The sequence below is a fragment of the Methylobacterium sp. J-090 genome (assembly GCF_022829345.1).
GTDB lineage: Bacteria > Pseudomonadota > Alphaproteobacteria > Rhizobiales > Beijerinckiaceae > Methylobacterium.
In genome coordinates, this window is the sequence record NZ_JAKSXV010000028.1 from 1 (window position 1) to 54,402 (window position 54,402).

General features: G+C 69.8%; 57 protein-coding genes (1 of these 57 only partly in view). 31 read left to right on the forward strand and 26 right to left on the reverse strand.

The features are described 5' to 3' along the window. The 3 genes from MKK49_RS03550 to MKK49_RS03560 form a co-directional block, all read right to left on the reverse strand. Positions 1 to 487 (reverse strand): EamA family transporter (locus MKK49_RS03550; protein WP_409565012.1); only part of this gene is annotated, 487 nt, incomplete at its 3' end. Positions 488 to 587: 100 nt separating this feature from the next. Further along, the gene (locus MKK49_RS03555) at positions 588 to 1,388 is read right to left on the reverse strand and encodes a DeoR/GlpR family DNA-binding transcription regulator (RefSeq protein ID WP_244026686.1); all 801 of its coding nucleotides are present in this window, start codon (positions 1,386 to 1,388) and stop codon (positions 588 to 590) included. Continuing rightward, the gene (locus tag MKK49_RS03560; RefSeq protein ID WP_244026687.1) at positions 1,385 to 2,248 is read right to left on the reverse strand and encodes a LysR substrate-binding domain-containing protein; all 864 of its coding nucleotides are present in this window, start codon (positions 2,246 to 2,248) and stop codon (positions 1,385 to 1,387) included. The genes MKK49_RS03555 and MKK49_RS03560 overlap by 4 nt, the downstream gene beginning before the upstream one ends. Before the next feature lie 130 nt (positions 2,249 to 2,378). On the opposite strand from MKK49_RS03560, the gene MKK49_RS03565 reads away from it, so the two are divergent. From MKK49_RS03565 to MKK49_RS03585, 5 genes are all read left to right on the forward strand, one after another. After that, the gene (locus MKK49_RS03565) at positions 2,379 to 3,488 is read left to right on the forward strand and encodes a 2-aminoethylphosphonate--pyruvate transaminase (protein ID WP_244026688.1); all 1,110 of its coding nucleotides are present in this window, start codon (positions 2,379 to 2,381) and stop codon (positions 3,486 to 3,488) included. Positions 3,489 to 3,508: 20 nt separating this feature from the next. Further along, positions 3,509 to 4,336, forward strand: a complete 828-nt coding sequence (phnX, locus tag MKK49_RS03570) for a phosphonoacetaldehyde hydrolase (RefSeq protein WP_244026689.1) — start codon at positions 3,509 to 3,511, stop codon at positions 4,334 to 4,336. A gap of 262 nt (positions 4,337 to 4,598) precedes the next feature. Beyond that, entirely contained in the window at positions 4,599 to 5,618 is a 1,020-nt protein-coding gene (locus tag MKK49_RS03575; RefSeq protein ID WP_244026690.1) for a putative 2-aminoethylphosphonate ABC transporter substrate-binding protein, read from the forward strand. A 44-nt stretch (positions 5,619 to 5,662) separates the two neighbouring features. After that, on the forward strand, positions 5,663 to 6,760 hold the full coding sequence (locus tag MKK49_RS03580; protein WP_244026691.1) for a putative 2-aminoethylphosphonate ABC transporter ATP-binding protein: 1,098 nt from the start codon (positions 5,663 to 5,665) through the stop codon (positions 6,758 to 6,760). A gap of 8 nt (positions 6,761 to 6,768) precedes the next feature. Continuing rightward, a complete protein-coding gene (locus MKK49_RS03585; protein ID WP_244026692.1) occupies positions 6,769 to 8,490 on the forward strand; it encodes a putative 2-aminoethylphosphonate ABC transporter permease subunit in 1,722 nt (573 codons plus the stop codon). A gap of 21 nt (positions 8,491 to 8,511) precedes the next feature. On the opposite strand, the gene MKK49_RS03590 is transcribed toward MKK49_RS03585, so the two are convergent. The 5 genes from MKK49_RS03590 to MKK49_RS03610 all read right to left on the reverse strand — a co-directional run bounded on the left by MKK49_RS03590 (position 8,512) and on the right by MKK49_RS03610 (position 12,102). Then, a complete protein-coding gene (locus MKK49_RS03590; protein ID WP_244026693.1) occupies positions 8,512 to 9,174 on the reverse strand; it encodes a Crp/Fnr family transcriptional regulator in 663 nt (220 codons plus the stop codon). Between the two features lie 467 nt (positions 9,175 to 9,641). After that, entirely contained in the window at positions 9,642 to 9,905 is a 264-nt protein-coding gene (locus MKK49_RS03595; protein ID WP_244026694.1) for a hypothetical protein, read from the reverse strand. 101 nt (positions 9,906 to 10,006) lie between these two features. Then, positions 10,007 to 10,795, reverse strand: coding sequence for a glutathione S-transferase family protein (locus MKK49_RS03600; RefSeq protein WP_244026695.1), 789 nt, complete (start codon positions 10,793 to 10,795; stop codon positions 10,007 to 10,009). Positions 10,796 to 10,813: 18 nt separating this feature from the next. Further along, on the reverse strand, positions 10,814 to 11,305 hold the full coding sequence (locus MKK49_RS03605; RefSeq protein ID WP_244026696.1) for an ureidoglycolate lyase: 492 nt from the start codon (positions 11,303 to 11,305) through the stop codon (positions 10,814 to 10,816). Positions 11,306 to 11,331: 26 nt separating this feature from the next. Continuing rightward, entirely contained in the window at positions 11,332 to 12,102 is a 771-nt protein-coding gene (locus MKK49_RS03610) for an SDR family NAD(P)-dependent oxidoreductase (protein WP_244026697.1), read from the reverse strand. A gap of 246 nt (positions 12,103 to 12,348) precedes the next feature. Here MKK49_RS03610 and modA point away from each other — a divergent pair, with 246 nt between their 5' ends. Further along, positions 12,349 to 13,131: a molybdate ABC transporter substrate-binding protein gene (modA, locus tag MKK49_RS03615; RefSeq protein ID WP_244026698.1), complete on the forward strand. Its 783-nt coding sequence runs from the start codon at positions 12,349 to 12,351 to the stop codon at positions 13,129 to 13,131. Positions 13,132 to 13,144: 13 nt separating this feature from the next. Then, positions 13,145 to 13,354 carry a molybdopterin-binding protein gene (locus MKK49_RS03620; protein ID WP_147708399.1) on the forward strand — a complete coding sequence of 70 codons (210 nt, stop codon included), beginning with the start codon at positions 13,145 to 13,147 and terminating at the stop codon, positions 13,352 to 13,354. 129 nt (positions 13,355 to 13,483) lie between these two features. Here MKK49_RS03620 and MKK49_RS03625 read toward each other — a convergent pair whose 3' ends face one another. Genes MKK49_RS03625 through MKK49_RS03640 form a run of 4 tightly spaced genes read right to left on the reverse strand, consistent with a single transcriptional unit; the run spans position 13,484 to position 16,809 of the window. After that, on the reverse strand, positions 13,484 to 13,969 hold the full coding sequence (locus MKK49_RS03625; protein ID WP_244026699.1) for an SAM-dependent methyltransferase: 486 nt from the start codon (positions 13,967 to 13,969) through the stop codon (positions 13,484 to 13,486). A gap of 19 nt (positions 13,970 to 13,988) precedes the next feature. Beyond that, positions 13,989 to 14,762, reverse strand: coding sequence for an ABC transporter ATP-binding protein (locus tag MKK49_RS03630; protein WP_244026700.1), 774 nt, complete (start codon positions 14,760 to 14,762; stop codon positions 13,989 to 13,991). After that, entirely contained in the window at positions 14,762 to 15,796 is a 1,035-nt protein-coding gene (locus tag MKK49_RS03635) for a FecCD family ABC transporter permease (RefSeq protein WP_409565017.1), read from the reverse strand. Before MKK49_RS03635 ends, MKK49_RS03630 begins: the two co-directional genes overlap by 1 nt. A gap of 11 nt (positions 15,797 to 15,807) precedes the next feature. After that, a complete protein-coding gene (locus tag MKK49_RS03640) occupies positions 15,808 to 16,809 on the reverse strand; it encodes an iron ABC transporter substrate-binding protein (RefSeq protein WP_244026702.1) in 1,002 nt (333 codons plus the stop codon). A 678-nt stretch (positions 16,810 to 17,487) separates the two neighbouring features. Here MKK49_RS03640 and MKK49_RS03645 point away from each other — a divergent pair. From MKK49_RS03645 to MKK49_RS03690, 10 genes are all read left to right on the forward strand, one after another. Beyond that, positions 17,488 to 17,784, forward strand: coding sequence for a hypothetical protein (locus tag MKK49_RS03645; protein WP_244026703.1), 297 nt, complete (start codon positions 17,488 to 17,490; stop codon positions 17,782 to 17,784). After that, positions 17,781 to 18,419: a TetR/AcrR family transcriptional regulator gene (locus MKK49_RS03650; protein ID WP_244026704.1), complete on the forward strand. Its 639-nt coding sequence runs from the start codon at positions 17,781 to 17,783 to the stop codon at positions 18,417 to 18,419. The genes MKK49_RS03645 and MKK49_RS03650 overlap by 4 nt, the downstream gene beginning before the upstream one ends. Before the next feature lie 71 nt (positions 18,420 to 18,490). Further along, a complete protein-coding gene (locus MKK49_RS03655; protein WP_244026811.1) occupies positions 18,491 to 19,660 on the forward strand; it encodes an efflux RND transporter periplasmic adaptor subunit in 1,170 nt (389 codons plus the stop codon). A gap of 42 nt (positions 19,661 to 19,702) precedes the next feature. Next, on the forward strand, positions 19,703 to 22,792 hold the full coding sequence (locus MKK49_RS03660; RefSeq protein WP_244026705.1) for an efflux RND transporter permease subunit: 3,090 nt from the start codon (positions 19,703 to 19,705) through the stop codon (positions 22,790 to 22,792). A 345-nt stretch (positions 22,793 to 23,137) separates the two neighbouring features. Then, positions 23,138 to 24,688 (forward strand): ABC transporter substrate-binding protein, encoded by a 1,551-nt coding sequence (locus tag MKK49_RS03665; RefSeq protein WP_244026812.1) that lies wholly within the window; start codon positions 23,138 to 23,140, stop codon positions 24,686 to 24,688. A 176-nt stretch (positions 24,689 to 24,864) separates the two neighbouring features. Next, positions 24,865 to 25,818: an ABC transporter permease gene (locus tag MKK49_RS03670; RefSeq protein ID WP_244026706.1), complete on the forward strand. Its 954-nt coding sequence runs from the start codon at positions 24,865 to 24,867 to the stop codon at positions 25,816 to 25,818. Next, positions 25,818 to 26,738: an ABC transporter permease gene (locus MKK49_RS03675; protein ID WP_244026707.1), complete on the forward strand. Its 921-nt coding sequence runs from the start codon at positions 25,818 to 25,820 to the stop codon at positions 26,736 to 26,738. The genes MKK49_RS03670 and MKK49_RS03675 overlap by 1 nt, the downstream gene beginning before the upstream one ends. Then, entirely contained in the window at positions 26,735 to 27,790 is a 1,056-nt protein-coding gene (locus tag MKK49_RS03680) for an ABC transporter ATP-binding protein (RefSeq protein WP_244026708.1), read from the forward strand. Before MKK49_RS03675 ends, MKK49_RS03680 begins: the two co-directional genes overlap by 4 nt. Next, positions 27,787 to 28,812 carry an ABC transporter ATP-binding protein gene (locus MKK49_RS03685; RefSeq protein WP_244026709.1) on the forward strand — a complete coding sequence of 342 codons (1,026 nt, stop codon included), beginning with the start codon at positions 27,787 to 27,789 and terminating at the stop codon, positions 28,810 to 28,812. The genes MKK49_RS03680 and MKK49_RS03685 overlap by 4 nt, the downstream gene beginning before the upstream one ends. A 221-nt stretch (positions 28,813 to 29,033) precedes the next feature. Continuing rightward, a complete protein-coding gene (locus MKK49_RS03690; RefSeq protein WP_244026710.1) occupies positions 29,034 to 30,299 on the forward strand; it encodes a Zn-dependent hydrolase in 1,266 nt (421 codons plus the stop codon). Between the two features lie 4 nt (positions 30,300 to 30,303). On the opposite strand, the gene MKK49_RS03695 is transcribed toward MKK49_RS03690, so the two are convergent. Continuing rightward, a complete protein-coding gene (locus tag MKK49_RS03695) occupies positions 30,304 to 31,158 on the reverse strand; it encodes a 3'(2'),5'-bisphosphate nucleotidase CysQ (protein ID WP_244026711.1) in 855 nt (284 codons plus the stop codon). Positions 31,159 to 31,488: 330 nt separating this feature from the next. On the opposite strand from MKK49_RS03695, the gene MKK49_RS03700 reads away from it, so the two are divergent. After that, entirely contained in the window at positions 31,489 to 31,998 is a 510-nt protein-coding gene (locus tag MKK49_RS03700) for a DUF6101 family protein (RefSeq protein ID WP_409565013.1), read from the forward strand. 6 nt (positions 31,999 to 32,004) lie between these two features. Here the strand turns inward: MKK49_RS03700 and ubiA are convergent, their stop codons facing one another. Together ubiA and MKK49_RS03710 are read right to left on the reverse strand one after the other, a co-directional pair. Beyond that, the gene (ubiA, locus tag MKK49_RS03705; protein ID WP_409565014.1) at positions 32,005 to 32,961 is read right to left on the reverse strand and encodes a 4-hydroxybenzoate octaprenyltransferase; all 957 of its coding nucleotides are present in this window, start codon (positions 32,959 to 32,961) and stop codon (positions 32,005 to 32,007) included. A gap of 81 nt (positions 32,962 to 33,042) precedes the next feature. Then, the gene (locus MKK49_RS03710; RefSeq protein ID WP_244026713.1) at positions 33,043 to 33,510 is read right to left on the reverse strand and encodes a hypothetical protein; all 468 of its coding nucleotides are present in this window, start codon (positions 33,508 to 33,510) and stop codon (positions 33,043 to 33,045) included. 266 nt (positions 33,511 to 33,776) lie between these two features. Between MKK49_RS03710 and MKK49_RS03715 the strand changes: the two genes are divergently transcribed. The 5 genes from MKK49_RS03715 to MKK49_RS03735 all read left to right on the forward strand — a co-directional run bounded on the left by MKK49_RS03715 (position 33,777) and on the right by MKK49_RS03735 (position 37,652). Beyond that, positions 33,777 to 34,529: a 16S rRNA (uracil(1498)-N(3))-methyltransferase gene (locus MKK49_RS03715; protein ID WP_244026814.1), complete on the forward strand. Its 753-nt coding sequence runs from the start codon at positions 33,777 to 33,779 to the stop codon at positions 34,527 to 34,529. Positions 34,530 to 34,657: 128 nt separating this feature from the next. Then, positions 34,658 to 36,025 (forward strand): glutamate--cysteine ligase, encoded by a 1,368-nt coding sequence (locus tag MKK49_RS03720; protein WP_244026714.1) that lies wholly within the window; start codon positions 34,658 to 34,660, stop codon positions 36,023 to 36,025. A 110-nt stretch (positions 36,026 to 36,135) separates the two neighbouring features. Further along, positions 36,136 to 36,594 carry a hypothetical protein gene (locus tag MKK49_RS03725; RefSeq protein WP_244026715.1) on the forward strand — a complete coding sequence of 153 codons (459 nt, stop codon included), beginning with the start codon at positions 36,136 to 36,138 and terminating at the stop codon, positions 36,592 to 36,594. Positions 36,595 to 36,731: 137 nt separating this feature from the next. Next, a complete protein-coding gene (locus MKK49_RS03730) occupies positions 36,732 to 36,977 on the forward strand; it encodes a sulfurtransferase TusA family protein (RefSeq protein WP_244026716.1) in 246 nt (81 codons plus the stop codon). A gap of 102 nt (positions 36,978 to 37,079) precedes the next feature. Beyond that, positions 37,080 to 37,652 carry an NUDIX domain-containing protein gene (locus MKK49_RS03735; protein ID WP_244026717.1) on the forward strand — a complete coding sequence of 191 codons (573 nt, stop codon included), beginning with the start codon at positions 37,080 to 37,082 and terminating at the stop codon, positions 37,650 to 37,652. 257 nt (positions 37,653 to 37,909) lie between these two features. Here MKK49_RS03735 and MKK49_RS03740 read toward each other — a convergent pair whose 3' ends face one another. Together MKK49_RS03740 and MKK49_RS03745 are read right to left on the reverse strand one after the other, a co-directional pair. Next, complete coding sequence (locus tag MKK49_RS03740; RefSeq protein ID WP_244026718.1) at positions 37,910 to 38,140, reverse strand: AsnC family transcriptional regulator; 231 nt, start codon at positions 38,138 to 38,140, stop codon at positions 37,910 to 37,912. A 189-nt stretch (positions 38,141 to 38,329) separates the two neighbouring features. Next, positions 38,330 to 38,539 carry a cold-shock protein gene (locus MKK49_RS03745; protein ID WP_055956856.1) on the reverse strand — a complete coding sequence of 70 codons (210 nt, stop codon included), beginning with the start codon at positions 38,537 to 38,539 and terminating at the stop codon, positions 38,330 to 38,332. Between the two features lie 389 nt (positions 38,540 to 38,928). Here MKK49_RS03745 and MKK49_RS03750 point away from each other — a divergent pair, with 389 nt between their 5' ends. Then, on the forward strand, positions 38,929 to 39,315 hold the full coding sequence (locus tag MKK49_RS03750) for a hypothetical protein (RefSeq protein ID WP_244026719.1): 387 nt from the start codon (positions 38,929 to 38,931) through the stop codon (positions 39,313 to 39,315). On the opposite strand, the gene MKK49_RS03755 is transcribed toward MKK49_RS03750, so the two are convergent. The 7 genes from MKK49_RS03755 to MKK49_RS03785 all read right to left on the reverse strand — a co-directional run bounded on the left by MKK49_RS03755 (position 39,316) and on the right by MKK49_RS03785 (position 45,544). Further along, a complete protein-coding gene (locus MKK49_RS03755) occupies positions 39,316 to 39,534 on the reverse strand; it encodes a hypothetical protein (protein ID WP_056166762.1) in 219 nt (72 codons plus the stop codon). A gap of 85 nt (positions 39,535 to 39,619) precedes the next feature. Further along, a complete protein-coding gene (locus MKK49_RS03760; RefSeq protein WP_244026720.1) occupies positions 39,620 to 39,904 on the reverse strand; it encodes a hypothetical protein in 285 nt (94 codons plus the stop codon). A 406-nt stretch (positions 39,905 to 40,310) separates the two neighbouring features. Continuing rightward, on the reverse strand, positions 40,311 to 41,513 hold the full coding sequence (locus tag MKK49_RS03765) for a pyridoxal phosphate-dependent aminotransferase (protein ID WP_244026721.1): 1,203 nt from the start codon (positions 41,511 to 41,513) through the stop codon (positions 40,311 to 40,313). A gap of 79 nt (positions 41,514 to 41,592) precedes the next feature. Then, positions 41,593 to 42,282 (reverse strand): class I SAM-dependent methyltransferase, encoded by a 690-nt coding sequence (locus tag MKK49_RS03770; RefSeq protein ID WP_244026722.1) that lies wholly within the window; start codon positions 42,280 to 42,282, stop codon positions 41,593 to 41,595. Between the two features lie 139 nt (positions 42,283 to 42,421). Then, positions 42,422 to 43,819, reverse strand: coding sequence for a sulfate adenylyltransferase subunit CysN (cysN, locus tag MKK49_RS03775; protein ID WP_244026723.1), 1,398 nt, complete (start codon positions 43,817 to 43,819; stop codon positions 42,422 to 42,424). A gap of 1 nt (position 43,820) precedes the next feature. Beyond that, a complete protein-coding gene (gene cysD, locus MKK49_RS03780; protein ID WP_244026724.1) occupies positions 43,821 to 44,750 on the reverse strand; it encodes a sulfate adenylyltransferase subunit CysD in 930 nt (309 codons plus the stop codon). Continuing rightward, positions 44,747 to 45,544, reverse strand: coding sequence for a phosphoadenylyl-sulfate reductase (locus tag MKK49_RS03785; RefSeq protein ID WP_244026725.1), 798 nt, complete (start codon positions 45,542 to 45,544; stop codon positions 44,747 to 44,749). Before MKK49_RS03785 ends, cysD begins: the two co-directional genes overlap by 4 nt. A gap of 229 nt (positions 45,545 to 45,773) precedes the next feature. Here MKK49_RS03785 and MKK49_RS03790 point away from each other — a divergent pair, with 229 nt between their 5' ends. From MKK49_RS03790 to MKK49_RS03810, 5 genes are all read left to right on the forward strand, one after another. Beyond that, positions 45,774 to 46,280: an Lrp/AsnC family transcriptional regulator gene (locus tag MKK49_RS03790; protein WP_244026726.1), complete on the forward strand. Its 507-nt coding sequence runs from the start codon at positions 45,774 to 45,776 to the stop codon at positions 46,278 to 46,280. A 123-nt stretch (positions 46,281 to 46,403) separates the two neighbouring features. Then, positions 46,404 to 48,173, forward strand: a complete 1,770-nt coding sequence (locus MKK49_RS03795; RefSeq protein ID WP_244026727.1) for a sulfite reductase flavoprotein subunit alpha — start codon at positions 46,404 to 46,406, stop codon at positions 48,171 to 48,173. Positions 48,174 to 48,377: 204 nt separating this feature from the next. Continuing rightward, positions 48,378 to 50,174, forward strand: a complete 1,797-nt coding sequence (locus tag MKK49_RS03800) for an NADPH-dependent assimilatory sulfite reductase hemoprotein subunit (RefSeq protein ID WP_244026728.1) — start codon at positions 48,378 to 48,380, stop codon at positions 50,172 to 50,174. Between the two features lie 137 nt (positions 50,175 to 50,311). Continuing rightward, positions 50,312 to 50,509 carry a hypothetical protein gene (locus MKK49_RS03805; protein ID WP_056477244.1) on the forward strand — a complete coding sequence of 66 codons (198 nt, stop codon included), beginning with the start codon at positions 50,312 to 50,314 and terminating at the stop codon, positions 50,507 to 50,509. A 79-nt stretch (positions 50,510 to 50,588) separates the two neighbouring features. Beyond that, positions 50,589 to 51,212 (forward strand): TetR/AcrR family transcriptional regulator, encoded by a 624-nt coding sequence (locus MKK49_RS03810; protein WP_244026729.1) that lies wholly within the window; start codon positions 50,589 to 50,591, stop codon positions 51,210 to 51,212. Between the two features lie 6 nt (positions 51,213 to 51,218). Here MKK49_RS03810 and pyrF read toward each other — a convergent pair whose 3' ends face one another. Both pyrF and MKK49_RS03820 read right to left on the reverse strand, forming a co-directional pair. Continuing rightward, complete coding sequence (gene pyrF / locus MKK49_RS03815; protein ID WP_244026730.1) at positions 51,219 to 51,914, reverse strand: orotidine-5'-phosphate decarboxylase; 696 nt, start codon at positions 51,912 to 51,914, stop codon at positions 51,219 to 51,221. Between the two features lie 56 nt (positions 51,915 to 51,970). Beyond that, complete coding sequence (locus tag MKK49_RS03820) at positions 51,971 to 52,600, reverse strand: uracil-DNA glycosylase family protein (protein WP_244026731.1); 630 nt, start codon at positions 52,598 to 52,600, stop codon at positions 51,971 to 51,973. Between the two features lie 130 nt (positions 52,601 to 52,730). On the opposite strand from MKK49_RS03820, the gene MKK49_RS03825 reads away from it, so the two are divergent. Both MKK49_RS03825 and MKK49_RS03830 read left to right on the forward strand, forming a co-directional pair. Then, on the forward strand, positions 52,731 to 53,552 hold the full coding sequence (locus tag MKK49_RS03825) for an alpha/beta fold hydrolase (RefSeq protein ID WP_244026732.1): 822 nt from the start codon (positions 52,731 to 52,733) through the stop codon (positions 53,550 to 53,552). A gap of 148 nt (positions 53,553 to 53,700) precedes the next feature. Then, positions 53,701 to 54,402: the 5' portion of a zinc-dependent alcohol dehydrogenase gene (locus MKK49_RS03830; RefSeq protein WP_244026733.1), read on the forward strand. Its footprint extends 471 nt past the window's final position; the window shows 702 of its 1,173 coding nt (coding positions 1-702); it begins with the start codon at positions 53,701 to 53,703; its stop codon lies beyond the right edge, outside the window.

Below are 54,402 nucleotides of genomic sequence, written 5' to 3' on the forward strand. Positions count from 1 at the left end.
TCAGAACGCCGGTGAGCAGGGCGAGGCCGAGGCCCGTCCGGCTCAGGGGCTTGGTACCGCCTTTGGCCAAAGCCATCAGGACGACGCCGGCGCACAGGACGACGATGCCGGCGGCGGCGAGCGGCGCCACCGCCTCGCGCAGCACCATCAGGGAGGCGAGCGCCGTGAGCAGGGGCGCACTGCCCCGGGCGATGGGGTAGACCTGTCCCATATCGGCGTGGCGGTAGGCCTCGGCGAGGGCGACGTAGTAGCCGAGATGCAGGACGATGGAGCCGGCGAGCCAGGGCCACGCGGCCGGCGCCGGCAATCCGAACCAGACCAGCGCCGGCAGGGCGAACAGGCCGGCCGAGGCCGAGATCAGCGCCATGGTGAGGATCGGCTCGAGGTTGAGCTTGGCCGCCGCGTTCCAGCCCGCATGCATGCAGGCGGCGGCGAGCACGGCCGCGAAGACCGGAAGGCTCATGCCCGTACTGGTCAGGGTCTCCACGCGTCCGCGCCTCCGCTCCGGCCGCTGCACGCCGCGCGGCAGGACACGGGCCTAGGCCGCATTCCTCCCAAAAGGAAGCGCAAAACCACAAAAAACCACATCACGACGCGACGACGATGTCGAGACCGCGGGCGGTAAGGGCGGCCGCCATACCGGGCGGGGGCGCGGCATCGACGATGAGGCCACTGCCGGCCGGGATCGGCGCGAGGCGGATAGGGGTGAGGCGGCCGAACTTGGTGCGGTCGGCCACGACGTAGCCGCGCGCCGCCGAGGCCAGCATGGCGATCCGCAGCTCCGTGGGGAGCGGCGCGAAGTCCGTGATCTCGCCGTCTGGGGCGATGCCGCCCGCACCGACGAAGGCGAGGTCGACGCGAAAGCGCGCCAGGCCCGCCACGGCCTCGGAGCCGAAGGCGGCCTCGTCCGAGGGCTCGACGGCGCCGCCGAGGACATGGACGCGGAGACCGGGCACCCGGCACAGGACGAGGCCGACGGGCAGGCTGTTGGTGCAGACCGTCACGCCCGCGCGCGGCGCGGCGCCGAGCAAGGGGTCGAGGCCCGCGAGGGCGTGGGCCACCGCCAGGGTGGTCGCCCCGGAATCGAGCACCACCACCATCCCGTCCTCCACCAGGCGGGCCGCCGCCCGGCCGATGGCGGCTTTGCCCTCGGGGTTGTCGCGCGCCCGCACGGCGAGGGCCGGCTCGTCGGCCCGGCGGGTGGCGCCGCCATGGACGATGGCGAGGCGTCCGCGCTCGGCGAGATGCTTGAGGTCGCGCCGGATAGTCTCGCGCGAGACCGCGAAGCGCGCCGCCATGGCCTCGACGCTGACGCTGCCCTCGGTGCCGAGGCGCGCCAGGATCTCGTCCTGGCGCCGGGCCGCGAGGGTGCGGGGAGCGTCCCTCATCGGTCGGCCCTGGCGAGGTCGAACACCGTCCGGATCAGGCGCAGGGTGCGGCGCCGCGCGAGGCAGGCGATGGCGTGGCGGTTGGTGAGGTCCGGCCCGGTGAGGGGAATCGCCGCGACGCGGCCGTCATGCCCGCATTCGAGGGAGGAGACGATGCCGACGCCGATCCCCGCAGCGGCGGCCTCGATCACCGCCTCGCGGCTGTCGAGCTCCATCAGCACGTCGGGCCTGACGCCGCGCGCGGCGCAGGCGCGGTCGAAGGTTCGGCGGGTGACGGAATCGGGCTCGCGCAGGACCATGGCGACGCCGTCGAGGTCCTTGGGATCGAGTTCGCCCCGCCCCGCCCAGGGATGGGTGCGGGCGAGCACGGCGCAGATGCGCGAGACGGCGATGTCTTCGAGGTGAAGGTCGGGATGGGCCTGCGCCTCCGTCAGCACGGCGACGCTCGCGCGCTCGGCGAGCAGGGCCTCCCGGGTCTCGGCGGCGTTGCCGAGGAGGAGGCCGACGACGATGCCGGGATGGCGCGCGCGCAGGCGCGCCAGCAGGGGCATGACGATGTGGGGCGAATCGACGGCGATCTCGATGCGCCCCGAGACCAGATTGCGGTTGGCCTCCAGCAGGTCCTCCGCCCGCTCGACGAGGCCGAACAGGGGCCCGGTGAGTTCGGCCAGCGCCTGCCCCTGCGGGGTCAGCTCGGCGCTGCGGGCCGTGCGCCGGAACAGCACGAGGTCGTAGCGCTCCTCCAGGGCCTTGATATGCCCGGTCACCGCCGGCTGGCTGATGCAGAGCCGCCGCGCCGCGCGGGTGAAGCTGCCCTCGCGCGAGACGGCGTCGAAAGCGCGAAGCTGGAACAGGTTCATGGAAGCCCATCAGCCGGACTGATGCCGTGCATCACGACAAACGATTTGATGTGATGGATGCCCCGAAGGCAAGGTCCGGTCACGCCGACTCGCTTCGGTCGTGTCCTTCAGGGGACCGGACAGGACGATCATGACCGCCACCGCGCCCATCCTGCTGACGCCCGGCCCGCTCACCACCTCGGCGCGCACCCGCGCCGCGATGATGACCGACTGGGGCTCGTGGGATTCCAGCTTCAACCGGCTGACGGCCGCCGTGTGCGAGCGGCTCGTCGCCATCGCCAACGGCACCGGCAGCCATGTCTGCGTGCCGCTCCAGGGCAGCGGCACCTTCGCGGTGGAAGCGGCCATCGGCACCTTCGTGCCCCGCGCCGGCAAGGTGCTGGTCCTTGTCAACGGCGCCTACGGCAAGCGCCTGGCGAAGATCTGCGAGGCGCTCGGCCGCGATCACAGCGTCTACGAGACCGCCGACGACGTGCCGACGACGCCGGACGCCGTCGAGGGGCTGCTCCGCGCCGATCCCGCCATCACCCATGTCGGCCTGATCCATTGCGAGACCAGCACCGGCATCCTCAATCCCCTGCCCGAGATCGCCGCCGTGGTCGCGCGGCACGGGCGTAGTCTGATCATCGATGCCATGAGTTCGTTCGGAGCGCTGCCCATCGACGCCGGGGCGGTGCCGTTCGCGGCGCTGATCGCAGCCTCGGGCAAGTGCCTCGAGGGGGTCCCCGGCATGGGCTTCGTCATCGCCCGCGCCGATGCCCTGGCGCGGACCGAGGGCAACGCGTCGTCCCTCGCGCTCGACCTCCACGACCAGCACGGCTATCTGGAGCGCACGGGGCAATGGCGCTTCACCCCGCCGACCCACGTGGTCGCGGCCCTGCACGAGGCCCTGCTGCAATACGACGAGGAGGGCGGCCTGCCCGCCCGCCACGCCCGGTACGCCCGCAATTGCGACGTGCTGATCCGTGGGCTGGAGCGCCTCGGCCTGACAAGCTTCCTGGCACCCGCGATCCAGGCGCCGATCATCGTCACAGTCCATGCCCCGCGCGACCCGAACTATCGCTTCGCCGACTTCTACGCGGCGGTACGGGAGCGCGGCTTCATCCTCTACCCCGGCAAGCTCACGCAGGTGGAAACCTTTCGCGTGGGCTGCATCGGCCACGTGGATTCGACCGACATGGAACGGGCGGTGGAGGCGATCGCCGACGCCCTGCGCGCCCTCGCCATCACCACGCCCTGAGCGCCCGAGGAAGAGCCGCCATGTCGTACACACCTCCCAAAAGACTCCAGGCGGCGATCCTCGACTGGGCCGGCACCGTCGTCGATTTCGGTTCGTTCGCGCCGACTCAGATCTTCGTCGAGGCGTTCGCCGAGTTCGGCGTCGCCGTGAGCCTGGCCGAGGCGCGCGGGCCCATGGGCATGGGCAAGTGGGACCACATCCGCACGCTCCTAGACGATCCCGCCATCGCCGCGCGCTACGCGGCCGCTCACGGGCGGGCGGCGAGCGATGCCGACGTCACCGCCCTCTACGAGCGCTTCATGCCGCTCCAGATCGAGAAGATCGCCGAGCATTCGGCGGTGATCCCCGGGGCCCTCGCGGCCATCGCGGCCCTGCGCGCCCGGGGCCTGAAGATCGGCTCGTGCTCGGGGTATCCGGCCCGCGTGATGGAGCGGGTCGTGGCGCTCGCCGCCACCAACGGCTACGTCGCCGACCACGTGGTCGCGACCGACGAAGTCCCGAACGGGCGGCCGTGGCCGGCCCAGGCGCTGGCCAACGTCATCGCGCTCGGCATCGACGACGTCGCCGCCTGCGTGAAGGTCGACGACACGGTGCCGGGCATCCTGGAAGGCCGCAAGGCCGGGATGTGGACCGTGGCGCTCACCTGCTCGGGCAACGCGCTCGGCCTCACCCACGAACAGTTCTCAGGCCTGCCGGCCGAGCGCCTCGCCGCCGAGCGCGCGCGGATCGCGGCTCTGTTCGCCGCGTCTAAGCCGCACTTCCTCATCGACACCATCGCGGACCTGCCGGACGTCGTCGCGGACATCGACGGCCTGCTGGCCGCCGGGCGCATGCCGCAGGCCTGCTGATCGGCGCCGCGCCGGGCGCTTCGGGCGCTCGGACATGAAGCATTCGCGGACCGTCCACGGCATCTCGCCGTGGACGGCTTCGTCGTATCCGCAATCGATCGAAGTCATCGATAATTCTGAGCACGAAACAGGCAAGAGATGCTGAAACCCTGATCTTGATGAGATGAGATTTCGTCTTTCTACTGTCATGGAGCGCGCCTTAAAGCGGTTGCGACGAAAGCCCCTGAAAAGCCCCCGGAGACGCGTCCATGAAGGTCCTCGCATGAAAGCCCTCGGCCTCCTCGCCCTGACCCTCGCGCTCACTGGTCCCATGGCGGCCCAGGCCGCCGAGCGCACCAGGCTCACGATCTACACCGCGCTGGAGAACGACCAGCTCGGTCCGTTCAAGGCCGGCATCGAGCGGGCGGTGCCCGAGGTCGAGGTGGTGTGGGTGCGCGATTCGACCGGCATCATCACCGCCCGATTCTTGGCCGAGAAGGACAACCCGCGGGCCGACATGGTGATGGGGCTCGCCGCCTCCAGCCTCCTGATGTTCGAGAAGCAGGGCCTGCTCGCCACCTACGAGCCCAAGGGCGTCGAGGCCCTCAAACCCGCCTTCCGGGATGCGAAGGCCCCCTACACCTGGACCGGAACGGACGCCTCCATCGGCGTGATCTGCTTCAACACGGCGGAAGCCGAGAAGGACAAGGCCAGGACGCCGGCGCGCTGGGCCGACCTGCTGGCGCCCGAGCTCAAGGGCAAGGTGGTGATGCCGCATCCGGCCTCGTCCGGCACCGGCTACCTGCTGGTGGCGGGCTGGCTCCAGGGCATGGGCGAGGAATCCGGCTGGGCCTACATGGACCGGCTCCACGACAACATCGCCGCCTACCTGCATTCGGGCTCGGCCCCGTGCGTGCAGGCGGCGCGGGGCGAGCGCACCGCCGGCCTTTCCCTCGACATGCGGGGGGCCGCCGAGAAGACCAAGGGCGCGCCGCTCGCCGTCATCGCGCCCGCCGACGGCACCGGCTGGGACGAGGAGGCCTACGCCATCGTGGCCACCACGAAGCACATGGACGCGGCCCGCAAGGTCGCCGACTGGGGCGCCACCAAGGCCGCCAACGAACTCTACGCCAAGAGCTACGCCGTGGTCGCCTACCCGGGCGTCGCCACCGTGCCGGCGAACTATCCCGCGGGCGCGGAGGCCGCGATGATCAAGAACGATCTCGGCTGGATGGCGGACAACCGCGAGCGGGTTCTGGCCGAATGGTCGCGCCGCTACGAGGCCAAAGCCGCCAAGAAGTAAGGCAGTCGAGAAGTAAGTCCTCCAGCTAGGCCGAGGGCCCCGCCATGACGCAGCGCGATGCGACCCCGTTCCTGACCGTCTCGGGCCTGTCGAAGCGCTACGGCGCGTTCACGGCCCTCGACCGGATCGACCTCGCCATCGGGCGCGGCGAGTTCGTGTGCTTCCTCGGCCCCTCGGGCTGCGGCAAGACCACCCTGCTGCGCCTCATCGCCGGCCTCGACCGGCAGGACGAAGGCCGGATCGGGATCGCCGGCCGAGACGTCTCGCATGCGCCACCGGCCGCGCGCGACTTCGGCATCGTGTTCCAGTCCTACGCCCTGTTCCCGAACCTGACGGTGGCCGCCAACGTTGCCTACGGCCTCGTCAACCGCCGCCTCGACCGGGCCCGCATCGCCGCCCGCGTGGCCGAGCTCCTCGCCCTCGTCGGCCTGCCCGAGCAGGGCGACAAGCATCCGGTCCAGCTCTCGGGCGGGCAGCAGCAGCGGGTGGCGCTGGCCCGGGCGCTCGCCACCTCGCCGTCCCTGCTGCTGCTCGACGAACCCCTCTCGGCCCTCGACGCGAAGGTGCGGACCCGGCTGCGCGAGGAGATCCGGCACCTGCAGAAGCGGCTCGGCATCACCACCATCATGGTCACCCACGACCAGGAGGAGGCCCTCGCCATGGCCGACCGGGTCGTGGTGATGAACCGCGGCGCCATCGAGCAGATCGGCACGCCCGGTGACATCTACCGGAACCCGGCCACCGCCTTCGTGGCCGACTTCATCGGCGCCATGACCTTCCTCGACGCCACCGTCGGGGCGGCCCGGCAGCTCCGGGTCGGCGCCGTCGATCTCGTCTGCGAGGACGGGCGCGGCTTCGTCCCCGGCAGCCCCGTGCGCCTGGGCTTCCGGCCGGAGGAGATCCGGGTTGGCAACGTCCGGCCCACCGACGTGAACGCGTTTCAGGTCCGCGTCCGCAGCCTCGAATTCCTCGGCGCCTTCACCCGCGCCCGCCTGGAGCCCAGCCTCGACCTCGGCGGCTCCCTCGTGGCCGACGTCTCGGCCAATCTCCACGGCGACCTCGCCTTGACGGAAGGCCAGTACCTCTACGTCTCCTTGCCGCCGGCGGCCCTCAGGGCCTTCCCGGTGGCGGCGCGCGCGTGAGTCCCGCGATGACGGAGGCCCTCGCCCTCGCCCTGCCGGAGGCCGCCCCGGCGCGGCGCGCCCGCGTGCCGGAGCGCCTCGTCGCCACCGTGCTCGTCGCCGGCCTGTGCCTGATACTCGTCCTCATCCTCGCCCTGCCGCTCGGCACCCTGCTCATCAAGAGCCTGGAGGCCCCGGGCGGCGGCTTCGCGGGGCTGTCCAACTTCCGCACCTACTTTGCCACGCCGACCCTGGTCGAGGCCCTGGTCAACAGCCTCGCGGTGGCCGGCATCACGGTGGCGGTCGTGGTGCCCCTCGCCTTCGCGTACGCCTACGCGCTGACCCGCACGGCGATGCGGTTCCGGGGCGTGCTGCTGGCCCTGGCCCTGCTGCCGCTGTTCGCGCCCTCTCTGCTGTCGGGCATCGCCCTCACCTACATCCTCGGCAACCAGGGATTCCTGCGCGGGCTGCTCCTCGGTCACAGCGTCTACGGCCCCATCGGCATCGTCATCGCCGAATGCCTCTATGCCTTCCCGCACGCCCTCATCATCCTGATGACGGCCCTGGCGCTGTCCGACGCGCGGCTCTACGAGGCCGCCGCCGCCATGGGCACGGGGCGCCTGCGCACCTTCGCCACCGTGACCCTGCCGGGCGCCCGCTACGGCCTCGTCAGCGCGGCCTTCGTGGTCTTCACCCTGGTGGTGACGGATTTCGGCATCCCGAAGGTCATCGGCGGTCAGTATCCGGTACTCGCCACCGACGCCTACCGCCAGGTGGTGGGCCAGCAGATCTTCCCCATGGGCGCCGTGGTCGGGCTGCTGATGCTGGCGCCTGCGGTGCTGGCCTTCTGCGTGGACCGGTTGATCCGGCGCCGGCAATCGGCCCTGCTCTCGGCCCGCTCCGTTCCCTACGAGGCCAAGCCCCACCCCGTCCGCGACGGCCTGTCGCTCGCCTATGCCGGGCTCGTCGCCGGTCTCATCGTCGCCACCTACGGGGTCGCCGTCTGGGCCTCGTTCATCCGCTACTGGCCGTACAACCTCGGCCTCACCCTCGACCATTACGACTTCGCGGCGGCCGATTCGGACGGCTGGACGCCCTATGGCAACTCGCTCGTCATGGCCGGCGCGGTGGCCGTCCTCGGCACCGGGCTGGTGTTCTGCGGCGCCTACCTCATCGAGAAGCTCAAGGTGTTCTCCGCCGGCCGCGCCGTGGCGCAACTGCTGGCGATGCTGCCCCTCGCCGTGCCCGGACTCGTGCTCGGCCTCGGCTACGTGTTCTTCTTCAACGCGCCCTGGAACCCCCTGAACGTCCTCTACGGGACCCTGGCGCTCCTCGTGATCAACACGGTGGCGCATTACTACACCGTGGCGCACGTGACCGCGACGACGGCCCTGAAGCAGATCGACCCCGAGTTCGAGGCGGTCTCGGCCTCCCTCAAGGTGCCGTTCTGGCAGACCTTCCGCCGGGTCAGCCTGCCGATCTGCCTGCCGACCGTGCTGGAACTCGCCGTCTACCTCTTCGTCAACGCCATGACGACGGTCTCGGCGGTGATCTTCCTCTACGGATCGGGCACCAAGCTCGCGGCCATCGCCATCGTCCACATGGACGAGGCCGGCACCACGGCCTCCGCCGCCGCCATGGCGAGCGTGATCATGGCGACCGCGCTCGGCGCCCGCCTCGTGCTGGCCCTGGTCAACCGCTTCGTCCTCGCCCGCGCCCAGGTCTGGCGGCGCCGCGAGGGGACGGCGTGACGTGCCGGCCCGCGCCGACGGTCAGGCGGCGAGCCCGGGGGGCGTAGTCCCCATGACGGCGGCGTAACTCGCTTCCGGCGCGCCGTAGGTCTCGCCCGCCGAGACCAGGAGCAGGGCGCGGTCCCGGATGACGATGGTGCCGCGATGGATGCCGATGGACCCGAGGGTGACGAGGTTGCGCAGGGCCGTCGTCACGCCGGCGCGGCGCACGCCGAGCATGAGAGACAGGAACTCGTGGGTGAGCATGATGTCCTCGCGGTCGACGCGATCGTGGCTCATGAGGAGCCAGCGGGCGAGGCGCTGCTCGATGGTGAAGCGGCCGTTGCAGAGCGCCGTCTGCGCCACCTGAATCGAGAAGGCGTAGGCGTAGCGCAGGAGGTGGCGATGCAGGGGCTGGCTCTCGATCAAGGCTTGCCGCAGGTCGGAGGCCGGCAGCCACAGGACCCGACAGGGAATCTGCACGAAGGTCTCGTGCGGCGTGCGATCGACGCCGTAGAGCAGCGCCACCCCCGTCATGCCCTCCGGGCCGATCAGCCCGGTTTCCAGACGCGTGCCGCTCGGCGTGCGGGCGACGACGGAGATGACGCCCGGTCCCGGAAAGCAGACCCGGGAAATGGGCTCATCATGACTTTCGACGACGTGGTGGCGATCCAGCGAAGCGGGCACGAGGTGCGGTTCGAGCATGGCGAACAGGTCGGGCCGAAGACCGGCAAGCAACTTGTTCGATAATTTAAACTGATCAATGGACGGTTTCATACCAACGCCTGCTTTAAAAAAAATCAGGCGCTTTTGTATCGAGCGAATGATCCGAGCCGATCCACGGATGAGAGATAGGCACTTTTTATCTGGATACCAGAGCAATATTATTATTTGCGATCGATGAACGTCGGTAAATATTCGATCCGCGCGGGCGCCTGGCCTCAAACAGGTTAAATCCAAATTCGCACATCAAAAAAACGGCGCCTTGGCGAAGGGCGAGCCCTTCGCCGTCGCGACCCTGCCGCATGGGGCAGCCGAGGCGCGACGGGGCTTTGCGTGAAACGTCATCCGACCGTAGGAGCCGCGCGCCGGGGCGGCTTTCGCGAAACACCCGTCATGCCGTCCGGCTCGGAGGGAGAATCCACCTTGAGCGGGCGTTTCATGAAGCCCCGTCAATTGCAGCCGGTGCAGATGCCCTTGGTGATCTCCCTGTCCTTCTTCTGCTGCTTCGTGCGCTGATCGAGGTTCTGATCGACCTCGCCGCCGGCAGCGGCGCCGGGCGGCTTGGTCTGGCCCACGGAGGTGGTGTTGGGTGCCCGCGTCGTGGTGGTGACGTTCCCGCCGGTCCCGGTCTCGGCGGGGGATTGGGCCAGAACTGGGTGTGCCGACCCGACCGCGAGCACGAGGGCGGCGATCAGGGGAATTCTGGAGGTCATAGCGCGCTTCCTTCGCTTACGGACATTCGTAGTCCAACGGGTGCGGGGAAGGTCGGTTCAGGCGGTGTCGCGGTTTACCGTGCGACACCGCACGACCCCGTCTACGGCGCGTCGGGCCAGGAGAAGCGGATGTTGCCGTCGCGCAGGCCCGCCTCCACCACGGACAGGCCACCCGACTTGACCATCCATTCGAGGCGGTGGTCGCGATATTCGCGTCGCCGCGTTCCCGTGGTGTAGAGGTCCGCGGCCTGCGCCATTCGGGCGGCGGCGGCCTCGAACTCGGCGAAGGTCCGGGCCACGGCGGGGCGTTGGCCCACCCGCGCATGCCAGCGCCGGAGCGGGCTGCCGGGCTCGGGCCCGAGGCCGTAATGCACCGAGCGGTTGACCAGGGGCGCCGCCGCCGCGTCGGCCCAGCCGAAGCGCTCTCCGCCGAACCAATCGGCATCGCCGAGGCGTCCCGCGAGCCAGTCCTGCAGCACCCGCGTCTGTGCCGCCGCCTGGGCGCGCAGGCGGTCGGCGAGCGCTCCGGTGGCGCGGCGGAACCACAGGACCTCGCCGAAGCCCCAGTTCATGGCCTCGTACTGGGTGTCGCAGACCTCTTCGGTGATCCGCGCGAAGGCACGGGCCGCCGGCCCCCGAGGCAGGAGCGGCGGATCGGGCCAGCGTTCCTCGATGTATTCGAGGATGATGGTGGAATCGAAGATCGACACGGTCTCGTCGCGGAGCACCGGCACTTCCGTGCGCGGATTGGCCTGCGCGAACGGGCCGTCGGAACGCCCGGTGCCGAAGCTCTCGGGCAGCTCGGCCGTGAACGCCACGCCCTTCTCGCGAAGCGCGATCTTGACCTTCTGGGCGTAGGACGAGAGCGGATGCTCGTAGAGCAGCACCATGGGGGTTCCGGGGCGGGATCAGGGTGCGAGGGTCAGGGCAATGGGCGTGATCGCGACCACGTGGCAATCGTCCGCGCCCCCATCCTCGTGGTCGAGCATGGCGAAGGTGCCGGGGGCATCGAGGGTCATCATGTGGGCGTGCCAGGCCCCGGCCCGGTAGTTCAGGCCGATATGGCCGGGCACGCGGAACGCCCGCAGCTCGGCCTCGTCGGGGCGACCGTCCCGGTCGGGCGCCACCACCACCACGTAGGCGCGCACGGCGAGCGGCAGGAAGGCCTGACTCGAATGGGGGTGCCGCTCCAGGCGCGTCACGGGCACCCGGTCGGACCAGGGTTCGCTCCGGATCAGGGCGAGGTTGGCGCGCACCCCCGGGCGCCCGTTCTCGATGACGGTGGCGTGGTCCTGGCGCGGGGCGACGTCCGGCGCCTCCAGCAGCGTCCCGAACGGCGCGAACGCCGCCGCGTCGATGGGACGGATCGGGAGGGTCCGCGCGGCATCGGTCCGCGGCACGGGTCGCACCCCGGGCGTCTCGGCGCTCAGGCGCCGCCCCATTGCATGGTCAGGCCGCCATCGACCACGAGGGTGTGGCCGGTCACGTAGTCGGAATCGTCGCTGGCGAGATAGAGAATCGCCTTGGCGATCTCGTCGGGCTGGCCGGCGCGGTGCCACGGGATCCGTTCCAGGGAGGCTTCGAGCTTCTCGGGGTTCTCGAACCGGTCGCTCGTCATCGGCGTCTCGATGAGGCCCGGCGCGACGTTGTTGACGTTGATCTTGTCCTCGGCGAGCTCGCGCGACAGGCTCCGGCACAGGGAGCCGACGCCGGCCTTCGACATGCCGTAGGGGGCGCTCTCCGGCGTCGGCAGGTGCTGGGCCACGGAGGAGACGATCACGATCTTGCCGCGTCCGCCGTTGGCGCGGCGCACCGCGATGAAGGCCTTGGCGCAGAAGACCGGGCCCATCAGGTTGACGCGCAGGATCTGCTCGAGCTTCGCTTCCTCCATCTCGGCCACGGGCATGCCGCTCATGGCCTGTCCGGCGTTGTTGACGAGGATGTCGAGGATTCCGAGTTCGCTCGCCACACGGTCGAAGGTCGCCGCGACGGAGGCCGGATCGCCGACATCGTTCTGGATGACGAGGCAGCGCCGGCCCAGCGCCTCCACGCGCCGTGCCGTCTCCCGGGCGCCCTCGGCGTCGGTGTTGTAGGTGATGGCGACGTCCGCGCCCTCGCGGGCGAACAACTCCGCCGTCGCCTGCCCGATGCCGGAATCGGCTCCGGTGACGAGGGCGCGCTTGCCGTGCAGCTTCATGATGATCCCATACCCCGCATGATCCCATGTCCTGCGCCGCTGCGCGGTGCCGATTTCCGATGAGGCGTCAATCGGCGAGGGACCGCGCGGTTCCGCGGATCGTGTCCCGTCCGGAGTCGAAGGACGGCATGCCGCGAATCGCTCGCCCCCGGGCGGACCCTGGCCCTCGCTATGCTTGAAGGTATATACCCGATCCCGGCGCCCCACGGGCCCGCCCCGCCGTCCCGTCCCGAGGATCGATCCCGCATGCTCACCTCCCTGCGCGCCCTCCTGCTCGTCGGCCTCGTGGCCCTGTCGCCCGCCGCCCAGGCCGCCGAGACCGCGACGGTCTTCGCGGCAGCCAGCCTGAAGAACGCCCTCGACAATGCCGGCAAGGCGTTCACCGCTCAGAGCGGCGTCGAGCTGAAGGCGAGCTACGCCGCCTCCTCGGCCCTGGCGCGGCAGATCGAATCCGGCGCGCCGGCGGATCTCTTCGCCTCGGCCGACCTCGAATGGATGGACTATCTTTCGAAGAAGAACCTCGTGCGCCCCGAGACCCGGGTGAACCTCCTCGGCAACCGCATCGTGGTCATCGCGCCGAAGGACGCCAAGACGACGGACGTGCCGTTCACCCAAGAGGGCTTCGCCGCCGCCCTCGGCCCCGACGGCCGGCTCGCCACGGGCGAGGTAACCTCCGTGCCCATCGGCAAGTACGCCAAGACGGCCTTCGAGAAACTCGGCCTCTGGACCGGTCTGCAGCCGCGCCTCGCCCAGGCCGACAACGTCCGCGCCGCCCTCCTCCTCGTCTCGCGCGGCGAAGCCCCCCTGGGTGTCGTCTACGAGAGCGATGCGAAATCTGATCCCGGCGTGAAGGTGGTGGGCGTGTTTCCGGCGGACTCGCACCCGCCCGTGGTGTATCCGTTCGCCGTCACCGCCGAGGCCAGGGGCGAGGGCGCGGCCCGCTTCCTCGCCTTCCTTAAGAGCGCGGCGGCCCGGCCCTACTTCGAGGCGCAGGGCTTCCAACTCCTCGGCGCCGGTCCCTCACAGTAATGAAAGAACACCGATGAAGATCAGCGCGCGCAACACCCTCAAGGGCAAGGTCGTCTCCGTCGAGAAGGGCGCCACCACCGCCCACGTGAAGATCGAGGTCGCCGACGGCACGGTCATCACGTCCTCGATCACCAACGAGGCGGTGGACGCCCTCGGCCTCACGGTCGGCGGCCAGGCCTACGCCGTGGTCAAGGCGTCCGACGTGATGATCGCCGTCGACTGAACGGATTCCGGGTCGCGGCCCTCATGACCAGATCCGAATGATCCCTTCGGGATGGCGGATGTGGGCGTCGCTCAGGCGCCGCGCGGGCTTGCCTGAGACGGCCTCCACTTCGATCAAGCGGAGGCCGTCTCATTCGAAGTCGCCGGGCTGCGGCGGGGCGACGGGCGTGAACAGTCTGCGATCCGGCTTGAGGTCGAGGAGCGGGGTTCCGTCGAGACAGTCGAGGCCGCGCACGGTGACGACCGGCCCCTCGATGGAGACGAGATGCGCGATGGACGTCCCGATGGGATTCGGGCGCACGGGCGAGCGCAGGGAGAAGGTGCCGCGCGCGACGCCGTCGCTCGCCGGGCATTGGTGGACGAGATCGCGCCGCGAGGCGTCAAGCCAGTACAGCACCTCGATCCGCGCATAGGCGGCGAGCCCGTCGAGGGCCGCCACCCAGGGCTCGAACACCGTGATCCGGCACAGGGGCCCGTCGGCCCGGCCCTGGCGCGGGCAGGCGAGGCGATCGGTCCAGGGCGTCGCGATGCGCCCGACATAGACGAGTCCCGCATCGGTGGCGGCGGGCGTCGCCACGGCGATCTCGTTCAGGCGGATCTCGTTCAGGCGCACCATGGGCAAGGCCTCTTGCGAATCAGGACAGAATCGGCGCGCAGACGGAGCGGCCGTATCCGGGCAGGGGCACCACCGCGACGGCGACGCCGTAGAGGCGCTCCAGGCTCGTCGGCGTGATCGTCTCGGCCGGGGTGCCGAGGGCCGCGAGGCAGCCCTCGTGCAGCAGGGCGACGCGGTCGGCACAGAGGAAGGCGTGGTCGGGGTCGTGGGTCGAGAGGATTACGGCGATCCCGCCGCGCGCCAGCCGCCGCACCTGATCGAGAACCCGGGTCTGGTTGCCGAAATCGAGGCTGGCGGTGGGTTCGTCCATGACGAGGAGGCGCGGCTCCCCGGCGAGCGCCCGGGCGATGAGCACCATCTGGCGCTCGCCGCCGCTGATCTCGGTGTAGATGCGGTCGGCCAGATGCGTGATGCCCAGGGTCGCCAGCGCCCGTTCGGCGTGGGCGCGGTCGGCCCGGCCGGGGCTGGCGAAGGCGCCGAGGCGGCTGGCGCGCCCCATGAGGACGACGTCGCGGACCGAGAACGGAAACAGCGCGGCCTGCGCCTGCGGCACGTAGCCGAGGCTGCGGGCGAGGCGTGCGCGCGACCAGCCGGCGACGTCGGCGCCGTCGAGGAGAATCCGCCCCGATTGCTTGGGCAGGAGTCCCAGCAGGGTCTTGAACAGGGTGGTCTTGCCGCCGCCATTGGGGCCGAGAAGGCACAGGACCTCGCCGGCCGCGAGGCCGAAGCTGACGTCCGACCCGATCCTTCGGGTTCCGTATCCGAACGCGAGGGTCTCGACGTCGAGCAGCATCAGGCCCAGCCGCGCCGGCCGCTCGCGAGCAGCCACAGGAAGAACGGCGCGCCGATGAGGGCCGTGAGGATGCCGAGCGGCACCTCCACGGGCGCCAGCGTGCGGGCGACGATGTCGACGGCGAGCAGGTAGCCGGCGCCGAGCATCAGGGAGGCCGGCAGCAGGCGCCGGAAATCCGGGCCGACGAGGAGCCGGGCGACGTGGGGCACGAGGAGACCGATCCAGCCGATGACGCCCGTCACCGAGACGGCCGCCGCCGTGACCAGGGTCGCGGCCATGATGAGGAGCGGACGCAGGGCCCGGGTCTCGACGCCGAGCGCCCGGGCCTCTTCCTCGCCGAGACTCATGAGGTTCATGCGCCAACGCAGGAGCACGAGGGGTACGAGGCCCAGAACGATGGCCGGCAGGATGGCGCCGACATCCGTGAGCGTCACCGAGGCGAGGCTGCCGAGCAACCAGTAGGTGATGGCCGGCAGCTGGTTGTAGGGGTCGGCCAGGACCTTGATGAGGGAGATCGCCGCCCCCAGCACCGCCCCGATGGCGACGCCGGCGAGCACCAGGGTCAGCACCGGATCGTGCCGGCGCACCGTGGCGCCCACGGCGTAGACGGCCGCCACGGCGGCGAGGCCGCCCGCGAAGGCGAGCCCCTGGATCGCCGCCACGGGCAGGGACAGGAAGATGCCGAGCACCGCCCCGAGGCTGGCACCGGCCGAGACCCCGAGGATGTCGGGCGAGACTAGGGGATTGCGAAACAGCCCCTGATAGGTCGCCCCGGCCGCCGCGAGGGCCGATCCGACCACGAGGGCGGCGGCGACGCGGGGCAGGCGCACCCGCAACACCACCGTCTGGACCGTGGCGTCGGCGCCCGACGGCCATCCGAACAGCGCGGCGGCGAGCACGTCGAAGACATCGCCCATCGGCACCGCGTACCGGCCGGTGGCGAGCGCCACGACCGCGAGGGCGCAGAGCGCGAGGACGGGCAAGCCCCATCCGGCGACCGCGCGGACTCGCCGCCGCCCCGCCGGGAGGGTCAGGACCTCCGCCGTCACGGCGTCCGTACCCGTGGCGTCACGGCCCCGTCGAGGAGGGCGGCGGCCTGCGCGGGATCGAGCTCGACATGGTAGAACCGCCGGTAGAAATCGCGGGTGACCTCGGCCAGCGGCTGCGGGAACAGGTCGGGGTAGAGGGTGGCGGCGAGCCAGCGCACGCCGATGAGGCGGTTGGCGCCGGGCGGCGCATCGAACCAGCCGAACGGCAGCGTCGGCGCCTGGACCACGCGGCCGTCGCGCACGGCCTTCAGCCCGGCCCAGAGCGGGTCGGTGGCGACGGCTTTGCGGAAGGCCGGGTCCTGGGTCACGATCACGTCGGGGTTCCAGGCGAGCACCTGCTCCGGCGAGACGGTGGCGAGGCCGCCCTGCCCCGCCGCCACGGCGACGTTGCGGGCGCCGACGACAGCGAGCAGCTCGGCGTTGAGGGAGCCGGCCGGCGCCGTCTCGAGGCCCCGGGGACCGCGCGCGTAGTAGACCCGGGGGCGCCGCCCTTCGGGCACCGCCGCGAGTTTCCCCGTCACGTCCTCCAGGGTCGCCTCCGCATAGGCGGCCAGCGCTCCGGCCGCGGACGGTTCACCGATGAGGTCGCCGAGTTGCCGGTAGGTCTCGGCGGTCCTCGCGAAAGCGCCGTCGAGGATAACGTACGGAATGCCGGTCTGCGCCTGGACCCGGTCGGCCAGCGAGGCGTAGGTCGGTCCGGTGCTGCCGACATCGACGATGAGATCGGGTTTCAGGGCGAGCACGGCCTCGACATTGGCAGTGCCGCCGCGCCCGGTGAGGCGACCGGTGGCTGGCAGATCCCGCGTCTCGGGCGCGAGGTACGGGCGCTCCTCCGGGGACGGCGCGCGGACCCAGCCGACCATCCGGCCGGGCGCGAGGCTGTAGAGCAGCACCGAGGCCGGCGGCCCGGCGGCGAGGACGCGCGCCACCCGGTCGGGGATCTCCACCGTCCGTCCGGCCGCATCGGTGAAGGGCCGGGCCAAGGCCACGACGGGCATAAGGCATCCGAGCAAGAGGCATCCGAGGAGGACGGCGATGCCCGCCAGCGGACTTCGACACCCACGCCGGGGGGCGACCACAAGTTCGGATGTCGTCCGCGGGGCGCCGGTCGCCGAGGGTCGTGTCGGCACGCGCGGCGACACCGCCGCCCGCCCCGCCGATGGCCGGACCGTCATGGCCGACCCGGCGCGGGTAAGGGCCTCGATGAAGCGTCGCGGCATGACCCGGATCGTTCCGCCGAGACCCGAATCGCGGGAAAAGGCCTGCTCGTCGAAGGCGTGCGTCATTCGGGACTGCGTCATCCGAGAGTGCGGCTGGGCGAGGCCGTCGCGAGGCCGGTGGACGGCCCCTGCCGCCCGGGACCGTGGCTCGCGCTCACGGACGGATACCACACTCGGGCGTACCGCACCGCATGGGACGGACGCACACCACCCGCCCCTCGCGACCGGCCGACGACGGGCCGCGTTCCGGCCTCCGGGCATGACCAACAGGGGAAAGACCGGCCCCCATGAAGCGCGGGCGCCGATCGGCTCCGACTGCCCGTCAAGACGGCAGCTCTTCACATCGGACGGCGCTTGGATCCGAACCGTACGCCGCCCGAGCCCTGAATGAGAATGAATGTTCATTGACGTGAGAATGAATGTTCATTACACAGACCGCACGATCAGGAGTGCGTGATGGCCCTTCCCCACCGAGGCCGCTGGCCGGAATTCGACGTCCTGGGCACCAGCCCTTCGCGATCCGACTTCGCGCATCCCCAGTTCGCGCGGCGCGTCCTGGCGACCGCGCGCGCGGTCTGCACGCCGGGAAACCTCGTCCTGGCCGGAACGCTGGCCTTCGGCTGGCTCGCCCTCATCGGCTGGACCGGCGCCGGTCCCGAGAGCTGGCAGGCCCGGGTCTGCGCCGACCTCGATCGGCAGCCACGCGCCTGCGCGGTCGTCCAAGGGGCCGGCGCCCCGGATTCCGCCTCGTGAGCGCGGCCGCCGGCGCCGTCATCGACGCCCGGGGCAGTCAGGCCGCCCGGCGCGAGCACATTCTCGATGCGGCGGAAGCCTGCTTCGTACGCAATGGCTTTCATCGCACCACCATGCAGGACCTCGCCCGCGAAGCGGCCATGAGCCCGGGCAACTTCTACCGCTACTTCGAATCGAAGGAGGCCCTCGTCCTCGGCTGGGCCGAGCGCGAGCGCGGACGCGGGGCCCTCCTCGTCGCCGACATCGAGCGCCACGGCGACCGGCACGCGGCGCTGCTCGGCATCATCACCCGCTACTTCGCGTCGATCACCCGCGAGTCCGCGGTGCTGCGGATCGACATCTGGTCGGAGGCGACGCGCAATCCGGCTATTGCCAGCATGACGGAGCGGTCCGAGGCCGAGGCCAGGGCCTGGTTCATCGACACGTTCACGGCGCTCGCCAGCGCGCCCACCTGCGATCCGTCAGCCCTCTACGCCGTCGTCGAGCCCGTGATGAAAGGCATCATCGTCAACCGGGCCCTGCTTCCCGACTACGATCCGGTCACGGCGGCGGCGCACCTCTACGCGCTCCTCGAAGCGGGCCTGGCGGGCCGCCTGCCGCCCGCGTCCAAACTGGTTCTGGAGTTGCATCGATGAGCCCGGTCTCCAAGCGCGCCGTCCGGATCGGCACCCTGGTTCTCCTCAACGCGGTCGCCGGGGGCCTCGGCATGCCGGCCTGGGCCGAGACGACGCCCGCCAAGGCACCGCTCCCGCCCGCCGTCAGCGTGGTCGAGGCGCAGCGCCGCGAGATCGTCGAGACGGTGACCGTCACCGGCACCCTGGTGCCCCGCGACGAGATCCTGGTGACGCCCGAGATCGACGGCACCCGCATCACCGAGGTGCTGGTCGAGGAAGGGATGCGGGTCGAGCGCGGCCAGGTCCTGGCGCGCCTGTCGCGCGACCTCGTCGATCGCCAGCTCGCCCAGCAGAAGGCCCTCATCGACAAGGCGGCGGCCGTCGTGCCGCAGGCGCAGAGCAGCATCGAGCAGGCCGAGGCCGCCGAGACGGAGGCGCGCCTCGCCCACGACCGCGCCCGCCAGTTGCTCCAGACGGGCAACGCCACGGCGGTGATCCTCGAGAACCGCACCTCCGTCCTGCGGCAGGCGGAAGGCAAGCTGGCCTTCGCCCGCAACGGCCTGATCATCGCCAAGGCCGAACTCGCCCAGGCCCGGGCCGTGCGCGACGAACTCGAACTGCGGCTTGCCCGCACGGAGATCCGCGCCCCGGAGGCCGGCATCGTCAGCCGGCGCACCGCCCGCGTCGGCATGGCGGCATCCGCCGCGTCCGAGCCCCTGTTCCGCCTCATCGCGCGGGGGGAAATCGAGCTCGAGGGCGAGGTCATCGAGACGAAGCTGCCGCAGCTGCGCGAGGGCAAGCCCGCCTGGATCGTGCTGGGCGAGGGCGAACGGGTCCAGGGCAGCGTGCGCGCCATCTACCCGGAGGTCGACAAGGCCAGCCGGCTCGGCAAGGTCCGGGTGCGCCTCGATGCGGACCCGCGCCTGCGCATCGGCACCTTTGCCCGCGGCGGCGTCGAGCTCGCCCGCACCCGCGACGTCACCGTGCCCCAGGCCTCCGTTCTCTACGGCGCCGACCGGCGCAGCACCGTCCTGGTGGTCACGGGCGATCGGGTCGAGGCCCGCGAGGTCCGCACCGGTCTGTCCGACGACGAGGATATCGAGATCCGCAAGGGGCTCGACGCGGGCGAGCGGGTGGTGGCCCGGGCCGGCTCGTTCCTGCGCGACGGCGACCGGGTGCGGCCCGTCATGGTCGCGACACCGGCTCCCGCCGTCGCGGCGACGCCGTCGTCCCTGGCGACCGCCGAAGCGGGCGTTCCGTAGCCGCGCCGGCCCCCGCCGCTTCGCACCGGAGAGACTCGTCCCATGCGCCTGAACGTTTCGGCTTACGCGATCCGCAAGCCCATCGGGCCCCTGGTCCTGTTCCTGGTGCTGATCGTCCTCGGGCTCGTCAGCTTCCGGGGGCTCGCCGTCACGCGCATGCCCAACGTCGACGTGCCCATCGTCTCCGTGGCGATCACGCAGGCGGGTGCGGCGCCGTCGGAACTCCAGACTCAGGTGACGAAGTGGGTGGAGGATTCCATCGCCGGCGTGCGCGGGGTCAAGCACATCACCTCGGCCATCACCGAGGGCTCCTCCGTCACCACCGTCGAGTTCCGCCTTGAGGTGAACACCGACCGGGCCGTCAACGACGTCAAGGACGCGGTCTCGAAGATCCGCATCAACCTGCCGCGCACCATCGACGAGCCGGTGATCAGCCGCGTCGAGATCGCCGGCCTGCCGATTCTCGTCTACGGCGTCACCGCCCCGGCGATGACGCCCGCCGACCTGTCCTGGCTCGTGGAGGACAAGATCGCCCGCACCCTCCAGGGGGTGAAGGGGGTGGGCGGCGTCGAGCGCGTCGGCGGCGTCGCCCGTGAGCTGCGCGTGGTGCTCCAGCCCGACCGCCTCCTGGCGCTCGGCATCACGGCGGCGGACGTGAACCGTCAGCTGCGTCTCACCTCGGCCGACATGGCCGGCGGGCGCGGCGAGGTCGGCGGACGCGAGCAGTCGATCCGCACCTTGGCCGCCTCGCGCACCCTGCGCGACCTCAAGGCGACCTCCATCGTGCTGCCGGCGGGCCGCAAGGTCCGCCTCGACGACCTCGCCGCGGTGGAGGATTCCATCGAGGAGCCGCGCACCTTCGCGCGCTTCAACGGCAATCCCGTGGTCGCCTTCACGGTCTCGCGCGGCGCCGGCGCCAGCGACGCGGAGGTCGCGGCGGGCGTCGAGAAGAAGATCGCCGAATTCCAGGAAACCTATCCCGATCTCGTCTTCGAGAAGATCGACTCCTCGGTCTCGGCCACCATCGGGTCCTACGATTCGGCCATGCACACCCTCATCGAGGGCGCCGTGCTCGCCGTGATCGTGGTGTTCCTGTTCCTGCGCGAGTGGCGTGCGACCCTCATCGCCGCGGTGGCCCTGCCGCTGTCGGTGTTCCCGACCTTCTGGGCCATGGACGCCATGGGGTTCACCCTCAACGGCATCTCCCTGCTGGCCATCACCCTGGTGACGGGCATCCTCGTGGATGACGCCATCGTCGAGATCGAGAACATCGTCCGGCACATGCGGCTCGGCAAATCGCCCTACCGCGCCGCCATCGACGGCGCCGACGAGATCGGGCTCGCCGTCATCGCCATCACGGCGACCCTGATCGCTGTGTTCGCGCCGGTGTCGTTCATGGGCGGCATCGCCGGGCGCTACTTCATGCAGTTCGGTCTCACCATCGCGGTGTCTGTTTTCATGTCACTTCTGGTGGCACGCCTGATCACGCCGATGTTGGCTGCCTATTTTTTGCGCGATCTGGGTCACGCCGAAACGCGTGAGGGCCCGGTGATGCGCGCCTACGGACGCCTCGTCGGCTGGTCCGTGCGCCACCGCTTCATCACGCTGATCGTCGGGCTGGCGCTGTTCGCGGGGTCGCTGGCCTCCACGGGGCTGCTGCCGTCGGGCTTCGTGCCCAAACAGGACAACGCCCGCACCCTGTTCATGGTCGAGCTGGCGCCCGGCGCGCGGCTCGCCGACACCATCGCGGCCTCCGACCGGGTGGCGGCGCGCATCCGCGCCCTGCCCGAGGTGGTGTCGGTCTTCGTCGACGGCGGACGCCAGATGGGCGGCAAGAAGGAGACGCGGCTCGCCACCCTCATCGTCAACCTGACGCCGAAGAACCGGCGCGCGAAGAAGCAGGGCGCCCTGGAGACCGAGATCGCGGCCCTCCTCGCCGAGGAGCCGGACATCCGCTCGTGGACCCTGCGCGATTCCGGCCAGCGCGACCTCGCCCTCGTGGTCGGCGGTCCCGACCCGGAGGTGGTGACGGAGGTCGCCGCCCGGCTCCAGCGCGACATGGCGGCGATCCCGCACCTCGTCTCGGTAATGTCGACGGCGCCCCTCAACCGCACGGAGGTGCGCATCCGCCCGAAGGAAGGCTCGGCCGCCGATCTCGGCGTCTCCACCGACGCCATCGCCGAGACCGTGCGGGTCGGCACCATCGGGGACATCGGCCTCAACCTCGCGAAGTTCAACGCCGCCGACCGTCAGGTCCCGATCCGGGTGCAGCTGCCCGAGAGCGCCCGCGGCACCGTCGCGCGGCTGGAAAACCTCAAGGTGCCGGCCAAGAACAACTCTGCCGTGCCCCTCGCCACCGTGGCCGACATCGAGCTCGGCCAGGGGCCGGGCGCCATCGACCGCTACGACCGCGTCGTGCGCGTCGCCGTCGAGGCCAACATGGAGGGCTCGGACGCGCTCGGCTCCCTGATCCAGCAGGCCCTGGAGACGCCCACAGCGAAAAACCTGCCGCCGGGGGTGACGATCCGGCAGACAGGTGATGCCGAGATCATGGGCGAGGTGTTTTCGGGGTTTCTCATGGCCATGGGTGCCGGGATCATGATGGTCTACGCCGTGCTCGTGCTGCTGTTCGGCTCGTTCCTGCAGCCGCTCACCATCCTGTTCTCGCTGCCCCTCTCCATCGGCGGGGCGATCCTCGGCCTGCTGATCCTCAACATGCCGATCTCCATGCCCGTGGTCATCGGCATCCTGATGCTCATGGGGCTGGTGACGAAGAACGCCATCATGCTCGTGGACTTCGCCGTCGAGGAAATGGCGCGGGGCGTCGACCGGGTCACCGCCATCGTCGAAGCCGGGCGCAAACGCGCGCGGCCCATCGTGATGACGACGCTCGCCATGGCCGCCGGCATGGTGCCCTCCGCCCTGGCGCTCGGGGTCGGCGGCGAGTTCCGCGCCCCCATGGCGGTGGCGGTGATCTCGGGTCTCATCGTCTCGACCCTGCTGTCCCTGGTGTTCGTGCCGGCGGTGTTCCTGCTCATGGACAGCCTGGGGTGCGTCCTCGGCCGCCTGCTCGGGCGGCTGGTCGGGGCACGGGACGAGGCCCCGGAGGGCGTGGTGTCCCACGGGGCGTGAAGGGCGGACGCCGACCCTCCGTCGGACCGAGTAGCCCCCTTCCCGAGGTGACGCAGCGTCTTCGCGGGTCCCCTCTCCCCGCAAGCGGGGAGAGGGCATTCGCACGCCCGGCAGCGCACCCAACAGGATCGCTCCACAATTCGGAGAACGGCGCGGCCGGAGACGATTCCGGTCCACCGGCCGGGCTGGCCGGCGGATTGCATACAGGATTCCGTCCGGGCTCGGCCCGCCGAAGGAACCTGTGTGCGAATGATCGATTCAGCGACGTGTCTGACGGGTAAGTCCGGGACCAAGCGTTCCCGCGCCAAGGGCCGCCTTCTCGCGACAATCCTGCTGTCGGGCCTGATGATGCAGGCGGCCGTGGCGCAGGGAATCCTCAAGATCGGGATGACCGCCTCCGATATCCCGCTCACCACGGGCCAGGCCGACAATGGCGGCGAGGGCATGCGGTTCACGGGCTTCACGGTCTATGACGGCCTCATCAACTGGGACCTGTCCTCGGCGACGAAGCCGTCCGTGCTGGCGCCGGGGCTCGCCACGAGCTGGACGGTGGACCCGGCCGACAACACCAAGTGGACGTTCAAGCTGCGCGACGGCGTGATGTTTCACGATGGCTCGACCTTCACGGCCGAGTCGGTGGTGTGGAACCTCGACAAGCTCCTGAAGACCGACGCGCCGCAATTCGACCCGCGCCAGTCGGCGCAGGGACGCTCGCGGATTCCGGCGGTGGCGAGCTACCGGGCGGTCGATCCCCTGACCGTCGAGATCACCACGAAGAACCCCGACGCGACGCTGCCCTACCAGATCGCCTGGATCATGATCTCGTCCCCCGCCCAGTGGGAGAAGCTCGGCAAGAGCTGGGACGCCTTCGCCAAGACCCCGTCCGGCACGGGCCCGTGGAAGATGACCCTGTTCGCCCCGCGCGAGCGGGCCGAGATGGTCCCGTTCAAGGAGTATTGGGACAAGGCCCGGGTGCCGAAGCTCGACAAGCTCGTGCTGGTGCCCCTGCCGGAAGCCAACGCCCGCGTCGCGGCCCTGCGCTCCGGTCAGGTCGACTGGATCGAGGCCCCCCCGCCCGACGCCGTCGCGTCCCTCAAGGCCGCCGGCTTCGGCATTGTCACCAACGCCTATCCGCACAACTGGACCTGGCACCTCTCGCGCGCCGAGGGCTCGCCCTGGAACGACATCCGCGTGCGCAAGGCCGCCAACCTCGCCGTCGACCGCGAGGGCATGAAGGAGATGCTCAACGGGCTGATGATCCCGGCGCAGGGTTTCATGCCGCCGGGCTCGGCCTGGTTCGGCCACCCGACCTTCAAGCCGGGCTACGACCCGGAGGCGGCCAAGAAGCTCCTGGCCGAGGCCGGCTACGGCCCGAAGAAGCCCATCGTCACGAAGATCCTCATCGCGCCGTCCGGCTCGGGCCAGATGCAGCCCCTGCCGATGAACGAGCTCATCCAGCAGAATCTCGCCGACATCGGCATCAAGGTCGAGTTCGAGGTGGTGGAGTGGAACACCCTCATCAACCTGTGGCGCGGCGGCGCCAAGTCCGACATGTCCCGCAACGCCACGGGTATGAATTTTTCGTACTTCATCCAGGACCCGTTCACGGGGTTCATCCGGCATCTGCAGTGCAATCTGGCCGCTCCCAACGGCACCAACTGGGGTCATTACTGCGACCCTGAAATGGACAAGCTGTTCGACGAGGTCCGCACCACCTTCGATCCGGTCGCGCAGACCAAGGTGTTGGAGAAGGTCCACGAGAAGTACGTGAACGACGCCCTGTTCCTCATGGTGGCCCACGACACCAATCCCCGGGCCATGAGCTCGAAGGTGAAGGGCTTCATTCAAGCGCAGAACTGGTTCCAGGATTTTTCGCCGATCTCCATGGGCAAGTGATGATGCGCGACTGAGCGGGCGAACGCCCCTCTCTCCCCCCCTGTGGGGAGGGACCGAGGGTGGGGGTGGTTGGGTGACCCTCGACTGAGGCGGGTCACCCAACCACCCCCACCTCCAACTCCTCCCCGCAAGGGGGAGGAGGATCTCTCACATCGAGGGAAACCTTGGATGCCAAGATGCTGAGCTTCATCCTCCAGCGCCTCCTCACCGTCACGCCCGTGGCGCTCGGCGTCAGCGTGGTGTGCTTTCTCCTCGTCCACCTCGCCCCCGGCGACCCCTTGAGCGCCGTGCTCCCCGTGGATGCGACGCAGGAAACCATCGACGCCATGCGCACGGCCTACGGCTACGACAAGCCGCTGCCGGTGCAGTACGTGATCTGGCTCTGGCACGTGCTCCAGGGCGATCTCGGCATCTCCATCGCCACCGGGCGCCCCGTGGCACAGGAGGTCGGCCGCGCCGTGGTCAACAGCCTGATCCTCGCCTCCGTGGCGACGCTCATCGGCTTCACCTTCGGCATGATCTTCGGCTTCGTCGCCGGCTATTTCCGCAATTCCGTCCTCGACCGGCTCGCCTCGGCCGTGTCGGTGTTCGGGGTCAGCGTGCCGCATTACTGGCTCGGCATGGTGCTGGTGATCGTGTTCTCGGCCCAGCTCGGCTGGCTGCCGCCCACGGGCGCCGGGCCCGACGGCTCGGGCAACTGGCGGCCCGATCTCGAGCACCTGCGCTACATCATCCTGCCGGCAATCACGATGTCGGTGATCCCCATGGGCGTCATCGCCCGCACCGTCAGGGCGCTGGTCGGCGACATCCTTTCCCAGGACTTCGTCGGGGCGCTGCGCGCCAAGGGCATGAGCGAATTCGGCGTGTTCAAGCACGTCGTCAAGAACGCGGCCCCGACGGCGCTGGCCATCATGGGCCTGCAGCTCGGCTACCTGCTCGGTGGCTCGATCCTCATCGAGACGGTGTTCGCCTGGCCCGGCACGGGCTTCCTCCTCAACGCCGCGATCTTCCAGCGCGACCTGCCGCTCCTGCAGGGCTCGATCCTTGTCCTGGCGATGTTCTTCGTCGCCCTCAACCTCATCGTCGACGTCGTGCAGACGGCGCTCGACCCGCGCATCGAGAGGGGCTGATGGCACACACCGCGACACCGGCCATCGACATCGCCGGCGGGGCACCCCCGGCCCCGGCCGCCCCCGACGCCTTCGTGCCCTCGCGCGGGTTCTGGGGTCAGGTCGGCCACAAGCTCGTGCGCGATCCCGTGGCGATGACGGCGGCCCTGGTCATCCTGGCCATCGTGGCGATCGCGCTCCTGTCGCCGTGGATCACTCCCATGGACCCCTATCGCGGGTCGATGGTGCGCCGCCTCAAGTCCATCGGGGATTCCACCTACATCCTCGGCTCGGACGAACTCGGCCGCGACATGCTGAGCCGCCTGATGATGGGCGGGCGCCTGTCGCTGTTCATCGGCGTCACCCCCGTCATCCTCGCCTTCGTCATCGGCTCTGGGATCGGGATCCTCGCCGGCTACGTCGGCGGCTGGGTCAACACGGTGCTCATGCGGACCGTGGACGTGTTCTTCGCGTTCCCCTCCGTGCTGCTCGCCATCGCCCTGTCGGGGGCGCTCGGGGCCGGCATCTTCAACTCCATCGTCTCGCTCACCTGCGTGTTCGTGCCCCAGATCGCCCGCGTCGCCGAGAGCGTCACCACCCAGATCCGCTCGCGCGACTACGTCGATGCCGCCCGGCTCTCGGGCGCCTCGACCTTGACGATCCTCCGGGTGCAGGTGCTCGGCAACGTGCTGGGGCCGATCTTCGTCTACGCCACCAGCCTCATCAGCGTGTCGATGATCCTGGCCTCGGGCCTGTCCTTCCTCGGCCTCGGGGTGAAGCCGCCCGAGCCCGAATGGGGCCTGATGCTCAACACCCTGCGCACGGCGATCTACGTGAATCCCATGGTCGCGGCGCTGCCCGGCCTCGCCATCTTCATCGTCTCGATCTCGTTCAACCTGTTCTCGGACGGGCTGCGCTCCGCCATGGAGGTGAAGGCATGAGCACCCTGACAGGCGCCGTTCCCCAGGACCGCGACCGGGGCGGCCCGGCCCAGCCGCTCCTCTCCATCGACGGCCTCGTGAAGCACTTCCCCGTCAAGAAGGGACTCGGCGGCAAGAAGGCGGTGGTGCGCGCCGTGGACGGCGTCGACTTCAACATCCTCAAGGGCGAGACCCTCGGGATCGTCGGCGAATCCGGCTGCGGCAAGTCCACCACCGCGCGCCTCATCATGGGGCTGATGCCGCACGATCACGGCGAGCTGCTGTTCGACGGCGAGCGCATCGGCGGGCGCGCCCTGCCCTGGCGCGAGTTCCGGGCCCAGACCCAGATGGTGTTCCAGGACAGCTACTCGTCCCTCAACCCGCGCATGACCATCGAGGGCTCCATCGCCTTCGGGCCGCAAGTGCACGGCGTCCCCAAGCGTCAGGCCATCGAGCGGGCGCGCTCGCTGCTGGCCCGTGTCGGCCTGGAGCCAGCGCGGTTCGCCGCGCGCTATCCCCACGAACTCTCCGGCGGCCAGCGCCAGCGCGTGAACATCGCCCGCGCCCTCGCCCTCGAGCCCCGCCTCGTCGTCCTCGACGAGGCGGTCTCGGCGCTGGACAAGTCGGTGGAGGCGCAGGTGCTGAACCTGCTCATGGACCTGAAGCAGGAATTCGCCCTCACCTACCTGTTCATCTCCCACGACCTCAACGTGGTGCGCTTCATCTGCGACCGGGTCGCGGTGATGTACTTGGGCCAAGTGGTCGAGATCGGCCCCGCCGACACGGTGCTGGCCAACCCCGCCCATCCGTACACGGCCGCGCTCCTGTCCTCGATGCCGTCCATGGACCCGGACGCGCGCACGCAAGTGGCGCCGCTCGCGGGCGATCCGCCCAACCCCATCGACCCGCCTCCGGGCTGCCGCTTCCACCCGCGCTGCACCCTGGTGGAGGACGTGTGCAAGGCGACCGCCCCGCCGCTCGCCCCCGTCGATCCCGTGCACCGCGTCGCCTGCCTCGCCCGCCAGCCGGGCTCCGGCCACTCCGCCGCCCCCACCCTGTCGGTGGCCGCATGAGCACCGCCAGCACGCAACCAGCCGTCGCCATCCGGGGCCTGAAGGTCGTGTTCGGCGGTGTGGTCGAGGCCGTGGACGGGGTCGACCTCACCCTGGAGCGCGGCCAGGCCGTGGCCCTCATCGGCGAGTCGGGCTCGGGGAAAAGCGTGACGCTCCGCGCCATCATGCGCCTCAACCCCGAGCGCAGGACCCGGATCGAGGGCGAGATCCGGGTCTCGGGCCAGGACGTGATGACGCTCTCGTCGCGGGCCCTGCGCGCCCTGCGCGGACGCGAAGTGGCGATGATCTTCCAGGAGCCGCTCCTGGCCCTGGACCCGGTCTACACCGTGGGCAAGCAGATCACCGAGGCGATCCGGCAGCACGAAAAGATCGGGGCCGAGGCCGCGCGCCAGCGCGCGCTCCAGCTGTTCGAGCGCGTGCGCATCCCGAGTCCCGAGCGGCGCCTCGACGCCTATCCGCACGAGATGTCGGGCGGCATGCGCCAGCGCGCCATGATCGCGCTCGCGCTCGCCTGCCGGCCGCAGGTGCTGCTGGCCGACGAGCCGACCACGGCGCTGGACGCCACGGTGCAGATCCAGATCCTGCTGCTCCTGCGCGAGCTGCAGGCGGAGCTCGGCCTCTCGACGCTCTTCGTCACCCACGACCTCGGCGCGGCGGTGGAGGTCGCCGACCGGATCGCCGTGATGTATGCCGGCCGCATCGTCGAGGAAGGCTCGGCCCGGGACGTGGTGCTCAATCCGCACCACCCCTACACCATCGGCCTCATGCGCAGCCGCGCCGACGGGGCGCTCGCCAAGGGCTCGCGCCTCAAGACGATTCCGGGCTCGCCCCCCGATCTCGCCAACCGCCCGCCAGGCTGCCCGTTCGCCCCGCGCTGCTTCCTCGCCGAGGACCGCTGCAGCGTCGATGCCCCGCCGGACGTCGCCGTCGACCCCGGCCACCGAGCGGCGTGCTGGCGCACGGAGGCGGCGCACGCGGCGTTCCAGGGCGACCGGGCGCGGGTGCTGGAAGCGGCGGTTTGATTGCACCTATGAAAAGTCCGATGCCACCACGATAAATCGAGCGGTCGCGACGGAACTCCCTCTCCTGGAAGGAGAGGGTTGGGGTGAAGTGTGCGAACTCTCCGGAAAACTCTCACACCTCACCCTGTCCCTCTCCTTCCTGGAGAGGGGACCCGCGCCCCTCACTCTCAGGGCCGAACCGGTCTTCAGCAAAGTTCATCCCTCAAGGATAAGGAGCCTCCATGGGCACGGCACGGCACAACCTGCGGGTCGATGGAGCGCGCCTGTGGTCCACCCTCATGGAGACGGCGGCGTTCGGGGCGACGCCGGCGGGCGGCATCAACCGGCTGACCCTGTCACCGGCGGACGGGCAGGTCCGCAACTGGTTCCGTGACGCCTGCGAAGCGGCGGGCCTCACCGTCGGCACGGACGAGCTCGGCACCCAATTCGCCCTGCGGCCCGGCCGGGACAGCACACGGCCGCCCGTCGCCACGGGCTCGCACCTCGACACCCAGCCCACCGGCGGGCGCTTCGACGGGATTCTCGGCACCCTCGCGGGGCTGGAGGTGGTGCGCACCCTCAACGACGCCGGCCTCGAGACGGAGGCACCGATCCTCATCGTCAACTGGACCAACGAGGAGGGCTCGCGCTACGCCCCCGCCACCATGGCGTCGGCCGCCCATGTCGGCACCTTCACCACGGCCGACATCCTCGCCCGCACGGATGCCGAGGGGGTGAGCGTGGCGGACGCGCTGCGGACGCTCGACATCGTCGCCACCGAGCCGACGGGGTCCCGCGCCATCGGCGCCTTCGTCGAACTCCACATCGAGCAGGGGCCGATCCTCGAGGCCGAGGACAAGACCATCGGCGTCGTCGAGGGCGGCCAGGGCATCCTGTGGTTCGACGGCACGATCACCGGGTTCGAGAGCCATGCGGGCACCACGCCGATGCCGCGCCGGCGCGACGCGCTCCTCGGCCTCGCCGAGATCGCGCTCGCCGTCGAGCGAATCGCCCACGCCCATGGCCCGAGCGCGGTCGGCACCCTCGGCGAGGCGGTGATCGGGGCGCCGTCGCGCAACGTGATCCCGGGCCGGGTCCGCTTCACCCTGGACATCCGCGACCCGCGCGCCGCCACCCTCGACGCCATCGACGCTGAGCTGCGCACCGCCCTCGCGGAGATCGCCGGACGGCGGAATCTCGGCTTCACCCTCGACCTGGTGTGGCGCCAGGAGCCGGTGCCGTTCGACCCCGGAATCGTCGCGCTGATCGAACGGGGCGCGGAAAGCCTCGGGCTGCCCCATCGCCGCATGGTCTCGGGCGCCTCGCACGACGCCTGCAACCTCGCCCTCAAGGTGCCGACCGCGATGATCTTCGTGCCGTGCAAGGACGGGATCAGCCACAACGAGGCGGAATCGGCGACGCAATCCGACTGCACCGCCGGCGCCGACCTCCTGCTCCAGACCCTGGTGACCCTAGCCAACGCACCCGTGGCGGCGGCGCGCGGCTGATCCCTCAGCCGCGTTCCAGGGCGTCCACCGTCATAGCCCGCAAGCCATCCGGCAGGGCGATGAGCGAGCCGTGGACGGGGTCCGTGCGGTTGTAGGTGGTGGGGCGGCCCGAGAGGTCGCTCACTGAGCCGCCGGCCTCGCGCAGGAGGAGATCCGCGCCGGCCAGGTCCCAGTCGCGGGCATCCGACGAGACGAGTCCGACATCGATGGACCCGTCGGCCACGCGGGCGACGCGCAGGGCCAGGGACGGCACGCGCTCGACCACGACGAAGTCCGGCTTGACCCCATCTCGGGTGGCGCCGCGCGCGAGCCGGTCCATCATGGGCTTGGGCCCCGTCACCCGCGCGCCGGCGAGGGTCGCCTGCGACGAGGCCCGGATGGGTTCGCCGTTCCGGGTCGCCCCGAAGCCCGCCACCGCCTCGTAGAAATGTCCGCTCACCGGCGCGTGGACGAAGCCGAGCACCGGCTGGCCGGCGGACAGCAGCGCCACGGAGATCGACCAGTCGGGATGACCGCTGAGGAAGGCGCGCGTCCCGTCGATGGGATCGACGATCCAGACGAGGTCGGCCCCGAGGCGCAGGGCATCGTCCGCCGTTTCCTCGGAGAGCCACGCCGCCGCCGGCAGCAGGGCGCTCAGGCGGATCTTCAGGAAGGTGTCGACGGCGACATCCGCCTCCGTCACCGGCGAGCCGCCGGCCTTCGACCAGATCCGCGCGCCCGTCTGCTCGCCCGCCCGGTAGAACGGCAGGGCGAGGCCGGCGGCCTCGCGGATCGCCTCACGCAGGGCGGGCACGAGGGCGTGGGCTCGGGCGTGAGCGTCTTGGGCCTGAGCCGCATCCGGTGTCATCGTGGCGGGCATGCGGCTCCAGTCGGATCGGGTTCGGGCGGGGGACGAGGCTGGGGACGGAGCACGGAAGATGCCAAGCGCCGTGCCGATGCGCCGTGCATCCGTCGTCGAAGTCACTCTAAGGTGCTCGTCAGGCCGCCACAAGGATTGCCGCGCAGAGGTCGATACGCTGGGATCTCGAACATCGCCGCAAGGAACCGTTGAGCATTCTTGGCATGAGGGCCGCGTCCATATTCGCTTAACGCTCACTCTTAAGGTGGCTGGAGGAGGTTAGACGCAATTCTGCTTGTCATAGACGGACGGTCCGACAGAGGCCGTTGCCACCGACAGGGTGCCAGGGTGATGAACACTTTCGCGAACATGAACCACGCCGCAGCCGATGCCGCGATGCAGGACGACGCGCTCCCGACGATGCCCGCCTTCGTCGCAGCCCGCCTGCCGCTCATCGGCCGCACCGGCGCGCTGCGGCCCACGGGCGTCGCCCTCGCGTTCTCGGACGACGCCTCCGACGCGTGCGGCGAGGACCGGTTCGACCTGCTCCTCGTCGACGCCGAGGGAGCGGTGATCAGCCGCCTCGGCCCGTTCTGCGAGGACGAGGTCGTGGCCCTGTGGCGCGACGTGGCGGACAAGTCCGGCCTCCCACGGATGATCGTGAAGGAGGATGGCGGGCTCGCGGCCGTCTCGCGTCAGCTCGGTCCCGTGGCGCTGGGTCTCACCCGCACCCGCCGCCGCCACGGCCTGCTCTCCGGCCGCCGTCCGCGCTTCCTCGTCCGCCGCAAGACCGGCTCCCTGCCGGTGCGCCCGCTCATCCATCGCGGCGAGAGCGAGATCGCCTGCGGCGGCGTCTGCTGACGTTTCCTACTTCATCCAAGCCCGCAGGACGGCGTCGAGGGCGAGGCCTGCGAACAGGATCAGACCCGCGTCGCGGTTCGATCGAAACAGCCTGAGGGCCCCGCGCCCGTCCCCCGCCTCGAGGCGGATTGTCTGCCATCCGAGATGCGCGGCGAATCCGGCGACGCCGAGCAGGCCCACCACGCCCGCGCCCGCGCTCCAGGCGGCGAGCCCGGCGAGCCCGGCGGCGGCGGCGTAGCAGGCGCCGATGGCGGACTTCAGGCGCGGTCCGAAGGTGCGCGCCGAGGAGCGGATGCCCGCGATGGCGTCATCCTCGATGTCCTGCACGGCGTAGATCGTGTCGTAGCCCACCACCCACGCGATGGTGCCGGCGTAGAGCAGCCAGGCCGGGGCATCGAGGCGGCCGAACACGGCCACCCACCCCATCAGGGCGCCCCAGGCGAAGGCGAGGCCGAGCACGAGCTGCGGCATCGGCATCACGCGCTTCATGAACGGGTAGATCGCCACGGGGGCGAGCGACGCGATGCCGACCAGGATGGCGTCGGCGTTGAACTGCAGCAGCACCGCAAGACCGACGAGGGTCTGCGCGACCAGGAACACCGCCGCGTGGCGGGCGCGCACCTGCCCCGAGGGCAGCGGGCGCGAGCGGGTGCGCTCGACCTGCGCGTCGAGGTCGCGGTCGGCGATGTCGTTGTAGGTCGAGCCCGCCCCGCGCATGGCCACGGCACCGACGAGGAACAGGGCGAGGTGGACCGGATTCGGGAACGCCGCACCCGACGCGACGGCGGCCAGAGCCGCCGACCACCAGCACGGCAGCAGCAGCAGCCACCAGCCGATGGGACGGTCGATGCGGGCGAGGCGCAGGTACGGGCGCGTGCGCCGCGGCGCGCGGCGATCGACCCAGTGGCCAGCCACGGCATCGGCGACGGGGCGCTCGGGCGGAAGAGGGGCCGTCACGCGCATAGGGGACCGAAGTGACGACGGGGACCGCTCATCCCATGGCGTATGGCCGGGTTTTCCTCCGCGGCACAAGCCGAGGCAGGATCAGAGCGCGCCCTGCGGCATCTTCATCGCGCCGGTGAGGCCGGGGCCGCCGAGGAGGCCGCCGCCACCGCCGCCGTTCTGGGCCTGGGCCCGGCCCTGGGCTTCCATCTTGGCGGCCTGGGCAGCGATGCCGCAGATCTTGGTGCGGATACCGCCGACCTTGAGGTGATCGGCCTTGAAGCCCTCGGCGAAGGAATCCGGGATCGAGCACCACTCCTTGTTGGCGGTGATCCACTTCATGCCCTCGGTGCCGTTGCTCTGGAGCTTGCCGAACAGGGCGCAGGCTTCCTGCGGGGTCATCTTCTTCTTCGAGTTCGAGGCGGAGTTCGCCTTGGCCACAAGGTCCTTGCGCGCCTGGAGGGTCTTCTGGATCTCGCCGCACTCGGCCGCCTGGGCGAAGGCGGAACCCGTGACGAGCAGGGAGCCGGCGAGGGCGACGGCGACCGTCGCGATGTTCTTGAACGACATGCTCTGACTTCCCTTGAGTCTCCCCGACGCCCCGGCGGGAGCTCTGCCCCTGACCGCCGACGCGATGGCCGATCCGCTGCGGGACGTGGCGCGATCCGCGCGTTTCGACCCCGATTCGTGTTTCGCCATAGGAATGTGGCGCTATTCGAGTCGCAAACCGACGGGCGCGATCGGGCGTGGGCAAAGTTCGTTAAGATCGTGCCTGTGCTTATTCCGCAACAAACGGCGCGTTGACAGCGGTTGAGCGCCACGCGACCACCGCCGCCATGGCCGCCTACGATTTCACCGCCCCCCGTCTCCACGTCGAGGCCGACCTCGCGCCGGACGTGGTCCTGCCCCTCGATCGGGCGCAGGCGAACTATCTCCTCAACGTCCTGCGCCGGGGGCCGGACGACCCGGTGCTCCTGTTCAACGGCCGCGACGGCGAGTGGCGCGCCACCCTGGCGCAGAGCGGCCGCAAGAGCGCCGACCTCGTGGTCCGTGAGCGGACCCGACCCCAGACGCCGCGGGCCGACCTGCATTACCTGTTCGCCCCCCTCAAGAGCGCGCGCCTCGACTACCTCGCCCAGAAGGCCGTGGAGATGGGGGCCGGCACCATCCGGCCGGTCTTCACCCAGCGCACGCAGGGCGAGAAGCTCAACGCCGAGCGCCTGCGCGCCAACGCCATCGAGGCGGCCGAGCAGTGCGGCATTCTCACCCTGCCGGAGTTTCCGCCGGCCGTGCGGCTGCCTGCCGCGCTCGCCGACCTCGTCCCAGAGCGGCTGCTGGTGTTCTGCGACGAGGATGCTCCCCTGTCGGATCCCATCGCCGCCCTGCGGGGGGGGGCCGACCCGGCCTCCCCCCCGCCCCTGGCCGTGCTGGTGGGCCCCGAGGGCGGTTTCGCCCCCGAGGAGCGCGCCCTGATCGCGGCCCGGCCCAACACCGTCGCCCTGTCGCTCGGACCCCGCATCCTGCGGGCCGACACGGCGGCCGTCGTGGTCCTCGCCCTGGTGCAGTCTGTGCTCGGGGACACACGCTGAAGCGGCGCGCTGTCGCGTCCGTTGTTCGCGCTGCGGGCGTGGACTAAGGAGGCGACATCCCGATGGGGCTCAACCGACCCCGGTCGAACCGGCCTCTCACCCGAACGATTTCACGACGAGGCCAGCGCATGGCGCGCGATACGTCCGACACGACGCCGCTGACGACGCGGGACGAACTGATCGCCTGGTTCGCCGAGGGTGAGAAACCGCGCGCGCGCTTCTCCATCGGCACCGAGCACGAGAAGGTCCCGTTCTACCGCGACGGCAACCGGCCGGTGCCGTATGCCGGGGAGGCCGGCATCCAGGCGCTCCTCGAAGGTCTCGCGCGCGAGACGGGCTGGGAGGCCATCGAGGATGCCGGCCACCTCATCGGCCTCGCCGGCCAGGAAGGCGGTGCCATCTCGTTGGAGCCGGGCGGGCAGTTCGAGCTCTCCGGCGCGCCGCTCGCCGACGTCCACGCTACGGAATCCGAGCTGCGCACGCATCTCGAGGCCGCCAAGCGCGTGGCCGAGCCCCTCGGCATCGGCTTCCTCGACCTCGGCATGAGCCCGAAATGGACACGGGAAGAGACGCCCGTGATGCCGAAGAGCCGCTACAAAATCATGGCCGGGTATATGCCGAAGGTCGGGACGCTGGGCCTCGACATGATGCTGCGCACGGCCACCGTGCAGGTGAACCTCGACTTCGCGTCGGAGGCCGACATGGTCGCCAAGATGCGCGTCGCCCTGGCGCTCCAGCCCGTGGCCACGGCGCTCTTCGCCAACTCGCCCTTCACCGACGGGCGCCCCAACGGCTTCCTCTCGCGCCGCTCCGAGATCTGGCGCGACACCGACCCCGACCGCACCGGCATGCTGCCCCGCGCCTTCGCGCCGGGCTTCGGCTACGAGGCCTATGTCGATTGGCTCCTCGACATGCCGATGTACTTCGTCAAGCGCGGCGAGACCTATCACGACGTCTCCGGCGCCTCTTTTCGCGATCTGATGGCCGGAACGCTTTCCGCCCTGCCGGGCGAGCGCGCCACGGTATCGGACTGGGCCAACCACGCCTCCACGGCGTTTCCCGAAGTGCGGCTGAAGCGCTTCCTCGAGATGCGCGGCGCCGATGTCGGCGGCCCCGAGATGATCGCCGCCCAGGCCGCGTTCTGGGTCGGGCTGCTCTACGACGATGCGGCGCTCGCCGCCGCCTGGGACATCGCCAAGGGCTGGACCGACGCCGACCGCGAGTGCCTGCGCGCCACGGTGCCGCGCCTCGGCCTCGCCGCCCGCATCGGCGGCCGGCCCCTCGGGGCGGTGGCCGCCGAGGCCCTCGCCGTGGCGCGCTCCGGCCTCGCGGCCCGGGGCCGCCGCGACGCGCAGGGGCAGGACGAGACCCGCCACCTCCAGCCGCTCGAAGCCATCGTGGCGGCCGGACGCTCGCAGGCGGAGGTGCATCTCGCGGCCTACGAGGGCCGCTGGCAGCGCTCCATCGAGCCCGCCTTCACGGAGTGCGTGTTCTGAACCGGCCATCGCCTCCCGGCGGCGTGGAGGCTTGACTGTGGTCGTTCGGGAACGGTTCAGGCGCGGTGCCGTTCATAGGCATACCTGATCGCAAGACGGAGAAGTCTCGCATGTCGCGCATCCTGTCCCTCGCCCTCGCCGGCACCACCGCCATCGGCCTGTCCGCCGGCTCCTTCACCGCCGCCCAGGCGGCCCCGTTCCCGGCCCTCAACGCCGGCCAGATCGCCGGTGAGCGGGCGGGCGTCGAGAACGTCCGCTGGCGCGGCGGATACGGCGGCGGCTATTACGGCGCCGGCTACGGCCGTGGGTATGGCCGTGGTTACTACGGTGGCTACCGCCGCGGTCCCGGCATCGGCGGCGCCCTCGCGGCCGGTGCGGCGCTCGGTATCATCGGCGGCGCGATCGCGGCGAGCCAAGCGCCCCGCTACGGCTACTACGACCGTGGGTACGTCGGTGCCGGTTACGGCGCACCCGCCTACGGTTACGGCTACGATGCCCCCGCCTACGATTATGGCTACGCCGCACCGGCCTACGGCTATGGCTACCCGGCTTACGGCTACGGCTACTGACGCCTCCGCGGCCCGGTGCTCCCACCGGGCCCCGGTCCGGCCTGAACCCGTCGATGGCCCCGCGGCCTCGACGGGTTTTTCGTGTGAGGTCCGTCGCGAGACCCCAGGGCCGCGAAATCGCGTGACCGCGAGATCCCATGACCGACGAATCGCCAGAGCCCGTCGAACTCGACCTCTCGGGCCTCAAATGTCCCCTGCCGGTGCTGCGCACGCGCAAGGCGCTCCACGGCCTACCCGCCGGCGCGACCCTCGCAGTCCTGAGTACGGACCCCCTCGCAGCCATCGACATTCCGCACCTCGTGCGCGGCGAGGGCGATGCGCTGCTCGGCCAGGAACGCCGGGGCGGCGCGATCCGCTTCGTCATCCGGCGCGCGCCGCGCTGAAGCGAGATTCGCGTCACGACCCTTGCCTCAATCGTGCGACAACGCACTGGTAAGGCCCCCCGCGTCAGCCGTTCCGATTCGAACGGCGAGTGGGGAAAAAGCATGGCGCCAGTCATCCGTGGCACGCGGATCCTGCATGACGGTTGGAGCCGGTTTCTCGTCGCCGAGGTGACGATGCCGGACGGGACGCGTCTCGCCCGCGAGATCGAGGATCACGGCCGGGCCGTGGCGGTCCTGCCCTACGATCCGGCCCGCGGCGTCGCCCTCCTGGTGGAGCAGTTCCGGCCCGCCGCCCTCTACGCCGCCGGCACCGAATCCGTCCTGGAAGTTCCGGCCGGTCTCCTCGACGAGGCCGATCCCGAGGAGGGCGCGCGCCGAGAAGCCTACGAGGAGGTGGGCGTGCGCCTCGGCGCCCTGGAGCGAATCTCCTGCGGATGGAGCATGCCGGGCATCTCCACGGAGCAGATGGACCTTTTCCTGGCCCCCTACGGCACCGACGACCGCTCCGGCCCCGGCGGCGGCCTTGACGCCGAGCACGAGAACATCACCGTGCACGAGATGTCGCTCTCGACCCTGGCGGCCATGAGCGACACCGGCGCGATCACCGACATCAAGACGCTGCTCCTGATCTACGCCCTGCGCCTGCGCCACCCGGAACTGTTCGCGGGCCCCTGACGCGGGCGCCGGCTCCGTGCCTTGCCAGCCGGTCGAGGGGATTTCCCGCTCATCTGAAAAGGAGAGACGGACGGAATCGGAGCCGATCGCACGCTGAAAGCCGCACGGTCTCCAGGGGAAACCGGCGGCGATGCAGGGAAGGCCATCAGGGACGGGAGGAAGGGCGCTTCGGTGGGGTCGACGAACCGGAGCGCAGAGCGCGTCGGGGCGTGGCTCTCGTGAGAGGAGTGCCGCGCTTCGAACGACGCGTCAGCCGATCACGCGTGCTCGCGCAGAGCCACGGCCTCGGGGGCCATCCCGAAGCGCTCGGCGAGGTGCCAGCGCAGTTCGCGGGGCGAATGATAATTGTAGGAGGTGTCGATGAGATGGCTCAGGTCGGTCGTCTTGGCGCCGCGCGTCGCGGTCTGCTTGAGACGATCCACCCGGAAGGTCGCCGCGTCGGTGACGGGCGAACGGACGCTTCTGCGTCGGGTGTATTCGAACAACATGTTTTTGCTTGTGTACTTTCAGGTGTCGTGATGTGCGGGACCCCTTACGGGTCCGGTAGCGTCGCTTGATGGGGCGGGATGCCGGATCGATGCCGCGTTCCTCCCCGGAACGGTCATCGATGGACGGCGGCGGATGGCTCTCATGAGAACCGTTGGTGACGCCAGCCCTGAGGGCTGGCGCCGAGGGCGTCAGGCCGCCTGGAGGTTGCCAGCCGAGTCCTTGCCGCTGCGCTTGTCCGTCTGGATCTCGTAGGAGATCTTCTGGCCCTCGATGAGGTTGCGCATGCCTGCACGCTCGACGGCGGAGATGTGGACGAAGACGTCCTTGCCGCCATCGTCAGGCTGAATGAAGCCGTAGCCCTTGGTCTCGTTGAACCACTTAACAGTGCCGGTATTCACGTATAGATCCTCGTATCGTTCGTCGATCGACGGGCCATGTCCGGGGACACGGCACCGTAGATCCTCTCCTAAAACGTCCTGACGGGGATCAGCAGGACGTGAAACGCTTGGTCTTACAAGCGCCCGGCTCACCGATACCCGCTGGGATGATATGTAGGCGGTTCCTGCGGCGGCAACAAGGCATGCCGGCTCACGGAGGCCTGCGGACGGCCTGCGGCAATGGCGCCGACCGCTGGGATTCCGGTGCGTCCCGGTGCATATAAGGGTTCGGGTCCAGGCAGTTAGAACCGCCCACGAACACCCCCGTCGCGTCCCGCCTCGCCCGCGGGAGATCTCTCGCGGACCGGGGTTTGCGTGGGCCGTTCGGTGGCGATGCGGTTAGGCGGTTCATGGCGGGCATTTCGGTTTCCCTCGAAGGCGCGAACATTCAGCTCTCCTTCCAGAAGGACGATCAGGCGACGGCGGTGGTAATGGATGCGCGGGCCGCCCGTGCCCTGGTGCGGGCCGTCGGCCACCTCCTCATGGCCATCGACGAACCGGACGACACCGATGGCCCGGAGGAGATGGACGAGGACATGGCGATGCTCGACGTGACCTCGTCGGCCATCGAGGTGGGAACGGACGAGCAGGGTCAGGCCGTGGTCGCCCTCCAGGCCGGGGCCCTGCCGCCGTTCCAGCTGCGCCTAACGGACGAAGAGGCCCGCCACGTGGTGACGAGCCTCTCGGAAATCCTGAGTTCCCCGCGCGACGTGCGAACCTCGCACGGGGATCACTGACTACATGCGCACGCCGGGATCGGTGGGACCCCCGGGGAGGTAGTCCGGCTCGGAGCCGGGACCGGTGGGCTCGTCGATGCCCGGATCATTGACCGGATAGGGCGTGCGTGGACCGGTGGGGCCGATATCCGGCTGCTCGTCGGGCGGCGGCGGGGCCGGCAGGTCGCCGGGAATGCCGCCGGGCAAGGGTTCGGGAATCGGTAGGCCGGGATTGGCCATGCGGAACCTCCTGGGATGGGGGATGTGCTGACCAACACATGCCCCTGCGGAGGGTTCCGAGAGTCCGGGACGTCCCGGATGCGCCTCAGCGCTTCACGGCGGCCTTCTGGACCTTGGCCTTCTCGGGCGCCGTGCCGGCGAACAGTTCGGACAGGCGGCGCTGGTCGAGGCCGCGCGTCACGTCCGCGGACGGCGCGACGACGGGCTTTCGGGCGTCGATGGACCCGGTCGTCACCGGATCGGGCAATGCCGCCACGGGCCGGGGCGCGGCCGCGGGCTCGCGTTGCAGGCGCATGGTCCAGTGCGCGGCGGTGGAGAGGGCGGCGATGGCGAGGATCGCCTTGATGCCACCGGTGAGGAGGCGTCTCATTGAGGTCAGGCCCGAAGCTACGCGGTGGCACGCGACCGGTTCCCCGGCCTTGCCACACTCTCGCCCAGGATCGTTAAGGGAACGCACCCGCGCCGGTTGACGTCCCGTCCCGGATCGGACCATCGCCCGCCTCCGATCCATCACGAAGGGTGGGCCTTGCGCCACGGCGACGGTTCCTGTTCCCCGCGCCCGTGACACGCCTGTCGCGACCCGGCCCACTAGGCCTCACAGGAACGGCGCAGAGAACTGGTCCGCACCACCCCGTCACGACAGGCCCCGTCACCATGCGAAGTCCGAGCGGGTTCGCGAGACCATCGAACACATCGGCGGCAGGGACCGCCGATGTAGGCGCCGAACCGGAAACCGGCAATCCGCCCCCGCGCCGCAGGGGTGCCGCACGGCGAGGCTACCGCAGGGAGCCGCAGAAGCGCTGGATGCGGGTGCAGGCCTCCTCCAGCGCCGCGTTGGACGTGGCGTAGGAGATGCGGAGATTCGGGCCGAGGCCGAAAGCCGAGCCGTGGACGGCGGCCACGCCCTCGGCCTGGAGCAGCTCGACCACGAAATCCTCGTCGGTCTCGATGACCTTGCCGGACGGCGCCCGGCGCCCGATGGTCTCGGCGCAGGACGGGTAGACGTAGAACGCACCCTCCGGCGTCGGGCACTTGAGCCCTTGGGTCTGATTCAGCATCGAGACCACAAGGTCGCGCCGGGCGTGGAACGCCTTGCGGAATTCGGCCAGGTGCGCCTGCGTCCCGTCGAGGGCCGCCACGGCCGCCCATTGCGAGATCGAGCAGGCGCCCGAGGTCTGCTGACCCTGGACGAAGTCCATGGCCTTGATGAGCTTCTCCGGGCCGGCGGCGTAGCCGATGCGCCAACCGGTCATGGCGTAGGCCTTCGAGACGCCGTTCATGGTGAGCGTGCGCTCGTAGAGGTTCGGCTCGACCTGGGCCGGGGTCACGAACTCGAAATCGCCGTAGCAGAGGTGCTCGTACATGTCGTCGGTGAGCACCCACACCTGCGGATGGCGCAGGAGCACATCGGTGATCCGCTTCATCTCGTCCCGCGCGTAGGCCGCGCCCGAGGGGTTCGAGGGCGAGTTGAGGATGATCCACTTCGTCTTCGGGGTGATCACCCGCTCCAGCTCCTCCGGCTGAAGCTTGAAGTCGTGCGCCATGGTGGTCTCGGCGAAGACCGGCGTGCCGCCGCACAGGACCACCATCTCCGGATACGAAACCCAGTAGGGGCGCGGGATCACCACCTCGTCGCCGGGGTTCAGGGTGGCGAGCAGCGCGTTGTAGATCACGTGCTTGCCGCCGGTGCCGACGATGGTCTGCGACGCCTTGTAGTCGAGGCCGTTCTCGCGCTTGAACTTGGCGGCGATGGCCTCGCGCAGGGGCACGATGCCGGAGACGGGGGTGTACTTGGTCTCGCCGCGCGCGATGGCGGCGACGGCCGCATCCTTGATGTGCTGGGGCGTGTCGAAATCCGGCTCACCCACGGACAGGCTGATGACATCCATCCCGCCGGCTTTGAGCTCGCGCGCCTTCTGCGTCATCGCGATGGTCGCGGACGGTTTCACACGCGACAGGGCGTCGGCGAGAAAGCCCATGGGAAAACTCCGGAATCTGTCTGCGGTTTTCGGACGGGCCGGACCCTAGTCGTGGGGGATTCTCCCGGCAAGGGAGCGCTCACCCCTTGGTCAGGATCGCGATGGACTGGCCCAGGGGTTCGCCCGAGGGCCAGGGCGCGGTGTTGCCGTCGATGAAGCTCACCCCGGCATAACCGAGGCGCTCAGCCCAGACCGTGATCTGGTTGCGCTCGATGAACTGGTTGAGGTGGGGCACCGTGCTGGCGCGCTGAGCCTGGACCGTCTTGTCGAACACCGCCCAGTGATCGGGGATGGCGAATTCGAGGAACGACAGCACCACACGGCCGCCGGGGCGCAGGGCGCGGTGGGCGTCTTCCAGATAGAGGTAGGTCTCGGCGTGGAGAAGATGGGTGAACACGCTGAAGGCGCACAGCACATCGACCGACGCCGCCTCGACGGGCAGGGACAGGGCGCGGTTGAGGACGAACTTGTAAGCTTTCGGCGTTCTGGTCCGGGCGTAGTCGAGGAGCGCGGGCACCACGTCGAGGCCGAGATAGGAGACTTCGATTTCCCGGGAGAGCGCCACGGCGAGGCGCCCGCTGCCGCAGCCGAGATCGACCACCGCCATGCCGGGCGCGAGGCCCGCGTGGCGCAGGATCGCGTATTCGATGGCACCCACGGCCTCGTACGAACCACCCACCGCCAGACTCATGGCCGTGTCGAGGGGATGCTGCCGGATCAGATCGGCGACGTAGCGCTCGTAATCCTCGACGAAGTGGAATTTCGCCATTGTTCGTACGGACCGATCCTTTGATGGGCGACGGGGTCAGCCGTGTCGCACATCGCTGCCGCGCCCGTCACTCTCGGACACGACAACGCCGCCCCCCCGAAGAGGGAGCGGCGGCGCGATGGCGGGTTGGGCCGAAGGATCAGCCGCCGAACAGGCGCTTGATGCCGGAAAGCAGGCCGCCGGACTTGGCGGGTTCGGCCTCCGCGACGGTCGCCTTTGCCGGTTTCGGGGTGGAGGACGCCGCCTGCACCAGCCCCAACGCCGCCGTATCCGTGGTCTCGCGATCGATGAGGATGAAGCCGCCGGTGTCGCGGTTGTCCGTATAGGCATCCACCGGCACGGCGCGGTCGAGGGTCAGGACCACGTCGCCGATGTCGTTGGCCACCAGCCGGGTCACGGGCTCGGCCTGCCCCGTCTCCGGATCGATCCTGGTGCGGATGGCGGTGACCACGGCGTTGACCGTGACGGTGCCGATCTTGGCGAGCAGGGTCGCGCCCTGATTGAGTTCGGTCTCGGCGGCCCAGAACAGGCGGGCGTCGATCGTATCCGTGACGCGGATCGGTGCGGATGCGGCGGCGATGACCGCGCCGCGCGAGGCGTCGACCTCGTCGGCGAGCACCAGCGTCACGGACTGGCCCTCCACCGCGTGGGGCAGGTCGCCGTCGGCGGTGTGGATGCGGGCGATGGTGGAGGTGCGGCCGGATGGCGCGATGACGACGCTGTCCCCGGGGGCGACGCGGCCGCTGGCAATGAGCCCCGAAAAGCCCCGGAACTCGGAATTCGGCCGGTTGACCCACTGCACCGCCATGCGGAACGGCGCGGCCTGCTCCTCGACGCGCACGGGCACCTCTTCGAGATACTGGAGCAGCGGCGTGCCCGTGTACCAGGGCACGGCCGCGCCCGGCAGCACGACGTTGTCGCCGTTCTTGGCCGACAGGGGAATCGCCCGCACCTCGGTGAAGCCCAGGGGCGCGGCGAAGGCGTCGAACGCCGTGGTGATCGCCTCGAACTTGCCCTCGGACCAGCCCACAAGGTCCATTTTGTTGACGGCGAGCGCCACCCGCTTGATGCCCAGAAGCGAGACGAGGAGCGCGTGCCGGCGCGTCTGCCGGGTCAGGCCCTGGCGCGCATCCACGAGGATCACGGCCACGTCCGCCGTCGAGGCACCGGTGGCCATGTTGCGGGTGTACTGCTCGTGGCCGGGGGTGTCGGCGACGATGAACGAGCGCCTGTCGGTGGAGAAGAACCGGTAGGCGACGTCGATGGTAATGCCCTGCTCGCGCTCGGCCTGGAGGCCGTCGACGAGGAGCGCCAGGTCGATCTCGGCACCCTGTGTGCCGTGCTTGCGCGAATCGCGCTGCAGGGCCGTCACCTGATCGTCGAAGATCTGCTTGGTGTCGTGCAGGAGCCGGCCGATCAGGGTCGACTTGCCGTCGTCCACGGAGCCGCAGGTGATGAAGCGCAGCACCTCCTTGCTCTGGTGGGCGGCAAGGAAGCTGTCGTAGCCGAAGGCCTCGGGCGATTGATGGATGGTCATCTTAGAAATAGCCCTCCTGCTTCTTGCGCTCCATGGCGCCGGACCCGTCCTTGTCGATGACCCGGCCCTGGCGCTCCGAGGTGCGGGCGGCCAGGGTCTCGCCGATGATCTCCGGCAGGGTCGCGGCGTCGCTCTCGACGGCACCCGTGAGGGGATAGTCGCCCAGCGTCCGGAAACGGACCGAGACCTCCTTCGGGGTCTCGCCCGGCTCCAGGGGCAGGCGTTCGTCGTCCACGAGGATAAGCTGCCCGTCGCGCTCGACCACGGGGCGGGGCTTCGCGAAATAGAGGGGAACGATCGGGATGTTTTCCTGCTCGATGTAGAGCCAGACGTCGAGCTCGGTCCAGTTCGAGATCGGGAACACCCGCAGGGACTCGCCGCGCTTCTTCCTGAGGTTGTAGACGTGCCACGGCTCGGCGCGCTGGCGCTTGGGGTCCCAGCGGTGCTGGGCGGTGCGCAGGGAGAAGATGCGCTCCTTGGCGCGGCTCGCCTCCTCGTCGCGGCGCGCGCCGCCGAAGGCCGCGTCGAACTTGTGCTTGTCGAGCGCCTGCCGCAGGCCTTGCGTCTTCATCACGTCGGTATGGACTTCCGACCCGTGGCTGATCGGGCCGATGCCGCGCGCCAAGCCCTCCTGGTTCGTATGGACGATGAGATCGAGGCCGAGATCCTTGGCCCTCTGATCGCGAAACGCGGTCATCTCCTTGAACTTCCACGTCGTGTCGATGTGCATCAACGGGAACGGCAGGCGGCCGGGCGCGAAGGCCTTGAGTGCCAGGTGCAGCAGCACCGATGAATCCTTGCCGATGGAGTAGAGCATCACCGGGTTCTCCGTCTCGGCGACGGTCTCCCGCATGATGTGGATGCTCTCGGCCTCCAGGCGCTGGAGATGGGTGAGGCGCTCGGCGCGCGTGGCTGCGAGGGCGGCGCTCATCGGGCCATCTCCGGAGACGTGTTGCGGTTGGGGGTCTCGAACGCGGCGGGCTCCTGGCCCGGCTCGACGTCGGCCTCGGGGGCGTGGATGTGCAAACCGCATTCCTTCTTCGAGGCTTGCTCCCACCACCAGCGGCCGGCGCGTTCGTCCTCGCCGACCTTGATGGCGCGGGTGCAGGGCGCGCAGCCGATGGACGGGAAACCGCGATCGTGAAGCACGTTGTAGGGGATGTAGTTGTCGGAAACGAAGCGGTCGACATCCGCCCGGCTCCAGTCGGCAAGCGGGTTGATCTTGACGAGGCCGCGCGCCTCGTCGGCCTCCGCCAGCGGCGTGTCGGCCCGATTGGCCGATTGGCCGGCGCGCAGGCCCGTCAGCCAGCCGGCGGCGCCGGCAAGCGCCCGGCCGAGGGGCTCGACCTTGCGAAAGCCGCAGCAGGCCTGCCGCGCGGCGACGGACTGGCGAAAGCCGTTGATGCCCTCCTCGCGCACGAAGCGCTCCTCGGATTCGCGCTCGGGCGCGTAGGCCCGAATACGGATGCCGTAGGCCGATTCGGTCTCGCTCCAGGTGTCGTAGGTCTCGGGGTAGAGCCGGCCGGTGTCGAGGGTGACGATCTCCGTGCGGCCCTTGTTCATGGCCAGCGCGTGCGTCAGGGCCTGATCCTCGATCCCGAGGCTCGTGGTGAAGACGAGGCGGCCGGGCACCGTCGCCTCGATGAGGGCGATGCGGCCCTTCAGGTCGAGACCGGCCATGCCGGCGGCGAGCGAGCGCGCCGTTTGTTCCAGTTGAAAGCTCATGACGGTGTTCGGAATGTCCGCTTGTCTGAAGAGTGAAATGTTCGCTATAACGAACGCTGTCAAGGCATCGCCGCCCGCGCTCCGGACATCCCGGCCTTGCGGGCGGTGCGATCGGGCAACGGTCCGGTCCCGTCGTCGGTTGCCTGACGAGGAAAGATCCTTCTCATATGGGCCGCGCGCCGTGCTCGTTCGCACGTCCCGCCGACCCCGGAACCGACACGAGGCCACCTTGGATGCGATCGATCTGAAGATCCTCGGGCTGCTGCAGCACGACGCCACCCTCTCCATCGCCACCATCGGCGAGCGGGTCGGCCTGTCGCAGACGCCCTGCTGGAAGCGCATCCAGCGCCTGGAGGCCGATGGAGTCATCGACCGCCGCGTCGCCGTGCTCGATCCGGTGAAGCTCGGCCTCGGCCTGACGGTGTTCGTCTCCATCGAGACCGCTGACCATTCCCGCGAATGGCTGGAGCGCTTCGCCGAAACCGTCTCGGCCATGCCCGAAGTGCTGGAATTCTACCGCATGGCCGGGGATGTGGATTACATGCTGCGCGTCGTCGTGGCCGATATGCGCGCCTACGACACCTTCTATAAGCATCTCATCGCGACGCTGCCGTTGAAGAACGTCACGTCGCGCTTCGCCATGGAGAAGGTGAAGTCCACCACCGCCCTGCCCCTGCCCGCCCCACCGGTCAGCGGACGCTTCGTGCCGACGCTGTCCGTCGTGGCGGGAGAATAGGACGAAGAGAACAAACTTCTGTTTTGCGGCGCACCCGCAGGCAGCTCCTTCTACCGTGACGTCGTTCTGTAAAACGGACACCCCGTTCACAGGCCGGCCGCTCAGGACGACATGGCTTTCCCAATGGCACGACACGCGATCCTCCCCCGCACGGCCCCGTTCGAAGACAAGGAACGGGCGAGTCTCGACGCCGTCCTCGGCGCCGCGACCCCGATCCAGCGGGCCTGGCTCGCCGGCTTCCTCGCCGGCCTCGACGCCGCCGGCGGCCAACCGGCCGCCGTGCCGGCCGCGCCCCCGAAGGCGGCCGAGCCCCTGACGATCCTGTTCGCCAGCGAATCGGGCAATTCCGAGAAGCTCGCCGGCGACGTCGCCAAGCTCGCGCGCAAGAGCGGCTTCAAGCCCAAGGTCGTGGACTTCTTCGACCTCGACGTGGCCTCGCTCGCGCGTGAGAAGCACGTGGTCGCCATCGCCGCCACCTGGGGCGAGGGCGAGCCTCCGGCTCGGGCCATGCGGGCTTATGGCGAGCTCATGGGCGAGGGCGCGCCGCGCCTCGACGGCGTCGACTTCGCCGTTCTGGCGCTCGGCGACACCTCCTACGCCGAGTTCTGCGCCATCGGGAAGGCGCTGGACGCCCGCTTCGAGGCGCTGGGCGCCAAGCGCGCCTACGCGCGCGCCGACCTCGATCTCGATTTCGACAAGCCCGCCGCCGACTGGATCAGGAACACCGTCGAGGCCCTGACCCCGCCGCCCAGCGCCGACAACGTCGTGGCCGTCGATTTCGCCGCGCGCGCCGTCGAGGACGACGAGGAGGCCGAGCCGAGCCGCGAGCCGAAGGTGGTCGAGGTCGTCGACCACGTGAACCTGAACTCGTCGCGCTCCGACAAGGAGACGATCCACCTCGCCCTCGAGTTCGAGGACGGCGCACCGGCCTACGAGCCCGGCGACAGCCTCGAGATCTACCCTGAGAACGATCCGGCCCTCGCCGACGAGATCCTGGCCGCCACCGGCCTTTCCGGCGACGCTGTCCTGCGCCGGGCCCTGCTCGCGGAGCGCGACATCACCACCCTGTCGGCGACCACGGTGGAGCGCTTCGCCAAGGCGACGGGCCATGCCGACGCGCAGAAGCTCATCGACAGCGGCGAAGCCAAGGCCTGGATCGAGGGCCGCCACCTCATCGACCTCATCCAGAGCTTCCCGGCCACGGTCACGGCCGAGCACCTCGCCACCATCACCCGGCCCCTGCCGCCGCGCGCCTACTCCATCGCCTCATCGCGGAAGGAAGTCGGCGACGAGGTCCACCTCGTCATCGCCGCCGTGCGCTACGAGACCCACGGCCGGGCCCGCTCCGGCGTCACCTCGACGCATATCGCCGACCGGGTGCGGAACGGCGCCAAGTTGCGGGTGAAGCTGAAGCCCAACCGCCACTTCCGCCTGCCGCAGGACCCGGCCACCGATATCATCATGGTGGGCCCCGGCACCGGTGTCGCCCCGTTCCGCGCCTTCGTGCAGGAACGCCGTGCCGTGGAAGCCCCCGGCCGGTCGTGGCTGTTCTTCGGCGACCGGCACTTCACCCACGACTTCCTCTACCAGCTCGAATGGCAGGAGGCCCTGGAGGACGGGTCGCTCACGAAGATCGACGTCGCCTTCTCGCGCGACCAGCCGGAGAAGGTCTACGTGCAGGACCGGATCGACCACCACGCCCGGGAATTGGTGGACTGGCTCGACGGCGGCGCCAGCTTCTACGTATGCGGCGACGCCAACCGCATGGCCAAGGATGTGCGCAACGCCGTGGTGCGCGCCTACGCCACGGTGAAGTCCCTCGGCGCTGCCGAGGCCGAGGCGGCGGTCGCGGCATTGCAGCGCGCGCATCGCTACCAGCAGGATGTGTACTAGGGGCAGAACTGAACCCTCCCCCCTCTGCGGGGGAGGGTGCCTGCGGAGCAGGCGGGAGAGGGGAAGCCCTATCCGGAACCGGCGCTCCCCTCTTGCGGGACTTTGTCCCGGCCCGACCCGCTACGCGGGCCACCCTCTCCCGCAGAGGGGAGAGGGACGCGCACCCAAGGCATCAGACAAACTCGAAAAGACCGGAATCCCGCCATGGCCGAGCAGACCCCTCCCCGCACCTACGAGACTCCGCCGACGGAGCGCCCGATCACCGACGCGGAATCCGCCCGGTCGGCGGGACTCGCGCACAACGAGCACCTCAAGATCGCGTCGGGCTACCTGCGCGGAACGCTCGCCGACGGGCTCCTGAAGCACGCCACCGGCGCCATCTCGGAGGATGACGGCCAGCTCGTGAAGTTTCACGGCATGTACATGCAGGACGACCGCGACATCCGCGCGGAACGGACCAAGAAGAAGCTCGAGAAAGCGTTCAGCTTCATGATCCGCCTGCGCATCGCCGGCGGCGTCGTCACCCCGAAGCAGTGGCTGGCGCTCGACGAGATCGCCACGACCTATGCGGGTGGGGCGCTCCGCGCGACCACGCGCCAGACCTTCCAGTACCACGGCGTGATCAAGTCGAACCTCAAGCGCACGATGGCGGCCATCGACGCGACGCTGCTCGACACCATCGCGGCCTGCGGCGACGTCAACCGCAACGTGATGGCGGCGACGAACCCGGCGCAGGTCGGTGCGCACAAGGCGGCCTACCAGCTCGGCAAGGACATCTCGGATTCACTCCTGCCGAAGACCAGCGCCTGGCGCGAGATCTGGCTCGACGGCGAGCGGGTGGTCGGCGGCGAGGAGACGGCCGAGATCGAACCCGTCTACGGCAAGACCTACCTGCCGCGGAAGTTCAAGACCGTGATCGCCGTGCCGCCCTCGAACGAGGTCGACATCTTCGCCCACGACCTCGGCTTCATCGCCATCCTCGACAAGAAGAACCAAGTCACCGGCTGGAACGTCACGGTGGGCGGCGGCATGGGCATGACCCACGGCGAGACCGATACCTTCCCGCGCACCGCCGACGTCATGTGCTTCGTCGCGCCCGAGGATGCCCTGAAGGCGGCCGAGGCCGTGATGACGGTGCAGCGCGACTGGGGCAACCGCAAGGTCCGCAAGAACGCACGCCTGAAATACACCATCGAGCGCTACGGTCTGGCCGCCTTCCGCGCCGAGGTCGAGAAGCGCGTCGGCAAGCCCCTGGCCGACCCGAAGCCCTTCACCTTCACGAACAACGGCGACCGCTACGGCTGGACCGAGGGCGACGACGGCCGCCACCACCTGACGCTGTACATCGCCTCGGGCCGGATCAAGGATTACGAGAACGGTCCCCAGCTGCTCACGGGCCTGCGCAAGATCGCCGAGATCCACGAGGGCGATTTCCGCCTCACCGGCAACCAGAACGTCATCATCGCCAACGTGCCGGGCGAGAAGCGCGCCGAGATCGAGGCGCTGGTCGATCAGCACGGCATGATGAAGGGGGCGAGCGCGCTCCGACGCAACTCCATGGCCTGCGTGGCGCTCCCGACCTGCGGTCTGGCTCTGGCCGAGAGCGAGCGCTACCTGCCCGACCTGATGACCGAGCTCGAGACGAGCCTCGCGTCGCACGGCCTCGCCGACGACGAGATCACCATCCGGATGACCGGCTGCCCCAACGGCTGCGCCCGGCCGTTCATCGCCGAGATCGGCCTCGTCGGCCGCGGCCCCGAGCGCTACCACCTCTATCTCGGTGCCGCCTTCGACGGTTCGCGCCTGGGCAAGCTCTACGGCGAGGACGTGACGGCGTCCGAGATCAAGACGATCCTCGATCCGCTGTTCGCGGCCTACGCCCGGAATAAGCAGCCGGGCGAACGTTTCGGCGACTACCTCATTCGCGACGGCTACGTCACCAAGACGGTCAACGGCCCGGATTTTCACGAGAAGATCGGCCCGATGAAGAGCGCGGCCTGACACATCACGCCGGAGCAGGGGTCTCCCCGCTCCGGCCGGTCCATGGTCAAGCTTTTAGAAACATGTCGAAATTCAGGCCTTCAGTGAACCGTTGCGCTTGATAGCCGTTGACTCCCCAGACAGAGGGAGAGCCGGCTATGGCCAAGCACGAGATCCTGAACTTCTTCGAGCATCGCCGTGACGGTGCGTGGATCTGCGTCAAGCCGTTCACCCTGACGACGAAGTCGAGCAGCGTCGACATCCGGCAGGGCATGCGCTTCGACTACGGCAAGCGGATCGGCGGTGTCGATCTGGCGGAGTACCTCGAACAGCTCGGTTCGCAGTTCGGCTCATAAGGCACACACGCGGGTCCTGTCGGCCGAAGGTCGGCTAAGCCTTTGACCCGGCCGGGGTTGCCGCTCTAGCGTGGCACCCATGACGATCACAGCGGCCCCCTTGACCGCCCCCCTCGACGAGACGGGTCCGACGACCCGGTGCCGCATCCTGGAAACCGCCGAGCGGGCGTTTCGAGAGATCGGCTACCAGAAGACCACCGTCGCCGATATCGCCCGCACCCTGCGGATGAGCCCGGCCAACGTGTATCGATTCTTCGATTCGAAGAAGGCGATCCACGAGGCCGTTATCAAGCGTCTCATGGACGAGACCGAGCAGCGCGTGATCGCTGCGTCGGCCATGGTCGGCCAAGGCGTGAGCGAACGCCTCTCCAACGTCATCCTCGTGCTGCATCGCGCCTGCGTCGAACGCTGCGACGCCAATCCACGCATGCACGAGATGGTCGAGGCGGCCGTCGCCGAGAGCTGGGACGTCTGCGCCCATCACATCGAACGGATCGGATCGGTCTTCGAAGCTCTGGTCGTGGAAGGCGTCGCCGGCGGGGAATTTGCCGTCGCAGACGCGGCCCTGACGGCCGCCTGCCTCCACACGGCCGTCCTGCGCTACTGCCATCCCACCCTGGTGAGCCAGTATCCCGACGCGGGCGTCCCGCCGGTGGAAGCGATGATCGCCTTCCTCCTGCGGAGCTTGCGCGGCCCGGCCTGAGATCCTTCAGGCCATCTCCGCGACGATCGCCTGCGCGACGGCGCGCGGATCGGCGGCTCCGGTGATGGGGCGGCCGACCACCACGTGGTCGATGCCGGCCAGCTTGGCCTCCCCGGGCGTCATCACCCGCTTCTGGTCGCCGAGCCCGCTGCCGGCCGGGCGGATGCCGGGGGTGACGATGAGGCGCGAGGATCCGACGACACCCCGGACCGACACCGCCTCGACGGCGCTGCAGACGATGCCGTCGATCCCGGCCTCGTCGGCCTGACGCGCGCGCTGCGCCACGAGGTCGGCGACGGGGAGCGCGTAGCCGGCCTCGCGCGCATCGGCCTCGTCGTAGGAGGTCAGGACGGTGACCGCCAGAATCCGGAGGCCGCCGGTGCCGCGCCCGCGCACGGCCGCCCGCATGGTCTGCGGGTAGGCGTGGACCGTGAGGAAGGTCGGCCCGAGGTCGGCCAGCGCCCGCACCCCCTCCTCGACGGTGTTGCCGATGTCGTGGAGCTTGAGGTCGAGAAACACCTTGAGGCCGGCGGCGGCGAGACGCGGCACCAGGGCGAGGCCGCCCGCATAGGCGAGGCGGTAGCCGATCTTGTAGAAGGTCGCGGCATCGCCGATGCGCTCCACCAACGTCTCCGCCTCCGCCACCGTCGCGACGTCGAGGGCGACGATGAGGCGGTCGCGCGGATCGGTCGTGGCGGGCATCGTGGGTCCTCGGGCCAAAAGATCTCGGGCGGCCATCCCGCGTCATGAGCCCGGTGTCAACGCGGCGCCATCGCGTCGGCCACCTCTGCCCGCAGCACCGGCAGCAACTCGGTCTCGAACCACGGATTGGCTTTCAGCCAGCCGCTGTTGCGCCAGGACGGATGCGGCAGGGGCAGCACACGGGGCCGGCGCGGCGCGTCGAGGACGGCGCGCCAGCCCCGCACGGTCTCGGTGAGTCCGCCCTTCGACCGGCCGAGGTGCCAAGCTTGTGCGTACTGGCCGATCACCAGGATGAGGTCGAGGTGGGGCAATCCGGCGAACAGCTCCGCCCGCCAGCGCTCGGCGCATTCGCGACGGGGCGGACGATCCCCACCCTTGGCATCGTAGCCCGGAAAGCACGCGCCCATGGGCACGATGGCGAGGCGCGAGGCATCGTAGAACGCCGCCTCGTCGAGGCCGAGCCAGTCGCGCAGACGGATGCCGGACGGGTCCATGAACGGAATGCCGCTCTTGTCGGCCTTGTTGCCCGGCGCTTGGCTGGCGATGCAGAGGCGCGCGCTGGAACTCCCCTGGACGATGGGGCGCGGCTCCTGCGGCAGGGGCGGCCCGTAGGCCGGCGCGTCGCGGCAGAGGCGGCAGGCGCGCAGCGACGCGGCGGTGGCGTCGAAATCCGGGGCGGGTTGCATGATGGCGAGAAGATAGGGACGCCCGTCCGTCCCGGACAGGGGGAATGCGGGAACGGTCCCGCGCTTCGGTCTTTAGCCCTTCGAACCTTCCAGGCCGGCTCGACCGGCGCCGACGCGAAAGGAGTCTCCCATGCCCTTCCTCGACACCCCGGACGGCACCAAGCTCTTCTACAAGGATTGGGGCACCGGCCGCCCCGTCGTGTTCATCCACGGCTGGCCGCTCGATGCCGATATGTGGGAGTACCAGATGCCGGGCGTGACCGAGGCCGGCTTTCGCACCATCGCGTACGACCGGCGCGGCTTCGGCCGCTCGGACCAGCCCTGGAGCGGCTACGATTACGACACCTTCGCCGACGACCTGAAGGCGGTCCTCGACCGCCTCGATCTCCAGGATGTGGCCCTCATCGGCTTCTCCATGGGCGGCGGCGAGATCGCCCGCTACCTGTCGCGCCACGGCGGCGCCCGCGTCTCCCGCGTCGCCCTCGTCTCGGCGGTGACGCCGATGCTGCTCAAGACCCCCGACCATCCCGACGGCGTCGACGCCAGCGTGTTCGAAGGCATGATCGACGGCCTCAAGGCCGACCGGCCGCATTTCCTGGCGAACTTCTCGAAGACCTTCTTCGGGGCCGGAGTGTTCTCCGCGCCGTCCTCCACCGAACTCATGCAGTGGACGGGCGACCTCGCCATGCGCGCCTCGCCCAAAGCCACCGCCGCCTGCGTCCGCGCCTTCGGCGAAACGGATTTCCGCCCCGACATGGCGCATTTCCGGATGCCGACCCTCATCGTCCACGGCGACGACGACCAGACCGTCCCCATCGACGTCTCGGGCCGGGCAGCGGCGGCCGCGATCCCCGGCTCGACCTTCACGATCTACGAGGGTGGATCGCACGCCCTGCCGTTCACCCATGCCGAGCGGCTGACGAACGATCTTGTCGCGTTCCTGCGTGCATAGGGACCGGAACATATCCCTTATCCAGCATCTTGAATCCCGTATTGAACCATCATCGGCAGTGCTCCGAGCGTCCAGGCCAAGATTTCGTAATGTAATCAAGGCTTGGCCTTTCTCGGCCTATCGAAGACCATCAAGAAGGGCGATTCGAATGAAGGCACTGTGCTGGCACGGCAAGGGCGACATTCGGTGCGATACCGTACCGGATCCGCGAATCGAGGATTCTCGCGACGTCATCATCAAGGTGACGTCCTGTGCCATCTGCGGCTCGGACCTCCACCTCATGGACGGCCAGATGCCGACCATGGAGGCGGGAGACGTCCTCGGCCACGAGTTCATGGGTGAGGTGGTCGAGGTCGGCGCCGGCTTCACCAAGTTCAAGAAGGGCGATCGCATCGTCGTCCCCTTCAACATCAATTGCGGTGAGTGCCGCCAGTGTAAGCTTGGAAACTACTCCGTCTGCCAGCGCTCGAACCGCAACGGCGCCATGGCGGCGGCCCAGTTCGGCTATCCGACCGCCGGACTGTTCGGCTACTCGCACCTCACCGGCGGCTATTCGGGCGGTCAGGCCGAGTACGTGCGCGTTCCCATGGCGGACGTGGCGCCGATGCTGGCGCCCGAGGGCGTCGACGACGAGTCGCTCCTGTTCCTCACCGACATTCTGCCCACGGGCTGGCAGGGCGCCGAGCATTGCGAGATCAAGGGCGGCGAGATCATCGCCGTCTGGGGCGCCGGACCGGTGGGCCTGTTCGCGATCCAGTCGGCCAAGATCATGGGCGCCGAGCGCATCATCGCCATCGACACGGTGCCCGAGCGCCTCGCCCTCGCCCGCGTCTACGGTGCCACCGACATC

Excerpts from the sequence above, each read along its gene's own strand:
- MKK49_RS03625 (WP_244026699.1), bottom strand. The coding sequence starts at position 13,969 with ATGGTGCGCCTGAACGAGATCCGCCTGAACGAGATCGCCGTGGCGACG.
- MKK49_RS03575 (WP_244026690.1), top strand. The coding sequence starts at position 4,599 with ATGAAAGCCCTCGGCCTCCTCGCCCTGACCCTCGCGCTCACTGGTCCC.
- MKK49_RS03770 (WP_244026722.1), bottom strand. The coding sequence starts at position 42,282 with ATGGCGAAATTCCACTTCGTCGAGGATTACGAGCGCTACGTCGCCGAT.
- ubiA (WP_409565014.1), bottom strand. The coding sequence starts at position 32,961 with ATGCGCGTGACGGCCCCTCTTCCGCCCGAGCGCCCCGTCGCCGATGCC.
- MKK49_RS03690 (WP_244026710.1), top strand. The coding sequence starts at position 29,034 with ATGGGCACGGCACGGCACAACCTGCGGGTCGATGGAGCGCGCCTGTGG.
- MKK49_RS03800 (WP_244026728.1), top strand. The coding sequence starts at position 48,378 with ATGGCCGAGCAGACCCCTCCCCGCACCTACGAGACTCCGCCGACGGAG.
- MKK49_RS03585 (WP_244026692.1), top strand. The coding sequence starts at position 6,769 with ATGACGGAGGCCCTCGCCCTCGCCCTGCCGGAGGCCGCCCCGGCGCGG.
- MKK49_RS03685 (WP_244026709.1), top strand. The coding sequence starts at position 27,787 with ATGAGCACCGCCAGCACGCAACCAGCCGTCGCCATCCGGGGCCTGAAG.
- modA (WP_244026698.1), top strand. The coding sequence starts at position 12,349 with ATGCTCACCTCCCTGCGCGCCCTCCTGCTCGTCGGCCTCGTGGCCCTG.
- MKK49_RS03600 (WP_244026695.1), bottom strand. The coding sequence starts at position 10,795 with ATGGTGCTGCTCTACGAGCATCCGCTCTCGTCCTACGCCCAGAAGGTC.
- MKK49_RS03760 (WP_244026720.1), bottom strand. The coding sequence starts at position 39,904 with ATGAGACGCCTCCTCACCGGTGGCATCAAGGCGATCCTCGCCATCGCC.
- MKK49_RS03595 (WP_244026694.1), bottom strand. The coding sequence starts at position 9,905 with ATGACCTCCAGAATTCCCCTGATCGCCGCCCTCGTGCTCGCGGTCGGG.
- MKK49_RS03785 (WP_244026725.1), bottom strand. The coding sequence starts at position 45,544 with ATGAGCTTTCAACTGGAACAAACGGCGCGCTCGCTCGCCGCCGGCATG.
- cysD (WP_244026724.1), bottom strand. The coding sequence starts at position 44,750 with ATGAGCGCCGCCCTCGCAGCCACGCGCGCCGAGCGCCTCACCCATCTC.
- MKK49_RS03620 (WP_147708399.1), top strand. The coding sequence starts at position 13,145 with ATGAAGATCAGCGCGCGCAACACCCTCAAGGGCAAGGTCGTCTCCGTC.
- MKK49_RS03805 (WP_056477244.1), top strand. The coding sequence starts at position 50,312 with ATGGCCAAGCACGAGATCCTGAACTTCTTCGAGCATCGCCGTGACGGT.
- MKK49_RS03730 (WP_244026716.1), top strand. The coding sequence starts at position 36,732 with ATGACCGACGAATCGCCAGAGCCCGTCGAACTCGACCTCTCGGGCCTC.
- MKK49_RS03680 (WP_244026708.1), top strand. The coding sequence starts at position 26,735 with ATGAGCACCCTGACAGGCGCCGTTCCCCAGGACCGCGACCGGGGCGGC.
- MKK49_RS03660 (WP_244026705.1), top strand. The coding sequence starts at position 19,703 with ATGCGCCTGAACGTTTCGGCTTACGCGATCCGCAAGCCCATCGGGCCC.
- MKK49_RS03700 (WP_409565013.1), top strand. The coding sequence starts at position 31,489 with ATGAACACTTTCGCGAACATGAACCACGCCGCAGCCGATGCCGCGATG.
- MKK49_RS03555 (WP_244026686.1), bottom strand. The coding sequence starts at position 1,388 with ATGAGGGACGCTCCCCGCACCCTCGCGGCCCGGCGCCAGGACGAGATC.
- MKK49_RS03695 (WP_244026711.1), bottom strand. The coding sequence starts at position 31,158 with ATGCCCGCCACGATGACACCGGATGCGGCTCAGGCCCAAGACGCTCAC.
- MKK49_RS03740 (WP_244026718.1), bottom strand. The coding sequence starts at position 38,140 with ATGTTGTTCGAATACACCCGACGCAGAAGCGTCCGTTCGCCCGTCACC.
- MKK49_RS03715 (WP_244026814.1), top strand. The coding sequence starts at position 33,777 with ATGGCCGCCTACGATTTCACCGCCCCCCGTCTCCACGTCGAGGCCGAC.
- pyrF (WP_244026730.1), bottom strand. The coding sequence starts at position 51,914 with ATGCCCGCCACGACCGATCCGCGCGACCGCCTCATCGTCGCCCTCGAC.
- MKK49_RS03590 (WP_244026693.1), bottom strand. The coding sequence starts at position 9,174 with ATGCTCGAACCGCACCTCGTGCCCGCTTCGCTGGATCGCCACCACGTC.
- MKK49_RS03720 (WP_244026714.1), top strand. The coding sequence starts at position 34,658 with ATGGCGCGCGATACGTCCGACACGACGCCGCTGACGACGCGGGACGAA.
- MKK49_RS03755 (WP_056166762.1), bottom strand. The coding sequence starts at position 39,534 with ATGGCCAATCCCGGCCTACCGATTCCCGAACCCTTGCCCGGCGGCATT.
- MKK49_RS03645 (WP_244026703.1), top strand. The coding sequence starts at position 17,488 with ATGGCCCTTCCCCACCGAGGCCGCTGGCCGGAATTCGACGTCCTGGGC.
- MKK49_RS03795 (WP_244026727.1), top strand. The coding sequence starts at position 46,404 with ATGGCACGACACGCGATCCTCCCCCGCACGGCCCCGTTCGAAGACAAG.
- MKK49_RS03675 (WP_244026707.1), top strand. The coding sequence starts at position 25,818 with ATGGCACACACCGCGACACCGGCCATCGACATCGCCGGCGGGGCACCC.
- cysN (WP_244026723.1), bottom strand. The coding sequence starts at position 43,819 with ATGACCATCCATCAATCGCCCGAGGCCTTCGGCTACGACAGCTTCCTT.
- MKK49_RS03580 (WP_244026691.1), top strand. The coding sequence starts at position 5,663 with ATGACGCAGCGCGATGCGACCCCGTTCCTGACCGTCTCGGGCCTGTCG.
- phnX (WP_244026689.1), top strand. The coding sequence starts at position 3,509 with ATGTCGTACACACCTCCCAAAAGACTCCAGGCGGCGATCCTCGACTGG.
- MKK49_RS03640 (WP_244026702.1), bottom strand. The coding sequence starts at position 16,809 with ATGCCCGTCGTGGCCTTGGCCCGGCCCTTCACCGATGCGGCCGGACGG.
- MKK49_RS03820 (WP_244026731.1), bottom strand. The coding sequence starts at position 52,600 with ATGCAACCCGCCCCGGATTTCGACGCCACCGCCGCGTCGCTGCGCGCC.
- MKK49_RS03655 (WP_244026811.1), top strand. The coding sequence starts at position 18,491 with ATGCCGGCCTGGGCCGAGACGACGCCCGCCAAGGCACCGCTCCCGCCC.
- MKK49_RS03710 (WP_244026713.1), bottom strand. The coding sequence starts at position 33,510 with ATGTCGTTCAAGAACATCGCGACGGTCGCCGTCGCCCTCGCCGGCTCC.
- MKK49_RS03750 (WP_244026719.1), top strand. The coding sequence starts at position 38,929 with ATGGCGGGCATTTCGGTTTCCCTCGAAGGCGCGAACATTCAGCTCTCC.
- MKK49_RS03665 (WP_244026812.1), top strand. The coding sequence starts at position 23,138 with ATGATGCAGGCGGCCGTGGCGCAGGGAATCCTCAAGATCGGGATGACC.
- MKK49_RS03765 (WP_244026721.1), bottom strand. The coding sequence starts at position 41,513 with ATGGGCTTTCTCGCCGACGCCCTGTCGCGTGTGAAACCGTCCGCGACC.
- MKK49_RS03670 (WP_244026706.1), top strand. The coding sequence starts at position 24,865 with ATGCTGAGCTTCATCCTCCAGCGCCTCCTCACCGTCACGCCCGTGGCG.
- MKK49_RS03565 (WP_244026688.1), top strand. The coding sequence starts at position 2,379 with ATGACCGCCACCGCGCCCATCCTGCTGACGCCCGGCCCGCTCACCACC.
- MKK49_RS03560 (WP_244026687.1), bottom strand. The coding sequence starts at position 2,248 with ATGAACCTGTTCCAGCTTCGCGCTTTCGACGCCGTCTCGCGCGAGGGC.
- MKK49_RS03630 (WP_244026700.1), bottom strand. The coding sequence starts at position 14,762 with ATGCTGCTCGACGTCGAGACCCTCGCGTTCGGATACGGAACCCGAAGG.
- MKK49_RS03825 (WP_244026732.1), top strand. The coding sequence starts at position 52,731 with ATGCCCTTCCTCGACACCCCGGACGGCACCAAGCTCTTCTACAAGGAT.
- MKK49_RS03725 (WP_244026715.1), top strand. The coding sequence starts at position 36,136 with ATGTCGCGCATCCTGTCCCTCGCCCTCGCCGGCACCACCGCCATCGGC.
- MKK49_RS03735 (WP_244026717.1), top strand. The coding sequence starts at position 37,080 with ATGGCGCCAGTCATCCGTGGCACGCGGATCCTGCATGACGGTTGGAGC.
- MKK49_RS03810 (WP_244026729.1), top strand. The coding sequence starts at position 50,589 with ATGACGATCACAGCGGCCCCCTTGACCGCCCCCCTCGACGAGACGGGT.
- MKK49_RS03610 (WP_244026697.1), bottom strand. The coding sequence starts at position 12,102 with ATGAAGCTGCACGGCAAGCGCGCCCTCGTCACCGGAGCCGATTCCGGC.